We start from the raw sequence: 56033 nt of genomic DNA, 5'->3' as shown, positions 1-56033 counted from the left end.
CCGCCGGCTCGCCGGGGAGGTCGTCGCCGTAGGTGCAGTCCGTGTACCGCTCGGCGAAGGTGGCGCCCTGCGGCAGGGTGATCGTCAACCGGAAACCGGGCACGGTGCTGTCCCCGGAGTTGAACACGCGGGCGTGCAGCGGACGGCGGTCGCCGCCACCCACCCGCTGCTGTGCGGAACCCAGGTCGTCGACCTCGGCCGTCAGGCCCGAGCCGGTGGCCTGTATGCGCACCGGCAGCTCGTACGTCGCGGAGACCGTGCTGTCGTCGGGGCCCTGGGCCGAGACGCTGACCCGGACGCTTCCCGCCGGGCCCGGTCGGGCGCCGGGGGCACCGCGCAGCATGATCGGCTGGACCATCGTCTCCTGCCCCGGCGCCAGGTCGCCGTGCCGGCACCGCACCGTCTTCCCGGTCAGCTGGCAGTCCTGGCCGCTGCCGGCCGGGACGGTGAGGACGACGTCGCCGGTGGTGGAGCTGGCGTCGTAGACCGCGTCGAGCCCGGTCGCCGGTGCGTCCCCGGTGTTGCCGAGGTGGAAGCCGATGGTGGTGCCGGTCGCGTCGATCGTCGCCTGGGCGGCGCCGGTGACCTGCAACCGTGGCTGGGCGGCGGCCTGCGCCGGGCTGGGTGCGGCGGTCAGCGCGAGCGCCGCGGCCAGCACTGCGGCGGCAGCCGCACCGAACCGCCCGCCGGGGCGGAGGTTGGCGTTTGTCATGACTCTCCGGAGGGTCGGCGCCGGAGCCCGGGTCCGGTGGCCGGACCGCGCCTGGCTGAGGGGGAGTGTGTACACAGGACCGATGACCGTAGTTCGAAAGATAGCCCACCCGTGACACGATCGGAGGTTCGCCGGGAGAAAGCGGAGAAAGCGCCCGCCGGGATCGTCGAGACGGTAGGATTTCGAACATGAGTACGAACGAGGCCATCGCGCGGCTCGACGCCGCGGTCAGTGCGCTGCGGGACGTCGACGTCTCCGCGTGGTCCGAGGATGCGCTCCGGGACCAGCTCGGCGAGCTTTCCACAGTTCTCTGTGCGCTCGACGCCGCTCTCGCCCGGGTGGCCGACGGAGTGCGTGCCCGCGGCCTGCGGATCGAGGAACCTGCCCCGGTCTGAGCGTTCCCGCCCAGCTCAGTCGGGGGACGAGAGCCGGCCCGGCCGGAAAGATGTCGGTGGCGGCTGCCAGGATGGAGCCGTGCGCTTCGTTGACCTGGCAGCCACCTCCACCGCCGTCGCCGCCACCTCCGGGCGGCGGGCCAAGGTCGAGCTGCTCGCCGAGGCGCTGCGCAACCTCGCCCCGGCGGAGCTGGTCGCCGGCTCCGGCTATCTCGCCGGTGAGCTGCGCCAGCGGCAGACCGGAGTCGGCTACGCCAGCCTCCGCGAGCTGCCCCCGGCGGCCGAAGAGCCGACCCTGACGGTGGCCGGGGTCGACGCGGCGATAGCGGAGCTGGCCGAGGTGCGCGGGCCGGGCTCCCAGCAACGCCGCCGGGAGCTGTTGGCGGCCCTCTTCGGTGCCGCCACGACCGAGGAGCGGCGGCTGCTGCTCGGCCTGTTCAGCGGCGAGCTGCGGCAGGGTGCCCAGACCGGCCTGCTGGCCGAGGCGGTCGCCCGAGCGGCCGAGGTGCCGCTGCCGACGGTCCGCCGGGCCGTGCTGCTCGCCGGTGACCTGAAGACGGTCGCGGCGGCGGCCCTCACCGGCGGCTCGGCGGCGCTTACCGGGTTCGCGTTGCAGGTCGGTCGCCCGCTCGCGCCGATGCTGGCGCAGAGCGCGGCCTCGGTCGAGGAGGCGCTGGACGCCGTCGGGCTGCCGGCGGTGGTCGACGTGAAACTGGACGGTATCCGGATCCAGGTGCACCGCTCCGGCGACGACATCGCCGTCTTCACCCGCAGTCTGGACGAGATCACCTCGCGGGTTCCCGAGGTGGTGGCGGCGGTCCGTTCGCTGCCCGCCCGGGAGCTGGTGCTGGACGGCGAGGCGATCGCCCTCGACGCCGCCGGCCGGCCACGACCGTTCCAGGAGACCGCCAGCCGGGCGGCCACCAGGGGAGCCCGGCGGGCCGTCCGTGACGAGACCGGCCAGGGCCGGGACCCCGACGGCGCCGCCGACGACGGCTCCCGGAGCTTCGGCGCGGCGCCGGCCGAGGCGTCGACCGCCGGGTCGGTGCGCTCGGTGGGGCCGGTCGACATCTCGGAGGTGCCCCGGATCGGCAGCTCGGGTGTGGCGCCGGCCGAGATCCCCGGACCGGAGCGCCCGACGGCCGTCGCGCCCGCCGTGGTCGCGGCGGCGAGCACCGGCGGTGGAGTGGTGCTGACGCCGTACTTCTTCGACATCCTGCACCTGGACGGTGTCGACCTGCTCGACGCACCGGGACACGAGCGCTGGACCGCGCTGGCCCGTACGGTGGCACCGGCCCAACTCGTCGAGCGGATCACCGTCGACACGGCCGAGCAGGCGTCTGCGGCGTTCGCCGCGGCGGTCGACGCGGGACACGAGGGGATCGTGGTCAAGGCGCCGGAGGCGGCGTACGACGCGGGTCGGCGGGGTGCCGCCTGGGTCAAGGTCAAGCCGAGGCACACCCTCGACCTCGTCGTGCTCGCCGTCGAGTGGGGCAGCGGCCGGCGCAAGGGCTGGCTGTCGAACCTGCACCTCGGTGCCCGCGATCCGGAGACCGGCGGCTTCGTGATGCTCGGCAAGACCTTCAAGGGGCTTACCGACGAGTTGCTGCGCTGGCAGACCGAGCGGTTCCAGGAGTTGGCGGTGGAGCGCGGCGACTGGGTGGTCCGGGTGCGCCCCGAGCAGGTCGTGGAGATCGCCTTCGACGGGGTGCAGAGCAGTCCCCGCTATCCGGGCGGCGTGGCGCTGCGTTTCGCCCGGGTGCTGCGCTACCGCGACGACAAGAGCGCGGCGGAGGCGGACACCATCGACACGGTACGAGCCATCCACGCGGGCCGGCGCCCCGACTGAGTTCCCCGACCGGCACCTCCCGCCGAGCCGGGCCGACACCGACGGGTCAGGAGTTCGGCGCCGCCCCGGCCGGCAGGTCAGCCCGGCCCTCCAGCCCAGCCCGATCCTGTCCGGCTCGGTCCTGCCCAGCCCGGTCCTGTCCGGCCCGGTCCCGGTGCGCGTCGGGGTCCTTCAGGTCGCCGCGCGCCTCCCGGCGGGCCGCCCAGCCGAACCCGACCAGCGCCAGCAGCGCGAACAACCACCACTGGACGACGTACCCGCCGTTCTGCCAGTCGTTCTCGTGCCGGATCGGTATTGCGGAGAAGGCCGGATCGGCGGCCGGGGTCTGCTCGTCCAGCAGCAGGTAGGCGGAGTAGACCGGGTACGGCAACTCCCGGGCCAGCGCCGGCACGGCGATCCGCCGCGTCTCGATCCGGCCGTCCCGCCGGAGCACCGCGTCCGGCTTGCTCTCCGACAGGTGTACCCGGCCGACCACCGTCACGTCGCCGGAGGGGGCGGCGGGGATCTCGGGCCGGGTGACCGCCGCGCCGCCCGGGGCCGGCGGGATCCAGCCCCGGTCCACGAGTACGGCGCTGCCGTCGGCCAGCCGCAACGGGGTGAGCACCTCGAAACCGACCCTGCTCTGCACGGTACGGCTGCGGACCAGGATCACGTTCGCGCTGTCGTACCGCCCGGTCACGCTGACCCGGGTCCAGGCCGCGCCGGCCGGCGGCGGCTGCCCGGCGCTGCCAGCCGGGCCGTCCGGCCGGGGGAGCACCTCCTCGACCGGCACCGGTGCCAGCTTCGCGGTCTCGTCGATCCGCTGGTTGATCGCGGCCCGCTCCTGGTAGCGACTCAGCTGCCAGTTGCCCAGCAGCACCATCACGGTGGCCGCCGCCAGGGTCAGCGCGAGGATGCCCAGCCAGCGGGGCGTGAGCAGGAACCGGTACACAACACGAGGTTACCGGGCGGTTCCGGCGGTTTCCCGGGCGGCCGGCTCGGCGGGCCGGCACGGCGGCCGGTGCCGGGTATCCTCACGCGCGTCGGTTCGATCGACGGGTCGGCCGGTCCGTCCCTCGCACCACCCCCGTCCGTACCAGAACCGCCGTACCAGAACCGCCGCACCGCCCGACCGGGCCGGTGACCGCCCCGAGGAGCCGACATGATCGCCGCGCCGCGCCTAGTGGTGAGCGCACCGTCGTCCGGACACGGCAAGACCGCCATCGCGGTCGGCCTGCTCGCCGCGCTCGCCGCCCGTGGGCTGGACGCCGCCGGGTTCAAGGTCGGCCCCGACCACACCGACGCCGCCTACCTCGGACTCGCCGCCGGCCGCCCCGGCCGCAACCTCGACCCCCGGCTGGTCGGCGCGCAGCGGATCGCCCCGCTCTTCGCACACGGCTCCGGCGACGCCGAGATCGCGGTCGTGGAGGGCACGATGGGGCTCTTCGACAGCCTGGCCGGCCGGCCCGAGGTCGACTCCACCGCCGCGATCGCCACCACCCTGCGGGCCCCGGTGGTGCTGGTCGTCGACGTGGGCTCGATGGGCCAGTCGGTCGCCGCGCTGGCGCACGGCTTCCGGGCGTACGACGAGATGCTCTGGCTCGGCGGCGTGATCCTGAACCGGGTCGCCTCGGACCGGCACGAGCAACTGCTCCGGGACGCGCTGGACGACATCGGCGTACCGGTCTTCGGCGCGCTGCGCCGACGGGACCTGCCCGCCGTCCTGCCGTCCCGGCAGCACGGCGTGGTGCCGGTGATGCAGCGCGGCGTCGAGGCGTACCGGGGGGTGCGCCGACTCGGCGAGGCGATCGCCGGAGCCGTCGACCTCGACCGGCTGATGGCGCTGGCCCGCTCGGCACCCCGGGTACCGGTGACCGCCTGGTCGGCCGCGGAGGCGCTCGCCGAACTGGGGCCGGTCGACGAGGCACCGGCCAAGAACACCGTGGTGGCGCTGGCCGGCGGCCCGGCGCTGTCGTACTCGTACGCCGAGACCGCCGAACTGCTTGCCGCGGCCGGTGCCGAGGTGGTCACCTTCGACCCGCTCCGCGACGAGACCCTGCCGGCCGAGGCCGGTGCGTTGACGATCGGCGGAGGGCTGCCGGAGACGTACGCCGAGGAGCTGTCGGCGAACCGGCGGCTCTGTATCGCGGTTGCCGAACTGGCCCGTACCGGCCGACCGGTGATCGCCGAGGGTGCCGGCCTGCTCTGGCTGGCCCGGGAGTTCGACGGGCACCCGATGTGCGGCGTACTGGACGCCGCCGGGGCGAGCCTGGACCGGATCGTGGTCGGCTACCGCGAGGCGACGGCGCAGGCGGACACCCCGGTGGCCCGGCTCGGTGCCCGGGTGGTCGGCTACAAGCAGCACCGTGGCGTGCTGACGCCCCGGGCCGGACAGACCCCGGCCTGGAGCTGGGGCGGCGGCCCGCCGGAGGGGTTCGTCTGGCGCCGGGTGCACGCCTCCCAGTTGACGCTGCACTGGGCGAGCAGCCCGGTGATAGCCAGCCGCCTCGTCGCCGCCGCGGCGGCGGCTGCCAGCACGCCCGCACCCGCCACCCCGACGTCCGGAGCGCCCGCCACCCCGACGTCCGGAGCGCCCGCCACCCCGACGTCCGGAGCGCCCGCCACCCCGACGTCCGGAGCGCCCGCCGGCCCGACGTCCGGAGCGCCTGCGGCCCCCACGTCCGGAGCGCCTGCGGCCCCGGCATCCGGAGCGCCTGCTGGCCCTCCGTCCGGAGCACCCGATGGCTTGGGGGCGCCACTCTCCGGGGCATCGGTCGCTCCGGTCCCGCCGGCCTCCGTGTCACCGGCCGGCCCGGCGTCCGTATCGCCGGCCCCCCCGGGCGTGGCTGCCGGCCCGCCCGCCGGCCACCGGCCGGCCGGCCCAGCGGGTGCGCCGCCGGTGTCGAACGGTGGGGCACCGCAGGGGGCAGCCAGCCGCCCACCCGCCGGTCCGCCGAGGCCAGCGGCCGGACTGCCCGGATCTGGGCCGGCGCCGCAGCCGGGAACGAGGCCGGCCGGACTGCCCGGATCTGGGCCGGCGCCGCAGCCGGGAACGAGGCCGGCCGGACTGCCCGGATCTGGGCCGGCGCCGCAGCCCGGACCAAGGCCGGCCGGGACTTCCGGAGCGGGTTCCGCACCACGTCCCAGGCTGGTACCCGCCGACGAGCAGATGGCGCCCGGAGGTGCCGCCGACAGGCCGGTCCGGCCAGCTGACGGGCCGGATGGGGCGGGCGCGGCATCCCCGGCGGGCCGGGCGGAGGCCGAACCTGCCGCGCAGGGCGCCCGACCCGCTGGCCCGGGCGGAGCCGAGCGGGTGGCGACGTCCGAGCGGGTGGCAGGTGCCGCGCCGACCAGCCCGGCCGGTGGGCCGGTGGGGTGATCCGGTCGACGAGCGGAGCCGGCACCGGGGGTGAGCCGGCGGCATGAGCGGAGAGGTGGCGGTGCGCCGCTTTCCGACCCTGACCGTGTCGACCCCGCGGGTGCACGTACGTCCGTTGCGCCGGTCGGACGCGGCGGCGGTGTCGACGATCTTCGGCGACAAGCAGACCCAGCGTTGGCTGCCGTTCCAGCGCGAACTGGGGCAAATCGACGCGGAGTCCTGGTGCACCGAGATGGCCCAGGAACGGCGGGACAGCGGCAACGGCGACCACTACGGCGTGATCCGGCGTGAGGACGAGCGGCTGGTGGGCTGCCTCTGGACTAAACGTACCGACTGGGGAGGCCGGGTCACCGAGGTGTCGTACGCGATCGCGCCGGAGGCGCGCGGCTTCGGCATGGCCGCCGAGGCGGTCGACGCGATAGCCGTCGCGTTGATCCTGGAGCACGGTCTCCAGCGCCTCGAACTGCGGGTGGCACCCGGCAACACGGCGTCCAGACGGGTCGCGGAGAAGGCCGGGTTCACCTACGAGGGGCTGCTGCGCAACGCCGGTTACGTGCACAGCGGCCGGGTCGACCTGGAGGTCTGGTCGCTGGTCGCCGCCGACCTGCACGCGCCCGGCCACTGAACACCCGGGCTGACACCCACCCGGGCTGACACCCCACCCGGGCTGACCCACCTGGGGACTTCCCGGCTCAGCCCACGATCTCGTCCGAGGGCGGGTTGAACTGGCGTACCGGCTGGTCCTTCAGGGCCTCTTTCAGGAATCCGGCGACCGCGTCGATCGGCTTGTTCGCCGGGCCCGAACCGACCGGGTTCATCGGGCTGTCCGGATCGGAGAGGAAGCTCGCGGCGGCCAGCTCCGGGGTGAAGCCGGCGAACCAGGCGGCCCGGTCGCTGTCGGTGGTACCCGTCTTGCCGGCCACCGGCCGACCGACGATGCCCCGGACCCGGTCGGCGGTGGACCAGCCACCGCAGGAGCCCCGGGCCGGGGTGTCCCCGGTCGGGCAGCGGGCGGCGTCGGTGGCGGCCCGGGCCGCGTCGGCGCTCACCTGCTGGCTGCACCGGGGCAGCGCGATCTCGATGTCCATTCCGGTACCGGTCCGGTACGTCGCCGGCCTGCCGTCCGCCGCGACGATCGAGCTGACCGGCAGCGCCTCGCAGAACCGTCCCTCGGCGGCGACCGTCGCGTACGCGTTGGCCATCTCCAGCGGGGTGACGTCGGAGACCCCGAGGGTGAACGAACCCCACTTGTTCGCCTGGCTCGGCGACGCCTGCCGCTTGTCGATGTCGGTACGCCACTGCAACCCCAGCCGTTCCGCCAGCCGGACCACGTTCTCGGCGCCGACCTTCTGCTCCAGCCACACGAAGTACGTGTTCACCGACTTGCCGAAGCCGGACCACATGGTCTGGGTGCCGCTCATCGCGCCGCTGGCGTTCGACGGGCACCAGAATCCGCCGCAGTCGGTCGGGCCGCCGCTGCCGTCCGGATAGATCGAGACGAACCGGTGCGGCGAGTTGAACGCCGTACTCAGCGGGAGCCCGGCGTCGAGCGCGGCGAGCATGGTGAACATCTTGAACGTCGATCCCGCCTGGTAGCCGGGGAGATCCCCGCCGCCGAGCAGCGGTACCACGGTGTTCGGATAGTTGCCCTTCGTCCGGCTGCGCCTGCTCGGGTCGGAGTGCGGACCGTTCTCGCTCTGGTCCAGCGAGTAGGTCCGGTTCACCGCCATCGACCTGACGTAGCCGGTGCCGGGTTCGACGGCGACCAGGCCGTGCCCGTACGGGCTGCCGATCGCCTCCGCGCCCTGCACCTGCCCGTCGGCGATCTCCTGCATCCTCGGGTCCAGGCTGGTCACGATGGTGTAGCCGCCCCGGCGCAGCTTGTCGAGGCGCTCCAGCGAGTTGCTGCCGAAGGCCGGCTGGGTGGCCCACCACGCCTTGAGGTAGTCGCAGAAGAAGCCCCAGCTGTTGTGCTGCTCCGGGACCGACATGCAGTCGTTCGGCGGGTTGCTCAGGCGCAACTGGATCGGCTCGGCCTTCGCCGCCGCCGTGGCCTGTGCGGAGAGGTACCCCATCGCCTGCATCCGGTCGAGTACGTAGTTGCGCCGGTCGGTGGCGGCCTTCCGGTCCGAGCTGGCCGGGTCGTACGCGGTCGGCGCCTTGACCAGCCCGGCGAGGGTGGCCGCCTCGACCGGGGTGAGGTCCTTCGGCAGCTTGGAGAAGAAGATCTCCGATGCCGAGTAGATGCCGTACGCCCGGTGGCCGAAGTAGGCCGAGTTGAGATAGCGCTCCAGGATCTGCGCCTTCGTCGTCTCCTTCTCCAGGTCCAGGGCGAGGCGCATCTCGCGGAGCTTGCGGATCGGCGTCTGCTCGGTGGCCTGCCGCGCCTCCATCGGGGTCTTCGCACTGTCCCGCAGGGCCATCCGGACGTACTGCATGGTCAGCGTGGAGGCGCCCTGGGACACCCCGCCGGCCTGCTGGTTGGCGACGAAGGCCCGGAGTACGCCCTTGGGGTCGACCCCGTTGTGTTCGTAGAACCGGGAGTCCTCGGAGGCCACGATCGCCTGCTGGACGTACGGCGACATCTGCGAGAGCGGCACGTATCGGCGGTGCTCCTCGTAGAAGGTGGTAATCAGGGTGGTCCCGTCGGCGGCGTAGACGTAGCTGGTCTGCGCGGGGGCCGAGTTGAGCAGGTCGGCCGGGGTCTTCTCCACCAGGTCGGCGCCGGCCTTGGCGGCGAGCCCGCCGACCGCGACGAACGGGAAGAGCGCCGCCGCGACGACCACGCCGGAGATGACGCCAGCTCGGAACAGGGGTACGAGACGACCGGAGGTAGCCCGGGTGGTGGGGTTGGTCACCTCTTCAAGCTAGGATAAATCAAAGTAAAACCTGATAAAAATTCGCGATTATGCGACTCCACGGGCGCGGATTGATCGACAATCTGCGATCCGCCCGCCCCACCCGCTGGCCGGCACCGCCGCCCGCTCGGCAGGATCATCCCCATGTCCCGGCCCGCGCCCACACCACCACCCCACGGGCCCGCTCCCGCCCATCCCAGACCCGATCTCGGTCAGCACGATCCCGATCTCGGTCACCACGGCGACGTCGAGCTGGCCCCCGGCCTGGTGGATCTCGCGGTGAACGTCCAGCGGCAGCCGATGCCGGCCTGGCTGCGGGAGCCGATCCTCGCCTCGATGGAGACGCTTACCGCCTATCCCGACCCCGACCCGGCCCGGGCCGCCGTCGCCGCCCGGCACCGCCGCCCGGCCGACGAGGTACTGCTGACCGCCGGAGCGGCGGAGGGTTTCGTACTGCTCGCCCAGGCGTTCCGGGAAGCGCGCCGGCCGGTCGTCGTACACCCGCAGTTCACCGAACCGGAGGCGGCACTGCGGGCGGCCGGACACCGGGTGGAGCGGGTGCTGCTGCGGGCCGGCACCGGCTTCCGGCTGGACCCCGAACTGGTACCGGCCGACGCCGACCTGGTCTTCGTCGGCAACCCGACCAACCCCACCTCGGTACTGCATCCGGCGGACGTACTCGCCAGCCTGGCCCGCCCCGGCCGGGTGCTGGTCGTCGACGAGGCATTCGCGGACTCCACCCTCGGCCCCGGAGCCGGCACCCCTGCGGCAGACGCTTTCGGCGACATCACCGAACCGGACTCCCCGGCGAGCCGGCGCACCGCCGAACCCGAGTCCCTGGCGAGTCGGCGCGACCTTCCGGGGCTGGTCGTGGTGCGCAGCCTCACCAAGACCTGGGGGCTGGCCGGACTCCGGATCGGCTACCTGCTCGCCCCGGCCGGGCTGGTGCGACAGCTGGCGGCGGTACAACCGCTCTGGGCGGTCTCGACCCCCGCGCTCGCCGCGGCGGCGGCCTGCGCCACGCCCGCCGCCGTGCGGGAGGAGCGCCGGATCGCCGCCCGGCTCGCCGTCGAGCGGTCGTACCTGGTGCGTCGGCTGGGCGAACTGCCCCGGGTACGCGTCGCCGGCACCCCGGCCAGCGCGTTCGTCCTGGTGCACCTGCCCGGGGCGGCGCGGGTACGGCTGGCCCTGCGCGACCGGGGTTTCGCGGTACGCCGGGGTGACACCTTCCCCGGTCTGGGCCCCGACTGGCTGCGTCTGGCGGTACGGGACACTGCCACCACCGACCTGTTCGTGGCCGCGTTGGCCGGGATCCTGGAGGAATGATGTTGGATGCCACCCTCGCCGAGATCGGTCCCCTCGACGAGGATGCCATGGCCGCGGCGCACGACCTGCACGCCAGACTGACCAAGCCGGCCGGTTCACTCGGTGCGCTGGAGGAACTCTCGGTACGCCTCGCCGGGCTGGCCGGCGTCTGCCCGCCGCCGCTGCCCGAGCCCGCCGCGGTGGCGATCTTCGCCGCCGACCACGGGGTGCACGCCCAGGGAGTGACTCCGTGGCCGCAGGAGGTCACCGCGCAGATGGTCGGCAACTTCCTGTCCGGCGGTGCGGTGGTGAACGCGTTCGCCCGGCAGACCGGTGCCACCGTGATCGTGGTGGACGTCGGGGTGGCCACCCCGCTGGCCCAGGCCAGGGTGCCGGCGCAGCGTTCGGCGCGCGCGCTTCCCCGGCTGGTCGACGCGAAGGTCCGGGCCGGCACCCGGGACATGACGGCCCGGCCCGCCCTGACCCGGGAGGAGGCGCGCGAGGCGGTCGAGACCGGCATCCGGACGGCACACGAACTGCTCGACTCCGGCGCCGGCATCCTGGTCACCGGTGACATGGGGATCGCCAACACCACGGCCGCCGCCGCGTTGATCGCCGTCTTCACCGGGATCGACCCGGCCGAGGCCACCGGACGGGGTACCGGGATCGACGACGTCACGTACGCCCGCAAGGTCGCCGTGGTCCGGGCGGCGCTGGCCCGGCACGTACCCGATCCGGCCGACCCGCTCGGCGTGCTGGCCGCGTTCGGCGGGCTGGAACACGCGGCGCTGGCCGGTTTCGTCCTCGGCGGCGCCGCGCGGCGGGTTCCGGTGCTGCTGGACGGGGTGAACGCGGTCGCCGCCGCGCTCGCGGCGGCTGCCTTCGCCCCGGACGCGGTCGGCGCGATGGTCGCCGGGCACCGCTCGGCCGAACCGGGCGCGACCGCCGGTTTGGACCGGCTGGGTCTGCTGCCGATAATCGACCTGGGCCTACGGCTCGGCGAGGGCACCGGCGCCCTGCTCGGCTATCCGGTGGTCGCCGGTGCGGTGCGGGTACTGCACGAGGTGGCCACCTTCGACGCGGCGGGAGTGTCGGAGAAATGATCATGTATCCGCTGGCGCTGCGGCTCGCCGGCCGGCGTGTGCTGGTGGTCGGTGGTGGGGCGGTGGCGACCCGGCGGGTGCCGGCGCTGCTGGACGCGGAGGCCCGGGTGGTGGTGGTCGCCCCCGAGCTGACCCCGGCGCTGCGGGCGCACGTCGACGCGGGCCGGGTCGAGTGGGTCGCCCGGCAGTTCGCGCCGGCCGATCTCGACGGTGCCTGGCTGGTCCAGGTGGCGGTGGACGATCCGGTGGCCGCCGAGACGGTCAGCACCGCCGCGCTGGAGCGGCAGATCTTCTGCGTACGCGCCGACGACCGGGACGCCGCGTCCGCCTGGACTCCGGCGGTGACCCGGCACGGCCCGCTCACCGTTGCCGTGCTCGGCGGCGGTGACCCGCGCCGGGCGATGGCGGTCCGGGACGCCATCCGGGAGCAGTTGATCATCGGCGCCCTTCCTGCCGAGACCCCGGCCGGAGACGGTCCGGTCCCGCCGGAGGACGTCCCGGCCAGCAGGCAGCCGGCGCGTCCGGTCGGCCGGGTCGCGCTGGTCGGCGCGGGCCCCGGCGACCCCGAGCTGATCACCGTACGCGGTCGGCGGCTGCTCGCCGAGGCCGACGTGGTGGTCGCCGACCGGCTGGTTCCCGGCCTGCTCCTCGACGAGCTGCGTCCCGAGGTCGAGCTGGTGGACGCCACGAAGATCCCGCACGGTCCGGCCGCCGCCCAGGAGGAGATCAACCGGGTACTCGTGGACCGGGCCCTGGCCGGCGCCCGGGTGGTACGCCTCAAGGGCGGCGACCCGTACGTCTTCGGTCGGGGTGGCGAGGAGGCGCTGGCCTGTGCGGCGGCCGGTGTTCCGGTGACCGTGGTTCCCGGGGTGACCAGTTCGGTCGCGGCCGCCGCGGCGGCGGGTATCCCGGTGACGCACCGGGGGGTGGCGCACGAGTTCACGGTGGTCTCCGGGCACCTTCCGCCGGAGCATCCCGACTCGCTCGTCGACTGGTCGGCGCTGGCCCGGCTGCGCGGCACCCTGGTGGTCCTGATGGGGCTGAACAACCTGCCGGCGATCGCCGCCGCGCTCCGGGCGCACGGCCGGGCGCCGCAGACCCCGGCGGCGGTGGTCCAGGAGGGTACGACCGACGGCCAGCGGCTGCTCCGGTCGACCCTGGATGCCGTCGCGGCGGAGACCAGGGCGGCCAACTTCCGCCCCCCGGCAGTGGTCGTCTTCGGCGACGTGGTGACCACCCTCGCCGAGCTCCCAACCCATCCCGCCCACGGCGCTCACCGTGCCGACGGGGGCGAAGATCGCGCTGGATACGGAAAAGAGTGGCCTCAGGGGTTGGGCGAGGCCACTCTCTCCGGGTAGTAACGCGATCGTGCCCAGCGGGCAGGGCGGGGCAGGGTCAGTGTTTGAGCATGTTGTCCAGCAGGAGGGCGCAGCGGATCAGGCCGAGGTGGCTGTACGCCTGCGGGTGGTTGCCCAGCCCACGCTCGGAGATCGGGTCGTACTGCTCGGGCAGCAGCCCGGTCGGGCCGGCGGTGTCCACCATCTGCGTGAACAGCTCCTCGGCGTCGGACCGCCGGCCGGTACGCAGGTACGCCTCGATCAGCCAGGCGGTGCAGATGTGGAAGCCGCCCTCTCGGCCCGGCAGCCCGTCGTCCCAGCGGTAGCGGTAGACGACCGGGCCGCTGCGCAGGTCGGCCTCGACCTTCAGCACGGTGGCCAGGAACCGGGGATCGTCGTTGGGCAGCAGCCCCGACAGGCCGATCCAGAGCGAGGAGGCGTCCATCTCCTCGTCGCCGTACGCCACCGTGTAGGCGCCGGCGCCGGCGTGCCAGCCGAACTCCAGCACGTTGTGCCCGATCCGGTCGCGCAGTTCGACCCACTCCGGCCGGTCGCCGTCGCCGTGCCGCCGGACGACGTGCAGCGCCCGGTCCACGGTCATCCAGCACATCACCTTGGAGTAGACGTGGTGCCGGGGCGGCAGGCGGGCCTCCCAGAGCCCGTGGTCGGGCTCGTGCCAGCGCCGGGCGACCGCCTCGACCATGTTCTCCAGCACCCGCCACTCGGTGTCCCGCACCTCGCCGCGCAGGTCGGCGACCGCCGCCAGCAGGTCGGCGACCGGCCCGAAGACGTCGAGCTGGAGCTGGTGGTTGGCGAGGTTGCCGACCCGGACGGGCCGGGAGCCGGCGTACCCGGGCAGGGTGTCGATGACCGCCTCGGCGCCGAGTTCGTAGCCGTCGACGGTGTAGAGCGGGTGCAGCCGCTCGGGGTGCCCGCCGGTGCGCTCGACGCAGCCGTCCACCCAGCGCAGGAAGCCTTCCGCCTCGGTGAGTGAGCCGAGGTCGACCAGGGCTCGGGCGGTCATCGCGGCGTCGCGCAGCCAGCAGTACCGGTAGTCCCAGTTGCGGACCCCGCCCAGCTCCTCGGGCAGCGAGGTGGTGGCGGCGGCCAGGATCGAGCCGCTGGCCTCGTGCACCAGGCCGCGCAGGGTGAGCGCGCTCCGCCCGACCAGGTCGCGGGCGGAGTTGGGCAGCCGCAGCCCGCTGACCCAGTCCCGCCACGGCTGCTCGGCCACCGCCTGCCGCTCGTGCACCGGCACCCGGTGGTGTTCCAGGCTGTGCGAGCCGAACCGCAGCTCGCAGGTGATCTGGCCACCGGCGGCGGCCAGGTCGACGACGGCCCGGGCGGTCTCGTACCCGCCGTCGTTGTTGATCCGCCACTCGACGCCGGGGGAGTAGAGCGCGATCGGCTCGTTGGAGCCGAGCACCAGCAGCCCGTCGCCGAGCGGCTGGAGCTGCACCGCGACCTGGCCGAACTCGGGTCGGGGGGCGAAGTCCAGCCGGACCCGGCCGGCGCCGCTGAGCACCCGGACCAGGGTCGAGTCGCCGCTGATCACCGCCGAGCCGGTGGGCACGTCGTCGGCGGACGGCCGGTCCAGCCAGTCGGTGACGGTCAGCCCGGACCAGCGGGTCTCGACGGTCATCGTGCCGGTCCGGTAGCGCTGGCCGAGCGGCAGGCCGCCGCGTTCCGGGGCGATGCTGAAGTAGCCGGCCGGGTTGCCGCCGACCAGGTCGGCGAAGATCGCCGGAGAGTCGGGCTTGGGGTGGCAGAGCCAGCTCAGGCTCGCCTCGGGGGTGACGAGTGCGACGGTACGTCCGTTGGCCAGCATCGAGTGCCGCTCGATCGGTACGGCCCGCTCGCCGAAGAGCCAGTTGCGGCGTACCTCCAGCACCAGCGCCAGTACCCGGGCGGCGTCGACGGGTTGGTCGATCCGGAAGGCGGCCCGGGTCTCGCCCGGGCCGATCTTGATCCCGACGTCCGGCCCGTGCAGCTTGGCGAAGGCGTTCTCGTCGGTGACGTCGTCGCCGAGGAAGAGGGCGGCGCTGGCCGAGAGCTGGGTGCGGAGCTGTTCGAGCGCGGTCCCCTTGTCGGTGGGGATCACCGACAGCTCGATCACTTCCTTGCCCCGGGTGACCGTGACGTCCGGCCAGCCGGCGGGACCGGCGTCCACCGCCGCGACGACCTCGGCGGCCACCTCGGGGTCGGCGCCCCGGGTGTGTACGGCGACGCTGGCCGGCTTGGTCTCCAGGCGTACCCGGGCCCGGCCGGCGACGATCTGGCGCAGCTCGTTGCGCAGCCGGGTGCGTACCTCGATCAGCTCGGGGGAGAGCCGTTCGACGAAACCGATGTCGAACTCGGAGCCGTGGCTGCCCACCAGGTGCACCTCGCTGGGCAGCCGGGAGAGGGTGGCCAGGTCGCGCAGGGCCCGGCCGGAGACCACGGCGACGGTGGTCTGCGGCAGGGCGGCCAGCGCGCGTACCGCGGCGACCGACTCGGGCAGCGGCACGGCCTTGGTCGGGTCCTCCACGATCGGCGCGAGTGTGCCGTCGTAGTCGCAGGCGACCAGGAGCTGTGGCACCCGGGCTATCCGGCCGATCGCGGACCGCAGCTCGGGGTCGATCGAGTCGAGGGTGCGGGGACCCTCGTCGAGTAGGGAGCCGGACTTCACTCGTCCTCCGTCTCGGGTACGCCCAACTCGTTGAGGAAGGACCGGGCCCAGTGTCCGACGTCGTGGGTACGCAGGTGGCGCTGCATGATGCGCATGCGGCGCCGGGCCTCCACCTTGTCGACGTGCACCGCGCGCAGCAGCGCGTCCTTGACGCCGTCCGGGTCGTGCGGGTTACAGAGGAATGCCTGGCGCAGCTCGGTGGCGGCGCCGGCAAACTCACTGAGCACGAGTGCACCGCCCGAGTCGGCGCGCGTTGCTACGTACTCCTTGGCCACCAGATTCATTCCGTCTCGCAGCGGGGTCACCATCATCACGTCGGCCGCGCAGTAGAGCGCGGCCAGTTCACTGCGACTGTACGACTGATGGAGGTAATGGACGGCCGGTACACCGACCCGGCCGAATTCACCATTAATTCGACCAACTTCGCGTTCCACCTTGACCCGGAGTGCCTGGTAGTGCTCCACCCGTTCCCGACTTGGCGTGGCAACCTGCACCATAACCGCGTCGGGAACTGTCAACTTTCCGTCAGAGAGCAACTCGCGGAACGCCTTGAGTCGAAGCTCGATCCCCTTGGTGTAGTCGAGCCGGTCCACCCCGAGGATCACCGTCTTCGGGTCGCCCAGCTCGGTGCGGATCTGCTTGGCCCGGGCCTGCACGGCCGGGTCGGCGGCCATCCGCTCCATCTCGGCGACGTCGATCGAGATGGGGAACGCGCCGGCCTTGACGCTCCGCCCGTCCACCTTGATCATCTGGCCCTCGTAGCGGAGCCCGAGCAGGTGCCGGGCCAGCCGGACGAAGTTCTGCGCCGCCAGTCGTTGCTGGAAGCCGACCAGGTCGGCGCCGAGCAGCCCGCGCAACACCTCGGCGCGCAGCGGCATCTGCATGAAGAGTTCGATCGGCGGAAACGGGATGTGCAGGAAGAAACCGATCCGCAGGTCGGGACGGAGTTCGCGGAGCATCGCCGGCACCAGCTGGAGCTGGTAGTCCTGCACCCAGACCGTCGCGCCCTCGGCCGCCACCTCCGCCGACGCCTCGGCGAACCTGGCGTTCACCAGCCGGTACGCCTCCCGCCAGCGGCGCTTGTACGCCGGGGTCTCCACCGCGTCGTGGTAGAGCGGCCAGATCGTGGCGTTGGACTGCCCCTCGTAGTAGCGTTCGAGTTCCTCGGCGCTCAGCGGCACCGGGTGCAGCCGGATCCCCTCCAGGTCGAACGGCTCCGGCGCGGCGCCCACCCCGCCGGCCCAGCCGACCCAGGTGCCCTGGTGCTGGGCGAGCACCGGATGCAGGGCGGTGACCAGTCCCCCCGGGCTGCGGCGCCACTGCCGCCCTTCGGGGGTGGTCACCTCGTCGACCGGCAGGCGATTCGCAACGACCACGAACGAGCTACGTACGGTCACAATCAGTGCACCTCCGGTGATGACGGGTGTCCACCGCTGAGCGTACTGAGCGTAGCTGCGGTGCCTAACCCCCAGTGGCACAAGTACTGCCCTGCGGGACGCGGGAAAGAACGTAAAGGTGATCATGACCACCCGGCCGGCCCCGCCGGGGTTGCGGTCGAGGTGGCCGGGGGTGGCGGTCGGGGTGGCCGGGGCGGAGGGCGATGTGGGCGGTACGCGCCGGACCTGTCAGGATTGACGGTGGCGCTTTTCGCCGCACCGCGTGGCCCGGCGCGACGCCGACAGCGCGGTCCAGAGCAAGCCCGACGTCGTGGTGGGTCGATCACACGACATCCGGGGACATCACATCCGTGGGAGGTAGGCCGCACCGTGGCCCAGTACATCTACGTCCTGGAGAAGGCGCGCAAGGCGCACGGCGACAAGGTCGTGCTGGACAACGTGACGCTGAGCTTCCTGCCGGGAGCCAAGATCGGTGTGGTCGGTCCGAACGGCGCCGGCAAGTCCAGCCTGCTCAAGATCATGGCGGGTCTGGATCGGCCGAGCAACGGCGAGGCCCGGCTGATGCCCGGTTACAGTGTCGGGCTGCTCGCCCAGGAGCCGCCGCTCAACGAGGCCAAGACCGTGCTCGGCAACATCGAGGAGGCGGTCGCCGAGACCAAGGCCAAGCTGGAGCGGTTCAACAAGATTGCCGAGCAGATGGCCACCGACTACTCCGACGAGCTGATGACCGAGATGGGCCAGCTCCAGGAGGAGCTGGACCACGCGGACGCCTGGGACGTCGACTCCAAGCTCGAACTGGCGATGGACGCGCTGCGCTGCCCGCCGCCGGACGCCGACGTCACCCAGCTCTCCGGCGGCGAGCGGCGCCGGGTCGCCCTCTGCAAGCTGCTGCTGGAGGCGCCCGACCTGCTGCTGCTGGACGAGCCGACAAACCACCTGGACGCGGAGAGCGTGCAGTGGCTGGAGCAGCACCTCGCCAAGTACGCCGGCACCGTCATGGCGATCACCCACGACCGGTACTTCCTCGACAACGTGGCGGGCTGGATCCTCGAACTGGACCGCGGCCGGGCCGCCGGCTACGAGGGCAACTACTCCACCTACCTGGAGAAGAAGGCCGCCCGGCTGGCCGTCGAGGGGCGCCGCGACGCCAAGATGAAGAAGCGGCTCAGCGAGGAACTGGAGTGGGTCCGGTCCAACGCCAAGGCCCGGCAGACCAAGTCCAAGGCCCGGCTGGACCGCTACGAGGAGATGGCGAACGAGGCCGAGAAGACCCGGAAGCTGGACTTCGAGGAGATCCAGATCCCGCCGGGCCCCCGGCTGGGCAACACGGTGATCGAGGCGCACAGCCTGCGCAAGGCGTTCGGCGACCGGGTGCTGATCGACAACCTCAGCTTCTCGCTGCCCCGCAACGGCATCGTCGGCATCATCGGCCCGAACGGCGTCGGCAAGACCACCCTGTTCAAGACCATCGTCGGGCTGGAGCAGCCGACCGCCGGCTCGGTCAAGGTCGGTGACACGGTCAAGCTGTCGTACGTCGACCAGAACCGGGAGGGGCTGGCCGGCGACAAGACCGTCTGGGAGGTGGTCTCGGACGGGCTGGACCACCTGATGGTGGGCAAGGTCGAGATGCCCTCCCGGGCGTACGTGGCGGCCTTCGGGTTCAAGGGCCCGGACCAGCAGAAGCCGACGAAGGTGCTCTCCGGCGGCGAGCGCAACCGGCTCAACCTGGCGCTGACCCTCAAGATCGGCGGCAACGTCATCCTGCTCGACGAGCCGACGAACGACCTGGACGTGGAGACCCTCTCCTCGTTGGAGAACGCGCTGCTGGAGTTCCCCGGCTGTGCCGTGGTCATCTCGCACGACCGGATGTTCCTGGACCGGGTGGCGACGCACATCCTCGCCTGGGAGGGCACCGACGAGGACCCGTCGCGGTGGTTCTGGTTCGAGGGCAACTTCGAGGCGTACGAGAAGAACAAGGTCGACCGGCTCGGCGCGGAGGCGGCCCGGCCGCACCGGGTCACCTACCGCAAGCTCACCCGTGACTAGTCAGGTCGGCCTCGGACCGGCCCAGCCGACAGCGGTCGGGTCGGCCTCGGCTGCGGCCGGGTCCGACTCGGCACCCGTCGAGGCCGACTCGGCGGCGCTCGGGGCCGGTCCGGCGGAGCGGCCGGGCGGGCGGCGGTTCGGCTACGACTGCACGTTGCGCTGGTCCGACCTGGACGCCTACGGGCACGTCAACAACGCCCGCTTCCTCACCCTCTACGAGGAGGCCCGGGTGGCGATGATGTTCGCCGGGGCGAGCGCCCAGGGGATCAGCTCGTTCGCCGACGGTGTGGTGATCTACCGGCACGAGATCGACTACCTGCGCCCGGTCGGGTACACCCTGGACGGGGCGACGAGCGAACGCGCCCCGACGGTACGCATCGAGATGTGGGTCGAGGACCTGCGGCAGTCCCGGTTCACCATCGCGTACGAACTGTTCGACCGTACGGTGCTGGCCGGCCGGGCCCGGTCGGTGCTGGTGCCGTTCGACCTGGCGCAGCAGCGTCCCCGCCGGCTGACCGAGCCGGAGCAGGAGTTCCTCGGGCACTATCTGATCGAGCCGGCGGCCCGACGCCGGCCGGCGTAGGGAGTAAGTCGATGCCCGCTGCGGAGAAGCCGGTCCGGATCACCGACCGGGGTGACCCCACGGGCGACGCGACGGTGGCGCCCGAGCATGGGCCCGGGCGTGGTCACGAGCACGGGCACGAGCATGAGCACGGGCACGGGCACGGGCACGGGCACGGGCTCTCCGGGTTGCCGGACGCCGGTGCCTTCCTGGCCCGGTTGACCCGGTTCGACCCGGGCGCTGTGGTCCGGCTGCGCTCCGGGGCGCCCGGAGCGACCGCCGGGGCGCCGGCCCGGACGGTGCTGTGGGCACGGCTGCCCTGGGGCGTACTGGTGGGCCGGGTGGTCGCCGGTTCCGGTCCCGGTGACGCCACCGTCTCCGCCGCCGAGCTGCTGACCGAACTTGCCCGGGGCGGTGTCGAGTTGCCCCGACGCCGGGACGCCGACTGGCGGTGGCCGGTGCCAGGTGGGCCCGGCAGCGTGGTGGAGACGATCGCCGGTGCCGAGCTGCGCCGGATCGCGGTCGCGGCCGCGGACACCCTGCGCGACGCGGCGTCCGTTGGCGTCGCCGGCCGTGCCGTGGGCCAGCGGGCGGTCCGGGACGCGCTGCTCGACCACGTGGCCGTGGTGGTGACCGGCCCACCGCCGGCCGTCGATCCGAAGGGGACCGACCCGGGCTCCGCCGCACCGGCCGGCCTCGATCCGGTACGCGGCGGCAGTCGGATCGAGATTTCTCAACGGCTGGTTCAGGCCATCGTCCGGATGGGCTTTCTCGGTTCCGCCGGCCCGGCCGGGCGGGACGCCGTACAGGTGCGGATCATGGGCCGATGGGTCGGCCTGGCTGCACCATTCGGAGTGGCATGGTCACAGAAAGTCAGTCAGCTTGCGATAAAACCAGCACGTGATCACCCGAACGGATGAGGAGACATGGCCCATCCGTCCCGGGGCTGTAGTTGGGGGGGTGCTTCGAGCCGGCTGTACGGGTACCGTCGGGCCTCGGGTCCAACGCAACGTAGGCACGTGGATCCGCTGGGGAGTGAGGTGCGCAAGCGATGCCGTGGTGGTCATGGCGCCCCGGCCACGCCGGTGGCGGCGAGCCGGGAACTCGAAGCAGGATCTCGTCGGACGGTGCCGTCCGGGTCGGGCCACCGGCGCCTCGGGAGCCGGAACACGACTGCCGGACCGAATCCGAAGCCAGGCCCGGTAGTCGGGACTTCCGGCCCGGGGACCGGGCCTCGATCCGGGACATCCCCCCGGTGATCGCGCCGGTGACGCTACGCCGGGTCGGGGACGCCCTGGACCTGCTCGACGTGCGTTATCTCGCCGACGGCGACGGCAGCCTGCTGGCCATGTGGGAGCGGCACGCCGTGCTGTTCGCCCTGGAGGGGCCGGACGACGAGATCCTCGTGATGCGGGCCCGTCCACACTCCACAGTCCCGCCGGACTGGGCCGACCGGGCCTACCGGGTGGTCAACGAGTGGAACCACACCCGCCGGTTCTGCAAGGCGTACGTCGGCGACCCCACCGAACGGGGCCAGTTGCCCATCTACGCCGAGTTGCAGGTGCCGCTGAGCGCCGGTGCGCACGACGCCCTGCTGGTCGAGATGCTCGACTGCGGAGCGGCCGTGGCGACCACCTTCGTCGACTGGCTGCACGACGAGGGCGCCCTGCTCTAGCGACCACTGCGCTCCAGCGACCGGCCTGCTCCAGCAACCGGCCTGTCCTGGTGAGCGGCCTGTTCCAGTGGTCGCGCGGCAGCAGAGCCGCTCGGTCAGTGCGTCGGGCCGGGGGTCTCGTCCATGGTGTTGACCATGAAGTAGGCGGCCCGTTCGAGGTACTGCCACAGGGTCTCGTCCTGCTCCGGCGACAGCTCCAGCCGGTCCACGGCCCGGCGCATGTGCCGCAGCCAGGCGTCCCGCTCGACCGGCCCGACCCGGAACGGTGCGTGCCGCATCCGGAGCCGAGGATGCCCGCGCTGCGTGGAGTAGGTGCTCGGGCCGCCCCAGTACTGGATCAGGAAGAGGGTGAGCCGCTCCGCCGCCGGGCCGAGGTCCGCCTCCGGGTACATCGGCCGGAGCACCGGGTCGGTGGCGACGCCCGCGTAGAACTCGTCGACAAGCTTCCGGAAGGTCGGTTCGCCGCCGATCTCGGCGTAGAAGGTCGGCGCCGGGCGGGCCTGCTCTCGCTCACCTGCGGGATTCACCGTTCCATCCTGCCATCCGGCTGGGCGCTCGACCCCAGCCGGAGCCGCAGTCGGGGTGCGGGCTGGCTCACACCGCACCGCACCGCCGGCTCGGACCGCGCGCGGCAATGCTGGCTCAGGCCGCGTCGGATCGCGGCGGTGCTGGCTCAGGCCGCGTCGGATCGCGGCGGTGCTGGCTCAGGATCGGTTCGGTGCCGGCTCAGATTGCGGCGGTGGGGGCTCAGACCGCGCCGATGCCGGCCTCGGAGGAGGGCGGCCGGGGGTTGGGCGGTGAGGTGTCCGCCGGGCGCTGTTGCGGTCGGCGCGGCTCGGCTGCGGCCTCCCGCTCGGCGGAGCGGCGCTCTGCCTCCGCGATCGCCGCGTCGAACCGCTCGGACTGTGGCCAGCGCAGCGCCAGCAGCAGCATCAGCAGCACTCCGGCGGCGCTCCACACGCCGACCACCCGGGGGATGCTGAACCGGTCGGCCAGCAGGCCGGTGGTGAGGACCGCCACCCCCTGCATCACCTGCACGCCGGTGTTCATCACGCCGTTCGCCCGGGCCCGGTAGCCGTGCGGCAGGGCCAGCACGAAGAGCCCGTTGGTCACCGGGATCAATCCGGCGACCGCGAAGCCGGCGACGGCGGCCAGCAGCGCGACCACCACCGGCGGCGGGTTGAACAGGGCGGGCACCAGGGCCAGCGGGGCGAGTACCGCGAACGGCCGCACCAGGCTTCGACGCAGGTCCGGCCGGAGGCCCCGGCCGACCACCAGGCCGCCGAGGATGAAGCCGACGGGTGCGGCGATCATGATCAGTGCCTGGATGGCGCTCCGGTCGGCGCCCGACCCGGCGAACTTGGTGGCCCAGGCCGCGGCCAGCCCTTCCGGCACGATCGCGAAGAGCATCGCGCAGAACACCAGGACGGCGATCGCCCGCAGCACCGGGGTGCCGAAGACCAGGCTGAAGCCGGCGGCGGTCTCCCGGAGCAGGTGCCGCCGGCCCTGCTCCGGCGGGACGGCGGGCCGGTGCCGGACGCCGAACCAGATGACCGCCGCGGAGATCCCGAAGGTGGCGGCGTTGAGCAGCAGGGCCAGGGCCGGGCTGTAGAGCGCGATGCCGGCCCCGACGGCGTAGCCGAAGACCTGGGCCGCCTGTCCCGTGCTGCCGTGTAGGGAGAGCGCGACGACCAGCCGGTCTCCCCGGAGCAGCAGCGGCAGCATCGCGGACCGGGCCGCCTGACTGGGCGGATTCGCCAGGGTCGCCGCGAAGAGCAGGGCCAGGATCACCGGGGTGTCCAGGCCGTCGATGGCGATGAGGGCGTAGAGCGGCATCCGGACGAGGTCGCAGATCACCATCACCGTCCGGTACGGGTACCGGTCGGCGAGGGTGGTCAGTAGCGGGCCGCCGATCAACCACGGTAGGTAACTGGTGGCGAAGGCGGCGGCGGAGAGGGCGACCGACTCGCTCTGCTGGTAGACCAGCAACGTCACGGCGGCCTTGGCGAGATAGTCGCCGGTCCAGGTCAGTACGGTAGCCGCGAAGACCGCCCGGTATTCACGCTGGGCGAACACCTCCCGAAAGGTTGCCGGCCGCTCGGAAGTGTGTGTCTCATCGGACACCGGTGGGCCTCCATCGTTCTCGACCGCTGACCAAATGTGATGGGGCTGCCGGGAACGTTAGACGTTCGGATCAGCGAGGTCTTCGTTACGCTCCGGGAGGGAGCTAGTTCTGGATTCTGCCCGATCGTATGACGACTGGCTAGGGCGAACGGATAGATCGTCGCATCTCCGACTGGTCGAACGGACGATACCCGACCGCCCGCACGGTACGCGACCCCTGCCAGGCGGCCCTTGATCCAAACCGTCCGGCGTACCCACGGCCACCCTCCGGAGTGGTCGAGGCCGGCGCGTGCCGGCGCTGCCCGGCCCGCACGGCAGGCGGCGACCGGGCGTACGTCGTCGATCCGGTCCCACCGGCCACCCGGTACGCCCGGGCAGGTCAGACAGGTCGGACAGGTCAGGTCGCTCCACCCTGGCCGGTGCCCCCGTCGCCCGGCGGGGTCGACGGCCGGGGGAACATCCGGGTAGCCGCGATGTCGGCGGTGATCCCCGAGTTCTCCAGCGCCTCGGCCAACCGGCGGCGCAGCTCCCGGGTCACCGGGAACTGCCCCTCGGCGGTGGTCTTGGCGACCGTGCGGATCACCGAACCGTCCACGGTGATCTGCTCGACCCCGATCACCTCGGGCGGCTCCACCAGCTCCGGGGCCAGCTCCGGGTCGACCGCGACCGAGGCGGCGGCGGTCCGGAGCACCGCCATGGCCTCCTCGGTGCGGGCGAAGCCGATCGGCATGTCGAGCACGACCATCGCCCAGCCCTGGCTCTTGTTCCCGACTCGGATGATCTCGCCGTTGCGGATGTACCAGACCACTCCGCGGGCGTCCCGCACGGTGGTGATCCGCAGGCCGACCGCCTCGACCACCCCGGTCGCCTCGCCGAGGTCCACCGTGTCGCCGACCCCGTACTGGTCCTCCAGCAGCATGAAGAGCCCGGCCAGCAGGTCCTTGACCAGCGTCTGGGCGCCGAACCCGAGGGCCAGGCCGGCGATTCCGGCACTGGCCAGCAGCGGGGCCAGGTCGAAGCTGAGTTCGCTGAGGATCTGTAGTGCGGCGATCGCGAAGACCACCGCCGTGGTCATGCTGCGCAGTACCGAACCGATCGCCTCGGCCCGCTGCCGGCGCCGTTCGGGTACGACGGCGTTGGGGTCGGGCGCGGCGCTGGGCATGCGCTCGCGCAGCGGCCGGAGTACGGCGGGGATCCGGCTCTCCGAGGTGCTCCGGACCAGCCGGTTGATGGTGCGGTGCAGCAGGAAGCGGGCCAGCACCGCCAGCAGCAGGATCAGCGCGATCGTGGCCGGCTTGATCAAGAGGTAGGTGCTGCCCTCGGCGAACCACACCGAGCCGGTCACGTCCCAGACCAGTTTGCAGCCGGCATCGTTCAGGCAGCTCGGGTCGGGCTTCGGTGTCTCGGGCGGCGGCGTCTCGGCCTGCGGCATCCCGAGCACGGCGGCGGTGATCAGCGTCGCGGGGGTCACGGATGTCTTCGTACCGTACCGACCCGGGCCGGCTGCCGCCGACCCGCCGGCTCGTGGCGGACCCCGCCCCGGCGGCCGGCGCCGGCAGGGGCGAACGGACGGAACCGGTCATCTTGCCACGGGACGTGAGAGCTTTCTTCGGGACCCCCGATTAGTACGTGCAATCAGGCCGGCTATCGGGGACTATTGGCGCACGGACGCCGGTGATCTGCCGGCGTCGGCCGTGGTCGTGGCGGCCGGTCGGTGCGTGCTGCCCGACGGGCGCCGGAGCGGGGCCGGCACCAGGCGGGGCGAGGGAGCGGACGGGGAAACAACCGAGAGGGTGAGCGCGATGCCTGACATACGACCCACGGTGGGCTCCGGAGCGTTGGTGCTCAATGCCACCTATGAGCCGCTGTGTGTCGTTTCAGTGCGTCGGGCCGCCATCCTGGTCCTCTCCGCCAAGGCCGTCTGCGTGGCCGACGGGGAGGGGATCCTGCACAGCGCCCGCAACTCCCTGCCGGTGCCGTCGGTGGTCCGGCTGACCAGGTTCGTCCGGGTGCCCTACCGCACCCACGTCGGGCTCTCCCGCCGGGCCATCTTCGCCCGGGACAGCTGGCGCTGCGTCTACTGCCGGGGGCCGGCCGAGACCATCGACCACGTCTTTCCGCGCAGCCGGGGCGGCCGGCACGCCTGGGAGAACGTCGTGGCGGCCTGCGCCAGGTGCAACCACACCAAGGGCGACAAGACCCCGGCCGAGCTGGGCTGGCGACTGCACTCGCTGCCGACCGCGCCGAAGGGCATCGCCTGGCGGGTCCTCGGGCACCGCGCCCCGGACCCGCGCTGGGCGGACTGGCTCGACCTGCGCGAGGCCGAGGCGGCCTGAGGCCCGGCGACCGGCTCGGCTCAGGTGTGTCGGGCCGAGACCAGGGAGGCGAAGACGATCACGTTGTCGGCGTACCCGGTGGAGCCGCCGACCCAGCGGCCACCACAGGTGATCAGCCGCAGCGACGGCCGGCTGAAGTCGCCGTAGACCCGATCCACCGGCAGCTCCGACTTGTTGAACCGCTTGACCGAGTTCACCTCGAAGACCGCCACCGACTCGTCCTCCCGGTCGATCTCGATCTTGGAGCCGGGGCGCAGCCCGGCCAGGTCGTGGAAGACCGCCGGCCCGGTCCGGGTGTCGACGTGCCCGACGATCACCGCCGGCCCGTACTGGCCGGGGGTCGGGCTCCGGCTGTACCAGCCGGCCTCGTCGCGCCGGTCCGACGCCGGCACCTCGATGGTGCCGTCCGCCGCGACGCCGACCGGGTGCACCGGCGCGGTCAAACCCAGCGACCGGATGCCGATCCCGACCGGCGGGCTCGACTCCAGCACCGGGAACTTCCGGGGCGGCGGCGGGGCGCCGAACGGCAGCCCGCTGGGCAGCAGGGTGATCCCGGTGACGCTCTGCACCCCGAAGACCGTGACAAGCAGGCCGAGCAGCAGGGTGATCACCGGTACCGGTCCGGGGCGGCGGAGGCGGCCGGCCCGGCCCAGCCGGCGGGGCGGCCGGGGCGGCGCCGGGTCCAGGGTGCCCGGCGGGGTGCCGTCGGTCGGATCCGGGCTGGTGATGCTCGCCGCGGTGGCCTGCCGGGCGAGCCGGGCCGCGCGGCGCCGCCACCGTTCGGTACCCGCCCACCACCGACCGGTCCGGCCCCGCCACGTGCCCTCGCGCTCGCCCGTGGGGAAGCGGAACATGGCCGACCCGTGGCTCAGCCACCCGGTTCGGTACGCCGGCGCCGGCCGGCCAGCCCGAACCCGACGGCGAGCACGACGATGCCGACCCCACCGGCGATCATCAGCGTGCCGCCCGTGCTGCCGGCCGTACCGCCGCCACCGGTGGCCGGACCCTGGCTGCCCTGGCTCATGTTCACCACGGTCAGCGTGGTGGTGGCGTTGTTGCCGGCCTGCTGGCAGCTCAGGTTGACCGCGTACGCCCCGGGTGCCTTGCTGCCCGGGATCGTCACCGAGGCGGTGAGGAAGCCGTTGTCCGGGCGTACGATCACCCGGCCGAAGGCGTCCGAGTGCACCGTCGCCTGCTGGTTGTTCGCCCCGTCGCAGCTCGCCCGGATGTTGACCCGGCTACCCGCCTGGGCGGTGTTCGGGGTGACCTCCACGAAGGTGTTCGGTCCGGCGCGTACCGCTGTCACGTTCCCGAACAGCGGTCCGGGGACAAGCGCGGCGACGGTGACGCCGGCGGCGATCGTACGGCCGACGACCTTGGCAGACAGCATGACTTCCCTCCCCGGCGGTGCATCCGGCTCGGTCGGACACCCGTACGCCTCGGACGCTGCGCGGGTGCGCGACCGTCGTCACCGGGTGTCTTCCCACCGACCCGGCGCACACACGCCCGGGAAGCCGCCGACAGCGGGTGAAAGCACTGGTCAGCCGCTTGGGGTGGGCGGGACGGGCAGCACCGGATGCCAGTGCAGCGGGCTGGAGAGCACCATCGTGCTCGACGGCTGCCCGTACGGGGCCAGACGGTCGATGACCTGCTCGAACGCCTCGATCGACTCGGCGGCGACCTTGAGCATGCTGCACGCGTCACCGGTGATCCGGTGGATCTCCAGGATCTCCGGCCACTTCGGCACCTCCGGGTCCCGGAGGATGCAGCGCGCCCCGTAACAGGACATCCGGATCATCGCGACCACGTTCCGGCCGGCCCGGGTCAGGTCGACGTGCGCGTGGTAGCCGGTCACCACGCCGGACTCCTCCAGCCGGCGGACCCGTTCGGCGACGGCCGGCGGGGAGAGGTGCACCCGGCGGGAGAGTTCGCTGAACGAGAGCCGGGCGTCGGCCTGGAGTTCGCGCAGCAGCGCCCAGTCCATGTCGTCCATCAGCTCACTCTCCGTAACGTGGGTGTCGACCTCTGGATCGACCTTCCAAACGTTAAGCCATCTCGACGGCGAACCCCACAACCGCTGGATCTGCGCTCGTACCGCCGTTGGTCCGGCATTCCGTCGGACGGCGGGCCGGCGAGATCATGTCGGTATCGACGTCACGGAACGGAACGGACGGAAGACGTCACGGAACGGAGGCGGGCAGTGGAGAGCATCCAGCGGCAGCGGCGACCCGGCCGACCCCGGGTACGCCCGCTGACCGCCGCGCAGCGGGCCGCGCGGGCGGCGGCGAACGGTGGCGAGCCGACCCTGGAGCCGGGCGGGCGGACGCCGTACGACGCTTACGTGCACGCCAGCACCCTGCACCGGCTCCAGCAGCCGCTGAGCCAGGATCCCGGCGAGATGTCGTTCCTGATGGTCAGCCAGATCATGGAGCTGTACTTCGGGCTCACCTGCTTCGAGCTGCGCGAGGCGCGCCGGTTGCTGCGTACCGACGACCTCTGGGGTGCGCTCGCGCCGCTGCACCGGGCCGTGCTGCACCTGGAGGGGCTGAACGCGGCCTGGCGGGGACTGCGTTGGATGACCCCGGCGGACTTCAACCGGTTCCGCAACCTGCTCGGCGAGGGCTCCGGCTTCCAGTCCGCGATGTACCGGCAGTTGGAGTTCCTGCTCGGGCTGAAGTCCGCCACCCTGGTCCGGCCGTTCCACCGGCAACCGGAGGTGCACGCCGAACTGCTCGAGGCGCTCGGCGCGCCGAGCCTCTGGGACGAGGTTACCGCCCTGCTGGCCCGCCGGGGCTTCCCGCTGCCGGACGCGCTGCTGCACCGCGACTTCTCCACCGAGACGGAGCCGAGCGAAGAGCTGGCCGCCGCCTGGGTGGAGATCTACGCCGACACCGGACCCGACAACCACCTGCGGCAACTGGGTGAGACCCTGGTCGAGATCGCCGAGCAGTTCGACGACTGGCGGCACCAGCACCTCAAGGCCGTACGCCGGACGATGGGTGCCAAGGTCGGCACCGGAGGATCGGCCGGCGCGGCCTGGCTGCGCCGGAGCATGGCCCGGGAGGTCTTCCCCGAACTCTGGGCCGCCCGAACCGACATGTGACCGCCCGATCTGGGGCTGCCCGACACGCGACTGCCCGAGACGTGATCTCCCGACAAGTGACCTCGCAAGGAGAGACGAGCGGATGACCACCCCCGACCAGGCGGAGGCGGCGGCCCGGCGCCGCGACGAGGCCGACCCCGGGCACCGGCACCTCTTCCACGTGCCCCCGGCCGAGGGTGGCCGGCACGCCCAGGCCGCCTACCTGGTCGGCAACTCCCTCGGGTTGCAGCCCCGGGCCGCCCGCGCCGACGTCGACGCCGAACTGGAGACCTGGGCGACCCGGGGCGTCTCCGGCCACTTCACCGGCGAGCGGCCCTGGGTGCCGTCGTACCGGTCGCTGACCGGGCCGAGCGCGTCACTGGTCGGCGCGTCGCCGGCCGAGACCGTGGTGATGAACTCCCTCACCGTCAACCTGCACCTGCTGATGGTCTCGTTCTACCGGCCGACCGCCGGGCGGGACCGGATCCTGATCGAGGACAGCGCCTTCCCGTCCGACAGCTACGCGGTGCGCAGCCAGGCCCGGCACCACGGCCTGGACCCGGACGAGGTCGTCGTCCGGCTGCGCCCACGCCCCGGCGAGGAGAACCTGCGCACCGAGGACGTGCTCGACCACCTCGACCGGGAGGGGCACCGGGTCGCGCTGGTGCTGTTCGGCGGGGTCAACTACCTCACCGGCGAGCTGATGGACATCCCGGAGATCACCCGGGCGGCGCACCGGGCCGGCGCCCTGGTCGGCTGGGACCTCGCGCACGCGGCCGGCAACGTACCGCTGGCCCTGCACGACTGGGACGTGGACTTCGCCGCCTGGTGCACCTACAAGTACCTGAACTCGGGGCCGGGGTCGCTGGCCGGGGCGTTCGTGCACGAGCGGCACCTCGGCGACCCGGCGGTCGACCGGTTCGAGGGCTGGTGGGGCACGGACGAGACGACCCGGTTCGAGATGGCCCCGGTCTCCCGGCCACCGGCCACCGTGGAGGCGTGGTTGATCTCCAACCCGCCGGTGCTGGCGATGGCCCCGATGCGCAGCGCCCTGGCCATCTTCGAAGAGGTCGGCATGCCGGCGCTGAGGGCCCGCAGCGAGCGGTTGACCGGGTACCTCGAAGAACTGCTCGACCGGATCATCCCCGGCCGGCCGCTGCGCGTGCTCACCCCGCGCGACCCGGCCCGGCGCGGCTGCCAGCTCTCCGTCCGGATCGGCCGGGGCGGGGCCGCCGCACTTACCGAACGGCTGTCCCGGGAGTACGGGGTGGTCGTCGACGACCGCGAACCGGATGTGATCCGGCTCGCCCCGGTCCCGCTCTACTCGACGTACCACGACTGCTGGCGGGCGGCCGACGCGCTGGCCCGGCTCGTCGAGCAGGCCTGACCCGGCCGTCCGCCACCGGTGGCCCGGCGACGGGATCGGTACCCCGAGATCTGCTGGGCAGCGGTTTCCGATACCGTGAACGACGACCGGATCGGTCGGGTGGCTGGTCACCCGGCCCGGCCCGGCCCGATGATCCCGTTTTCGCCTGGGGGCGTTGAGGTTGTCTGTTTCCGACACGTTGCTGGTCTTCGTTGCCATCCCGGCCGCCGCGGTGCTCGTGATCACCGTGCTTGCCCGGGCCGGCAAGAGCGGCCGTAACGCCCGGCGTTACCGCCCGGGGCGGCCCTTCGAGTTCACGCCGGTCTGGTTCCTCTCCTCGCCCGAGCACCTGACCGAGTCCGGCCGGACCGCGCTGCCGGCCGGCACGGGGGCCCGGGCGTTGACCGGCGGCGAGACCGAGACCATCAGCGCGCCGAAGCGCGCCGGCGTGACAGGGGGCGCAAGTGACCGCTGGTAAGGACGTGGCGACGACCGAACGGCCCGAGGCCGAGGTCGGGCCGAGCACCACCGACCGGCCGAACGTGCTGGACGGGCCGTTCACCACCCGCCAGTTGCTCCGGATCGACGAGGCGCTGCGGATCGCCGACGAGTCCACCGGACTGGTCTTCACCGTCTACGTCGGCCCGCTCACCGAACCGGTACGCGAGCACGCCCAGCGCCTGCTCACGGAGCTGACCGACCCGGCCCGTGCCGTGCTGCTGGCGCTCTCGCCGAACCAGCGGGTGCTGGAGATCGTCACCGGTGCGGAGGCGCGCAAGCGCGTCCCGGACCGGGACGCCAAGCTCGCCGCGCTGTCCATGGTGGCCGCCTTCGGCGGCGGCGACCTGGCCGGCGGCATCGTCAGCGGCCTGGACCAGCTCGCCACCCGGGCCGGCCGCTCCGCCTGACGCGGTCGCATCCGTCCGATCCAGCCGTCGTCGGGCGGGCGGAAGGCCGGGTGGCCAGGGAAGCCAGACGAAAATCGCGGACGGCGTACGTCCGGCATCGAGTCGGGCAATTTAGGGTTCGTCCATGCCTGGCGCAGGTGGGACGACCGGTAGGATAAATGTATGGCGAAAGAGAAGATTTCAGCGACGGTCGATACCCTGGTCCTGGCCCTAGCCGACGCTGACGCCTCTGAGCTGGGGTTAAATCGCTCGGAGCTGATCGAACGGGCGTTGCGCAACGAACATCTCCGGCTCGCTCTGGCCGGCTACACCGCCCGGACAGTGCCGGCGCTCAACATCGATGCCTACGCCGCGCAGGTCTACGCGGCCAACCGGGAATCCGGCCTGTGATCCGACCGGGAGACGTCGCGCCACGCCTGGACACCCGCACCGAGTTGATGGTGGTCGTGCTCTCCAACTCGATGCACCTGCAGGCCCAGACCGGGCGGGTGATCTGTTGCCCGTACGTGCCCGGCGCTCCCACCGAGGACGCTATGCCCCTGGTCGTCGCGGTCACCGAGCCGTCCGGCACGCTCCTGCCGGAGCTGGTCCAGTGGCTCCCTGTGTCGGCTCTGGGCGAGCCGTTGGGTAATGTCGGCCCGGCGGCGCTTGGCCAGACCAGCGCCATCGTCACCGCTCTGATCAGCGGCCAGTAGGGTCCAGCGGCGTCTGCCGACCCGGTTCGGGTCGGGCCAGGCGGGTCGGGCGCCTCAGAGCAGCCAACTTCCCGGGGCGACCTGTATCGGAAACGGCAGCTCGACCAGTTCCGTGCCGGTCGGTGGGACCGAGCGGAGCAGCTCGTAGTGGCCGGCGGGAGCCCGCAGGTAGAGGTGGGCCACCGGGCCCCGCTCGGCGGTCTGCTCGATCCGCCAGTACGACTCGATGCCGGCCTCGGCGTAGAGGCCCAGCTTGGTGAACCGGTCGTGCCGGCGACTGCTCGGCGACTCCACCTCGACCACCAGCGCGACGTCCTCCGGCTCGGCCCACATCCCGGCCGACGGAGCGCTCGGTCGGAGCACGGTGATGTCCGGGATGGCGTTGCCGCCGGGCACCCGCAGACCGATCTCGCGGATCACCCGCCACTTCGGTGGGGTGGCGGCGCGTAGCGCGGCGCGGATCTCGTCGGCCAGCTCGTGATGCTGGAAGTCGGCCGGAGGGGTCACGTGGAGGCTCCCGTCGATGATCTCGTAGCGGTGCCCGTCCGCCGGCAGCGTGCGCAGATCGTCCTCGGTCCACCCCTGCTCGGGCGGATGCCACTGGTACTGCGGTTGGGCCATCGAATCCACCTCCATCCCGAAGCCTAACGGCCGGGGACGCTCCGTGGTCGCCGCGACGGGTGGCAGCTAGCCCCAAGTACATCTGCGACTCGTACCCGCGTAGCCGCAACCGTGAGTACCTCGTCCTGGTTGTTCCACCACGTGGCGGGCTCACCGAATCTTTCGACGATTCCGCCGCAGAGCGTCCAGAAGCTCCTGTGGGTCTGGGAAACTGCGTCGCTGTTCGTGTGGTGGGGCGGACGACAAAGCCACCCGCGTCGGACATCCGCTCTTCGGTACGAGCGTATGTTCGACAGCTGGACGATGGACGTACGGACAGTGACGGGGCACCGGTGTCCAGCGCGCACGGTCGGCGGCAGATCCGGAGGTTGCCCGAGCGCTCCTCAGGGTTACTGCTCGGCGTCGGGAAAGGTGACCTGGAACAGCAGGTGGTCCTGCCATCGGCCGGCGATCTTGAGGTACTCCGGTGCTCGGCCGTATTGTACGAAGCCGTTCTTGATCAGAACCCGCTGGGACGCTTCGTTGTCAACCAGGGTTTCCGCCTGGAGTCGATGCAGGCCAAGTTGGTCAGAGGCGGTCCGCTTGGCGGCAGCCACCGCTGCGGAGGCAAATCCCTGACCATTGCGGTCCTGAGAGATCCAGTAGCCGATGCTCGCGGACTGGAACGCCCCTCGAATGATGCTGCTGATGTTCAGCGTGCCGACGAGATCTCCGGTCCTGTCGACTATGACCATCGGCAGCGCGGTGCCGTTCTCCGCCGCTTGGAGGCTCGCGAGGGCGGCGTGCTCCTGTCCCTCGTCTGTGAAGTGCTCCTCCGGGCGCAGCGGACTCGCCGGCGCCAGGAATTCTCGGTTGGCCCGGGTGAGTTGGGCGAGTGCCGGAATGTCCTTGCGCTCCAAGGGACGCAGGAGCGAGCGAGCCGCTGTGAGCGCTTCCACCACCATGCCACCTCAACCTGTTCTACACGTGCGTTCACGATGCATGATGCCAAGGGGACTTCCAGTTCCCTAATTCGGCGTGATCGGATGCACTCACTTCGGCATGATCGGACGCCGCGCCAGCCGTACGCCGCCACGCTCCGTGACCCGCGCACAGCCCGCCGCCACGCGTGTTCCGCAGCACATGCGTGCGACCCATGGGTGGCTGGCATGAGGAATGCGAACCTGGCCTTCGGCGAAGTCCACAGCCGTTCGCCTAGCCTACGGCTGGTCCGACGCCTTGCGAACCCAGAGCCAAGCGCCAACCAGGGCGCACGCCGCGCCCGCGATCGTGATCGCCGACTTCGCCACGCCGGAGAGATCGTCCAAGATCGGGAAGGTGCGCGACGCAGCCAGAGCCACGAATGCGATCAGCAGCAGGACGACGGCAAGAACTCGTCGTGGAGTCAGGAATGTCATCGGGCCAGACCGTATCGACCGAACGCCTACGACGCAAGCCATTGATCGGTCTTCACTGGCGCTCTTCTCGGCGAAGCTGTGAGCGCTTGCTACGTCCCGGAGGCCATGTACGCGGCGAGGATGTAGCTGGGGTGCCGGTCGAGGTTTTTGCGGGCCCGGTCGTAGCGCATGGTGGTTCGCGGGTCGGTGTGGCGGGCGCCGATCTGCACGTGCTCGTCCACGGCCCGGTCGATGCCTCGGGCCACTGCGGGTGGCAGTGGTACGAGGACGACCTTGCCGCCCTTGCCAGTCACGCGCAGGACCGGTGGCCGTCCGTGCTCCTCGCCAAGGTCGGCGATGTTCGCCCCGCAGGCTTCGAAGATCCGCAGCCCGAGCAGGCCCAGCAGCGCGAACAGGGCGAAGTCGGCCGGGTTTGCCAGCACGCCAGGAGCGGCAAATCCGGATGTGCATCACGATGCTGCCAAGGCATCATCATCCTGTGGATGCCCGCCAAACGATCGTCTTGGTCGATGACCTTCGTTCGTTCGTGGATGGCCGTGGTGCCCAGGTGGCCCGTACCAGCGCAGCCGGGGTTGAATTCCTCGAGCGGTACCGGGGCCGGCGCTTGGACGAGTTGTGGCTGGACCACGATCTCGGCGGGGACGACACGATCTGGCCGGTCGTGGAGGTCCTGGAACGGGCCGCCTTCGACAGGCGCCCCTTTGACGTCGGCGTCATCAACGTGCACTCCGCCAACCCGGCCGGCGCCGCGAAGATCGCCCAGGTCTTACGGCGCTGGGGGTATCGCGTCCGCGTCGCGTCGGGTTCTGCCGACCCCGGCTATCTCGACGGTCCCGCGTGAGCTGACCGGCTCGAACGCCCCGTCCGACGGCCGCCACACTCGGACGGCGGCAGAAGCGGATGCTTCGAGGCGACTGGACTCCAACCGTTCTGCGGCTGTCGCGATGATGGCGAGGCGAGGCAGGATCGTGACCCATGTTCCTGTACCCCGATCCTGCTGCCCTCTATCCGGAGACTGCTGCCGACGGAAGCCTTGCGACCGCGTCGGGTGGGTCCTGGCTAGGCGGTGATGATGAGAACCAGTTGAACGGCGATCAGGATGTCGATCACTGCGCACCATTCGGCGAAAGTGGGTGCGACGACCCTGTCGAGCTTGAGGTGGATCAGATCCCAGATTCCGTGTGCCAACCAGGCCGCTGCTACGAGATATCCTGCGATGGTCGGCTCCTGGGTGAGGATCGCTAGTGCCGCGAAGCTGACTGCGGCGAAGCCGCCGAATGCGAGCGCCTGCGTTTGCAGTGTTCGGTCCCTCCTCAATTGCCCGTCGGCGACGCTCCAGATGAGGACCAGCAGGGCGATGGCCGTCAGGACGAACGCCGGGTCCACGTTGCCGACGATTCGGGTCAGGACCACAAGGCCGATGCCGGTGAAGACCACCGGCCATGTGGCGCGACGCCGACGTAGCTTGGCGAGCACCAGGTAGCCGAGCGGCAGCAGGACGAAGACTCCGCCCAAGCTCTTCGTCAGGTCGGGTGCTTCCGCGGACGGGGTCTCGGCGAGGAAACCGGGCAGGGACATCGCCACGGCGACCGCGGTCGGCCAGCGGTTCCTGAGCCAGACCAGAAGCCCGCGCGCGGAGCGCGGCCGGCGGTCGGTGGAGGGCAGGTCGTGGGCAGTCGCGCTGGGGTCGGGAGAGTGCTGGTTTGTCGACTGGCTGTTCACCGGAAACCTCCGGGTGTGATGGTGGTGCCAGGTCGTGAGGGAGGAGGTGCGCGCCGCCGCAATGGGGTTGCGCTGGTTGGCGTCGGGACGGCGCGAGCCGCAGGACCGACGCCCGTCCCGCTGTGGGTCAGGTCGCCCGCAACTGGCTGCGAGACCGGGTGCCAGAACTGATCGACGGTCCTGTGCTCGATCTTTGGTGGTGACACGGGGGCGGAGTGCGAGCCCCAGTAGAGGCCGTTCCTCTGGCTGGGACTCGCATCGCCCGGGTTACGGGCAGCCGATGAAGCCGATTGACGAAGCCTGGTCGTTCCAACCGGTGGTGGTGAAGTTCCCGTAGGTGCCCGGGGGCATGGTGTTGTCGGGGTTGCCGCCGTTTATGCCCCAGGAGACGCAGTAGGTCCTGTCCGTATTGTTGTGCCAGGAGCTGGCCTCATCGTTGAAGTCATTGCGGGTTTTGCATTTCCACGCTGCTACACACGGAAGTTGTGTGAAGTTGCTGTCGTAAGCACCAGCCGCCCACCTGTACCCGCCTGTTCTCTGATCGACGTCCACGAACAGGCACACGTACCCAGCCGGGCAGATCGGGGCCGCCGCGTCCAGGATCAGTGGCGATGCGGTGGCGGTGGTCCTGTCGTCGCCCGTGCTGGCGTGACTGGTGCCGGTCGTCGACAACATCGTCGCCAGAACAGCAGCCACCAACATCAACGCCTTTACTTTCCTCATGCTTGTGCCTCTCTCGGATCTGTCAGGTCCACCAACTCGTGGCCTAGACCTGTCGGATGTGCTCGGCTCGGACACCCTCGTGAGCGCTGTTGACGCGGTTGACTCGGTCGGAATCCGGCCTCCCCTCGTGTCGGCCCGCGATACGCGAACGGATCAAGCCAGTCGCCAATCCGCGGTGACGGTCACGATTTGTGCTCGGTGACGGACGGAACGTTACGCTCGGCGGATTTCACATCGGCTTCAAGCGGCAGACACAATCCCACCGCGTCGCGCTCGGGCATCCGTAGGTCCAGTCAACGTACGCTCGCCCGACCGCGGGGGGGCACTGCCGCGGTCCCGCCGTTCACGAGATCCGCGAATTCGTCCGCGACGCACGGGCTCCGCTCGACAGATCACTCGGCACCCCACGGAAACTGTCCTGGTAGCAGCTTGGCGGAGACACCCGGCGATCTAATCGTCAGGGAGTTGGTGGTTGTCCCGGCGGCGGTGGCAGTCCGGCGCCCCGGGCCGCCTGTGGGGACTCGACGGCGGCCCGGGGGTTCCACCTGGCGGACCACCGTCGATCGGTCCGCCGTTCCGCTCGCGCCGCGCCGGAGGAAGAGTGCGCGAAGGGAACCAGGAAAGTCAGGAGCGTCGGCGCCGGGGGACCCAGTAGAGGATCTGTCCGACGATCATGGAGGGATGCCGGTCGGGCAGTGCTTCGAGGGCGTTGGCGAGGTGCGCGGCGAGATACATCATCAGCCCCACCCGGTCACCCTCAAAGCTGATCAGCAGGGCCAGTCGGGCGTCCCGACAGGGCCAGTCGTGCTCGCACACCCGGCAGGCGTACCTGTCCCCGGGAACGTGTTGCCCGACAGCCCCGGCTGCTGCCGTCCGGCGTCGCGCCGCGTGCCGCTCCCATCGCGCCGACGGCCCGATCACGGCTACACCCGCTCGGCGTGCCTGGCCCGGTCCTGCTGAGCCGGAGTCAGGTCGCCCGCCCGGCCGTTGGCCAGATGCGCCCAGGTCGGCCCGTTCCATCCGTCGCGCCGGGGTTCACGGCGGGAGTCGGGCTGGTCGTTCCGCCGGCGCTCAGGCTGCGGTGTGGGGGTGGGAGTGGGGGTGGGAGTGGGTGGCGGCGGTTCCGGTCCGGCCCAGTCCTGGACCTGGGTACGGGACTTCCGGGCGACCGCGATCCTGGTCGCCTCGTCCCTGACCGCCCGCCGGAAGTCGTGCCGGCTGATGGGTCGCACATTCGGCTCGTACGGCATCGGTACCAGCTCGACCGAGTCCGGACAGGCCCAACGGAAGCCGCATCGGCAGTAGCGCCAGAGGCGCCACCACGCCCGGCGATGGCGGGAATTGCGAGAGTGTTTCATGGCGAATGCCTCTCGTCCGGCAATTTGGGGGGCGGGAGCGGCACGCCGGAGGGCACCTCTGTCCGCACCGGATGCGCCGCCCCCGTGGGCGCCCCGCCCGACGGGTAAGAAGCGGGCGTGCTTCCCGGACGGGGCGCTTACGATCCACCCTGGACCGTGACGGCCTGATCACGGAAGATAAGCACATTGACCGCCTGCTGATGGCGACATCGCCGCTGACCTACCGGGGTGATATGCATGAGTGGCCCACCGGCTTCACTGCCGGCCCGCATTCGGGAACTCCGCACCGAGCGAAAGCTGTCTCAGGACAGGCTTGCCGTCGCGATCGGCGTTTCGAAATCCTCGGTCCAGTACTTCGAGGCAGGCAAGCTGATTCCGCAGGAAGGCACGGCACAGCGCCTCGACAAAGTGTTCGGGACCGGCAGCGAGATTCAAGGGCTGGCGAAGACGGCACACGAGGACCTGCGCCCGTGGCTGCGCCCGTGGGTCGAACACGAGCGCCGAGCTGTTCTGTTGCGCGCGTGGGAGCCGACGCTGATTCCCGGCCTGCTTCAGACCGAGGAATACATGCGGCTCGTGTTTGCCGCTGTTCCATCCAACTTCGGCCGGCTTGATGACGTCGTTGCAACCCGTTGTAGTCGTCAGGCAGCCGTGCTGGACCGCAAGCCGCCGGTTGAGATGGCTGTGATGGTTGAGGAATCCGCGTTGCACCGTGGGCCGCCCGAAATCCTCAAGGCTCAGCTGGCGCATCTGGTGGACATCAGCCACCGGCCTACTGTCCGGATCCGGGTCGTGCCGGACGCGGCCGGCATCCATGCCGGGCTGGGGGGATCACTCGCGCTTGCAACGATGCCGGACGGACGGCGGTTCGGCTACCTCGACGACCTGCTACAAGGGAGGGTGGCGACCACTCCTCGTGACGTGCTCGAGCTGGAACTAGTCTGGGAGGCAGTGAACGAGCTGGCGCTGACCGCCGACCAGACCCGAGACATGATGCTGAGGATTATCAATGAGCAATGATCCAGTTTGGCGGAAGAGCACGCGATCCAACGGGTCATCTGGCAACTGCGTCGAGGTCGCCGACAACCTTCCTGGCCGGGTACTCGTCCGGGACACCAAGGATCGGGACGGCGGGACGTTGGCCTTCGGGTCGGAGGCATGGCGCAGCTTCGTCAGCCTGGCGAAGTCGCACGGCTGACGCGGGTCCCGTCGCGCGCCGACAAGTACCCGGACGGTTCTCCGGCTGGCGACGGTGCCGGGCGCCGGAAGGGAATCCGGCGCCCGGCGGCGGTCAGTTCGGTGGTGCGATCAGGACGGTGACGTGGCGTCCTTGGCGCGGGCCTTGAGTGCGCGTACGACTCCGTCCCGGCCCTCGGCGACCAGCCGGCGCAGCGGCGCCGGATGCCCCGGCTGGGCCAGCCAGGCGTCGGTGGCCCGGATGGTCTCCTCGGAGATCTGGTACGCCGGGTAGGCGAGCATCACGAACTCCTGCGCCGGCTCGCTGTCCCGGCTCGCCCAGACCCGGCCGACGACCTCGAAGAACCGCTCGGCGTATGGCGCGGTCAGCTCGGCCTGCGCCGGATGCTGGAAGCCCTGCAACAGCGCCCGGTGCCGCCAGTTCGGCAGCGCCTCGCCCTCGGTCAGGGTGCGCCAGACCGTCTCCTTGTTCTCGGCGGTGGGGATCAGCGCGGCGGCCAGCGCGGCCTCCCGCTCCCCGCCCGACGTCCGGTCGGCGGCCAGCTCGGCGTCGATCTCGGCCTGCCCGGCGGCACCGCCCGCGACCAGGGCCCGCAGCACCGTCCAGCGCAGCTCGGTGTCGACGGTCAGCCCGGCCGGCACCTCGACCCCGTCCAGCCAGCCGCGCAGCACGGCCAGCTCCTCCGCGCTGCGGGCCGCCGACGCGTAGGTGCGGGCCCAGGCCAGTTGCAGCCCGCTGCCCGGCTCGGCGGCCTGCACGGCGGTTGCCGCGGTACGGGCGAACTGCGCCCAACCGGTCGGCGCCCACTCCGGCGCGGCGTACGAGGTGAGCGTGGCGGCGACCTGCCGCAGCGTCGCGGTGACCAGGTTGATGTCCTTCTCGGCGGGCAGCCCGGCCAGCCCCAGCGCCACGTAGTCCCGGGCGGCCAACTCGGCGTCCCGGGTCATGTCCCAGGCTGCGGCCCAGCACAGGCCCCGGGCCAGCGACGACTCGAACGCGGCGATGTGCCGGACCACGGTGGCCATCGAGCGGTCGTCCAGCCGCAGCTTGGCGTAGGTCAGGTCGTCGTCGTTGAGCAGCAGCAGGTCCGGCGCGGCGGCCCCGGCGAGCTGCGGCAGCTCGGTGCGCTCGCCGGCCACGTCGACCTCGACCCGCTGCCGCCGGACCAGCCGGCCGTCGCGCAGGTCGTAGAGGCCCACCCCGATCCGGTGGGTACGCAGCGTCGGGTGCGCGGTCGACGCCTCCTGCCGGACCACCACCGACTCGTACCTGCCGTCGGCGTCGATCGACACCTCCGGGCGCAGCGTGTTGACCTGCGAGGTCTCCAGCCACTCGGCGGCGAACTTGCGCAACTCCCGGCCGGAGGCCGCCTCCAGCTCGGTGAGCAGGTCGTCGAAGGTGGCGTTGCTCCAGGCGTACTTGCCGAAGTAGCTGCGCAGGCCCTCCAGGAACGGCGCCTCCCCGACGTACGCGACGAGCTGCTTGAGCACGCTGGCGCCCTTGGCGTACGTGATGCCGTCGAAGTTGACCTCGACGGCCTCCAGGTCCGGCATCTCGCAGTAGACCGGGTGGGTGGAGGAGAGCTGGTCCTGCCGGTAGCCCCAGTTCTTGCGGATGGAGAGGAAGGTCGTCCACGCGTCGGTGAACCGGGTGGCGTTGGTGTTGGCCCAGTGGCTGGCCCACTCGGCGAACGACTCGTTCAGCCACAGGTCGTTCCACCAGCGCATGGTGACCAGGTCGCCGAACCACATGTGCGCCAACTCGTGCAGGATCGTGTTGGCCCGCTGCTCGTACTCGAAGTCGGTCACCTGGGACCGGAACAGGTAGTGCGCCTCGGCGTGCGTGACGCAGCCGAAGTTCTCCATCGCACCGGCGTTGAAGTCCGGCACCCAGACCTGGTCGTACTTCGGCAGAGGATAGCGGACGCCGAACTGCTCGTGAAAGAAGTCGAAGCCCTGCACCGTGATCAGGTTCAGGTCGGCCGAGTCGAGGTGCTGCGCCATGCTGGCCCGGCAGAAGTAGCCGAGGTCGAGCCCGTCGTGGTTGTAGCGCACCTCGTGGTAGGGGCCGGCGCAGATCGCGGTGATGTAGGTGCTCATCCGGACCGACTCATCGAAGTGGACGGTCTTGGTGTCGGCGCCGGCCGGCTCCTCGGCGCTCGCCGGCATGTTGGAGACGACCCGCCAGTGCGCCGGCACGGTCGCGTGCCAGGTGTAGACGCTCTTCAGGTCGGGCTGGTCGAAGCAGGCGAAGACCCGCTGCGCGTCGGCGGTCTCGAACTGGCTGTAGAGATAGGTCTCGCCGTCCACCGGGTCGACGCTGCGGTGCAGCCCCTGACCGCTGGAGGAGTAGAGGAAGTCGGCATCGACCACAAGCGTGTTCTCGGCGGCCAGGCCGGTCAGGGTGAGCCCGGCCTCGGCCGACCAGCCGGAGATGTCGACCGGGGCGCCGTTCAGCGTGGCGGCGCGTACCGAATCGGCGGCCACCTCGATGAAGGTGGTGGCGCCCGGCTCGGCGCACCGGAACCGGACCTCGGTCGTCGAGCGGAAGGTACGGCCGTCCGCGCCGAGCCCGGCGGACGACAGGTCCAGCCGGATGTCATAGCCGGTGACGTCGAGCAGACGCCCACGTTCCGTCGCCTCGACCTGGGTCAGGTTGCGCACTCCTGGCACGTGAATCTCCATCCGGTTCTTTCCGCCGGCTGTCGCCGTTGACAGCCCCGAGCCATCCCCACGGCCCGACGTCGAGTGTTTCATGCCCGGGGTTACCACACTGGTGCTCCAGGTCACGGTCTCATCCCGCTGTCGGTGGCGGGGCCTTGGGGGTGAAGATCGGTAAGGGTGTCGGCCGATCCCGACCTGTCCTGACGACGAAGGGAGCCGCGCCGTGTCCGAGCGCGCGTCCGTTGACATGTTCTTCGACCCGACCTGCCCGTGGGCCTGGATCACCTCCCGCTGGCTGCTGGAGGTGCAGCAGGTCCGCCCGGTCGACGTCCGGTTCCGGGTGATGAGCCTGGCGGTGCTCAACGAGGGCCGGGAGCACCTTTCGGCGAAGTACCGGGAGGGGCTGAAGAGCTCCTGGGGCCTGGTGCGGATCTGCATCGCGGTCGAACAGCTCCACGGCTCCGAAACCGTTGCCCGGCTCTACACCGCGTTCGGCAACCGGATCCACCTCGAAAGGCAGGAGCGGGGTCCGGAGCTCTACCGGGCGGCGCTGGCCGACGTCGGGCTGGACCCGGCGCTGGCCGAGGTCGCCGACTCGACCGAGTACGACGAGGCGCTGCGGGCGAGCCACGACGCCGGGATGAAGCCGGTCGGCCAGGACGTCGGCACGCCGGTCATCCACGCTCCCGGCCCGATGCCGGGGGAGACCATCGCGTTCTTCGGCCCGGTGGTCACGCCCGCACCGAAGGGCGAGGCGGCGGGGCGGCTCTGGGACGGCGTACTCCTGGTCGCCGGTACGCCCGGCTTCTACGAGCTGAAGCGGACCCGCGACGAGCGGCCCAGCTTCGACTGATCTCGGCCCTGGTGGGGCGGCTCCGGACCGGGGCCGCCCACGGGGTGGAAACGGCCGGGGTATCCGTACGCGGTGCCGGGTGCCGCCGGTAGCGTTCCGGCACATGACGGTCGTGCATCCGATCACCCGCGCCTGGGTCACCACTGGCGGCACCGGCGCCCAGAACTACGACGAGTTCGCCGACGACGCCGAGATCACGGCGATCATCCGGGACAACCCAGCCAGCGCGCTCGCGATCGAGATGCCGCACCGGGCGCCGGAGAGCCTCGGCCGGTCCTTCACCGACGCGCTGCCCGACGCGGTCGGCCGGTTGGCGCAGGCTCGGGCCGACGGCAGCTACACCCCGGCCGAGCAGGTGGTGGTGCTCTACCGGATCACCGCGCCGGGCGAGGAGCCCGGTTACGGGATGTTCGCCATGGTCGACACCGACCAGATCTCCACGAGTGCGGACGAGCCCGGACTGGTGATCCGCAACGAGGACGTCTTCATCGCCAAGGTGCGCGAGCGGGTGGCGCTGGCCGAGGCGACCGGCCACCTCCTCTCCCCGGTGCTGCTGCTCCAGACCGGCAACCGCACCGGCACCGGCACTGACGCCGGGACTGCCGATGGGCCGGCTGGCGGTGGTCCGGCCGGCAGTGGTTCGGCTGGCGCTGGGCCGGCTGGCGGTGGTTCGGCTGGCGCTGGGCCGGCTGGCGGTGCGGGGGAGGCGCTGCACCGGGCGCTCGCCGAGGCGACCGACGCGGCCGGTGCGCCGGCCGCGACCGACGTGGACCAGGCGGGGCGTACCCACGCCATCTGGCTGCTCGGGCCGGGGCCGCACCAGGCGGAGCTGCTGGCGCTGGCGGGTGCCGGCGAGCTGGTCGTCGCGGACGGCAACCACCGCAGCCTGGCCGCGCAGATCGGCGAGCTGCCCCGGTTCCTCGCGGTGATCACGACCCCGGGATCGGTGGCGATCCAGCCTTACAACCGACTGGTCAGCGAGTTGACCAGTACTCCGGACGAACTGTTCGACCGGCTGCGTGCGGCCGGCGCCCGGGTCGAGTCGCTACCCGGCCCGGCGGCGGTGCCGGACTCCGGCGGCACGATCCAGCTCTACGCGGCCGGCCGTACCTACGCGGTCACGCTGCCCGCCGGCCCCGACGGCGGTGTGGAGGCCCTGGACCACGCGCTCGTCGAGCGGGTGTTGCTGCGGGACGCCCTCGGCCTCGACCCCGGAGACAAGCGGATCACGTACGTCGGTGGCGACTACCCGGCGCGCTGGCTGGTCGGCGAGGTCGACGCCGGCCGGGCGGAACTGGCGATTCTGATCGCCCCCGTCACGGTGCGGGACTTCGTCGCGGTCAACCTGGCCCGACAGAAGATGCCCCGGAAGAGCACCTGGTTCACCCCGAAGGCACGGGCCGGCCTGGTCCTGGCCGAACTGGGTCGTGATCCCGCCCCGTTGTGATCTGTCCGGCTGTCGCCGCGCCTGCGAGCGGGCGGGCGAGGCGGGCTGACAGACTGCGCGGTATGCGCGTCTATCTGGGATCCGACCACGCCGGCTACGAACTGAAGGTGCACCTGGCCAACCACCTGGCCAAGCAGGGCTACGAACTGGTGGACGTCGGGCCGCTCCTCTTCGACCCGGACGACGACTATCCGGTGTTCTGCCTGCACAGCGGCGCCCGGGTGGTGGCCGATCCGGGCAGCCTCGGCGTGGTGATCGGCGGCTCGGGCAACGGTGAGCAAATCGCCGCCAACAAGGTGGCCGGGGTGCGCGCGGCACTCGCCTGGAACGTGGAGACCGCCCAGCTCGCCCGGGAGCACAACGACGCGAACGTGGTCGCGATCGGTGCCCGCCAGCACACCCTGGACGAGGCGACCGCGATCGTGGAGGCGTTCCTCAGTACGGCCTTCTCGGGCAACGAGCGGCACGCACGCCGGATCGGGCAGGTCGCCGAGTACGAGCGCACCCGCTCGCTGCCGCCGCTGCCGACGTCGTAGCCGGCGCGCCGGCCAGCAGCCGGCCGGCCGGACCGCCCGCCCCGCCGGACGGACGGGTCGGCGGATACGGGTAGGGACCGGCGGGTGCGGGTCGGCGGGTGCGTGACGGGTCAGCGGCCGCCGCGTGGCAGGTCCTCCCGGGGTACCCAGTTACGCCGGACCAGTACCAGCCGTTCGGCCGCCTCGGCGAGGTCGGCCTCGGTCGGTCGGGCCGCGTCCCGGGCGCGCATCGCCGCCCCGACGCTCACCTGGGAGGCGCCCGAGCCGATCAGCCCGCGCAGGCCGCGTTCGGCGTCCCGGTCGTCCCCGGCCCCCGGCCCGGTGCCCGACTCGCCGCCGCGCCGCCCCTCCGCGGGCTGGCCGCCGCCACTGCCACTCGACGACTCGTGTCGCAGTCGCCGCCGTCGCCGCTCCGGATCGGTCATCTGCCGACCATACCGGGGCGGCGGCGGCCTGGTCGTGGGCTCGCGCGCCCGCCGGGGCCGGCGGATGATCCGGGCAGCGGTCGACGGTGGTTCCGGGGATGGTTCCGGGGTGCGGCCGGTGGTGGTCGGTGGCACGTCGCGGGGTGCGGTCGGTGGTGGTTCGGCGGGTTTTTGCCCGGCTGGCTACCCTCGGAACTGGAACGGGTTCCGGGCCCGGACCGTTGGGGAGGACAGCACTGATGGCAGACCACACGCAGCCGTGGGCCGAGCGGACCGTCGAGATGCCGCCGGAGGGGCACGGGCCGGGGATGCCGCCGGACGGGTACGGGCCGGGGATGCCGCCGGGGCCCGAGGGCTTCCGGCGGGGTGTGGCGCAGGTCGGGGTGCCGCGAACGCACGGCGAGCCGGGGACGGCGCCGCACGAGCCGACCGGAACCGGGTGGCCGATGGCGGAGCAGGAGCGGGAGCGGGAGCAGCTTCCCCCGGGTTACCACTGGCGGCAGCTGCGCATCGGGCGGCACTGGAGCATGCTGGGCGGCCTCTTCGCCTTCGTCTGCTGGGGGATCTGGGCGATCTCGGCCCGGGGTGACCTGACCAGTCCGGTGGTCACCTTCGTGCTGACCCTCTTCGTCGCGGTCGGCCTCTTCGCACTGGCCCGGCTGGTCGGCCGGGTGATCTGGGAGCGCCAGCTCGGCCGGATCCGCCGCAGCGCCCAGGGCGCACACCTGGTCACCGGGATCTTCCTGGCCGGGGTCGGGGTGGCGTACCTGCGCCAGACCGAGTGGGTGGTCGACCTGTGGAACTGGGTGGCGGGGCTCTGAGTCGGTCGACCCAGCGAAAGCGACAAATCACAATTTGGTCACTCGGTAGTTACTGAACGCTCGCCAGACGATTACCCCACGCTACGATTTGGTCTCCGTCCTCCACTGGAGGTTGCCCGCGGTGACCCTGCTCAGCGTGATCGTCCCGGTCTACCAGGTGCGGGCGTACCTGGCCGAATGCCTGGACTCCATTCTCGACCCGTCCTTCCGTGATCTCGAAGTGGTGGCGGTGGACGACGGATCCACCGACGGCTCCGCCGCGATCCTGGCCCGGTACGCCGCCCGCGACCCCCGGCTGGTGGTGGTCACCCTCGACCACAACCAGGGACTCGGGCCGGCCCGCAACACCGGCCTGTCCCGGGCCACCGGCGAGTACGTCTGGTTCGTCGACGGCGACGACTGGCTGCCCGGGGGAAGTCTCGGCGCCGTCGCCGAGCGGTTGGCCCGAACCCGGCCGGACCTGCTGGTCACCGCGTACACCAGGCATTACCCGAACGGCGGGACGCGGCACCTGGGACTCTCCCAGGTCGGTGCCGGCAGGCCGGCGCCGGAGACGTTCACCCTGCGCGAGCGGCCGGCCCTGCTGTCGGTGCTGCACATCACCTGCAACAAGGTGATCCGCCGCCGGTTCCTGCTGGACCTGGGCCTGACCTTCGAACCCGGCTGGTACGAGGACGTCTCGTTCAGTTTCCCGCTGATGTTCGCCGCCGAGCGGATCACCCTGCTCGACCGGTGCTGTTACGCCTACCGGCAGCGCCCCGAAGGGGCGATCACCGCGACGCCCAGCGAGCGGCACTTCGAGGTCTTCGCACACTGGGACCGGGTGCTGGCCCGACTCGACGCCGAGCCGGCGATGTCGGCCGACCTGCGCCACCTGGTCTTCCAGCGGATGATCTGGCACCTGTTGCAGGTGCTCGGTCACCCCCGGCGGGTGCCGCCGGAGCGCCGCCGCGAGTTCTTCGCCGAGATCGTCACCCGGTACCGGGCACACCTGCCGCCGGCCGGCTACCAACCGCCCGGCGGGGCGGCCGGGCTGAAACACCGGCTGGTGGGGCGCGGGGCGTACGGGCTGTTCAGCGCGCTCCAGGCCGCCCGGCGGGCACACCTCGGCGTGGTGACCCGGGTCCGGCATCCGCGGTCCGCGACCCAGCCGGTGGCCGGCACCCCCACCCCGGCAGCGCCGGTCGTGCCCGGTGGCCGTGCCGAGGCGGTACCCGGCAGCCGTACCGGGGTGGTGCCGGGCGACCGTGCGGAGCCGGTGCCGGGCGAGTTGACCGACCGGGTGGGCTGAGCCGGGGTGGGCTGAGCGGGGGGTGGGCTTGACCGGGTCGGTTTGCCGGGTACGGGTCGCAGTCGGTCGGGGGCCTGCCGGTGTCGTCAGCCGTGCTCGCCGAGCGGACCGACCTGCCAGCCTCGACGCAGGCACTCCTCCAACAGGTACGGCAGGGCGGCCAGACTTGCCCGCCAGGCGCCCGGTGCGGAGGTGCAGTCCGAGTCGTGCAGTAGCACCGTGCCGCCGCCGGCCAGCCCGTCGCGCAGCGTGTCGAGTACCGAGGCGCGGGTGGCCGTCCGGGTCCAGTCCCGCCCCCAGCAGGTCCAGAGCACCGGCGTCAGGTCCAGCCGGCGCGCGGCCACCAGGGCGGCGGCGCTGAGTACCCCGTAGGGCGGTCGGAAGAACCGGGGCACCCGACCGGTCACCGCGCCGATCAGCTCCCGGGTCCGGGCCAGGTCGCGGTAGGTGGCGTGCGGGCCGCGCAGCAGCAGGTTCTGGTGCGCCCAGCCGTGCACCGCCACCTCGTGCCCGGCGGCGGCGAGGTCCAGGCCGAGCGCGGGCGCGCGGGCCAGCATCGATCCGAGCAGGAAGAACGTGGCGCGGGTCCGGTGCGCGGCCAGCGCCTCGACGAAGAGCGGGGTGGAAGCCGGGTCGGGGCCGTCGTCGAAGGTCAGCGCGACGTGCCCCGGAGAGCCGCGCCCGCTCAGCCGGGGAAAGAACCGCAGCCGTATCCCCGGCAGTACCGTCAGGGCCGGCACCACCTGGGCGGCCAGCGCGGCACCGACGGTCGTCGTCGCCGGTACCGCGCGTCCGCGCACTCGTTCCTCCACCCGCCGCACCTTCGCGGAATCCGCCGCACCTTCGCGGACGCGGTTACCCGCGCGCCCCGGCTTCATCCTCACCCGGACGGGTGGTCCGGCCTGGTTGCTCCGGTCTCCCGCGCTCCGTGCCGGCCGCGCCGGATCGCGCTGGCCCGTGCCGAACCGCGCTGGCCCGTGCCGAACCGCGCTGGCCCGTGCCGAACCGCGCTGGCCCGTGCCGGCCCGTGCCGGCCCGTGTCGGACCGTGCCGAACCGCGCCGGATCGCCCTGGCCCGTGTCGGACCGTTTGCCGGGCCGCCCCTCGGGTAGCCGCCGCGCGGCAGGCAGGACCGGGTCTGGACGGGGGCGGGATGCGCGGTCGAGGGGTGCGCGGCCGACCCGCGGCCCGGGTGGCGGTGATCACCGGGGCGAGTGCCGGGGTGGGCCGGGCGACGGCCCGGCTGCTGGCCCGGCGGGGGATGCGGATCGCCCTGCTGGCCAGGGGCGGTGCCGGCCTGCGGGGGGCGGCCGAGGACGTCCGGGCGGCCGGCGGCGTACCGCTGCCGATCGAGACGGACGTTGCGGACCACCGGCAGGTGGCGGCGGCGGCGGATCGGGCGACCGGCGAACTCGGCCCGATCGACCTCTGGGTCAACAACGCCATCGTCTCGGTCTTCGCGCCGCTGCACCAGATCGCACCCGAGGAGTTCCGGCGGGTGACCGAGGTCTGCTATCTCGGGTACGTCCACGGCACCCTGGCCGCGCTGGACCGGATGCTGCCCCGGGGCGCCGGCACGATCGTGCAGGTCGGATCGGCGCTGGCGTACCGGTCGATCCCGCTACAGTCCGCGTACTGCGGTGCGAAGCACGCCATCGTCGGCTTCACCGAGTCGCTCCGCTGTGAACTGCTGCACGACCGCAGCCCGGTCCGGGTCACCATGGTGCACCTGCCGGCGCTGAACACCCCGCAGTTCGACTGGGTGCTGTCCCGGCTGCGCAACCGTGCCCGACCCGTACCGCCGATCTACCAGCCCGAACTGGCGGCCCGGGCGATCGTGCACGCGGCCGACCGGCCGGACCGCCGGGAGTACTGGGTGGGCGCGTCGACGGTCGGCACCATCATCGGCAACCGCTGCCTGCCCGGCCTGCTCGACCGCTATCTGGCCCGGACCGGGTACTCCGGACAGCAGACGGCGCGGCCGGCCCCGCCGGACCGCCGGGCGAACCTCTGGCATCCGGTGGACGACGGTGACGGGGTGGACCGGGGCGCGCACGGGGAGTTCGACACGCCGTACCGGACCCGGAGTCCGCAACTCTGGCTGTCCCAGCACCGGGGCGTGGTGACGGCCGGTGTGCTCTCCGCCGGTGCGGTCGCCGGTGTGCTCTTCGGCACAACGCCGTGGCGCCGCCGGTAGTCGAAGAATCACCCACCGACCAACCTGGACATGTTTCCGCACGTCAGGCCGTTGGCAATGCGGATGGTGAATAGCCGACAGCAGCTGGTGGATAATGGCGGGCAAAGCATGCCCTTCGATGCGTACGACGCGCCGTGATTACTGATAGTCGTTGCCTGGCAACGCTTTTAGCCGGGAACAGGTCTTGCCATTCCGGAAGTGAAACCGGGTATGCTGTCTGCCGTTCATAGCCGGATACCGTGTGGTGCCGGCGCTGATCGCCGCCTAATCGCCACACGGCGAGCCGGGGCCCCACGTTCCCCTGGGGTGAATCCGCGAAAGCGGTAGGGACCACTTCCATCCCGAACCCGTCAGCTAACCCGGTCGGCGGCCGACGGAAGGGATACATGTGAGGGCACCCCTACGCCGAAGGCTGGCGACTGCCCTGGCACTGCTCACCGCCGCAGCTCTGGTCGCGGTTCCGTCCGAGGCGTCGGCCGCGCCGAAGCCGGCCCCACAGGAGGAAGCCGACTCGCCGCTGCTCGGGGACGTCCTCGCCAGCGCCGGCAAGCGGCTCGCCGAGGCGAAGGCCGAGCGCACCAAGTCGCAGCGGCGGCAGCAGGCGCTCGGCAAGCAGCTGAAGGACGCCGAGGCCAAGCTGGCGGCGCTCGCCCCGGAGGCAAGCGAGATCGCGGCCGAGTCCTACCGCAGCGGCAAGCTCAGTGCCATCTCGATGCTGCTGTCCAACAACTCGACCGACCCCTCCAATGGCGGCTTCATGCAGCGGATGTCGGCGCTCAACGAGCTGAACCTGTTCAACAACGGCAAGCTCCGGGCGCTCAACCAGGCGCGGGACGAGGTCGGCGCGGCCAAGAAGGCGATCGACGAGGAGGTCGCCAAGCAGGCCGCCCAAGAGAAGATCATCAAGAAGCAGCAGTCGGACGCGAAGAAGGCGCTCTCCCTGGTGGGTGGCAACTCGCGGCCCGACAAGGGTCTGGTGTCGGCCACATCGCCGGTCGCCCGGCCGGGGCCGGGGATGGCGGACGGCTTCCCGGGGCTGCCCTGCAACAAGAAGGACCCGACCACCAGCGGCTGCATCACGGCCCGGACGCTGCACATGTACAACGAGGTGCGCCGGGCGGGCTTCAAGCGGTTCGTCGGCTGCTTCCGGCCCGGCGGGCCGTTCGAGCACCCGAAGGGCCGGGCCTGCGACTGGTCGCTGCGCAGCTCCGGGTTCAGCCGGGCCGCCAACGACGACCAGATGAAGTACGGCAACGACCTGGCCGCGTTCCTGATCCGCAACGCCGACCGGCTCGGCATCCTCTACGTGATCTGGTACAAGGAGATCTGGTTCCCGGACGAGGGCTGGAGTTCCTACAGCGGTCCCAGCGACCACACCGACCACGTACACGTCTCGATGCTCTAGCCTCGGCCCGACACCCGGCCGCCCCGCCACCTGCCCGTGCAGGTGGCGGGGCGGCCGCGTTCAGTCGGCGGCGTGCCCGTCGCGTCGCGCGGCGGGCCGGCCGGCGGGCTGGCATCATCGGCCGATGGCAGTCATCGAGGTCGTCCGGGGCGACATCACCCGGCAGCACGTGGACGCGATCGTCACCGCCGCCAACGAGTCGCTGCTGGGTGGCGGCGGTGTGGACGGTGCCATCCACCGGGCGGCCGGGCCCCGGCTGGCCGAGGCGGGTGCGGCGATCGCCCCCTGCCCGCCCGGGGAGGCGGTGGCGACGCCCGCGTTCGACCTCGACCCGCCCGTCCGGTACGTCATCCACACCGTCGGCCCGGTCTGGGAAGGCGGCGGGTACGACGAGGCCGAGGTGCTGGCCTCCTGTTACCGCCGCTGCCTGGCGGTCGCCGACGAGGTGGGCGCGCGCAGCGTGGCCTTTCCGGCCATCGCCACCGGGGTCTACGGTTTTCCTGCCGACCGGGCGGCCGAGACAGCGGTGCGGACGCTGCGCCGCACACCGTCGGCGGTCGAGTCGATCCGCCTGGTCGCCTTCGACGAGGAGACCGCCACGCTGCTCCGGGCAGCTGTCGACCACGCTGACGGGCCATCTGCCTCGGCCGGGTGACGGGTCAGCACTGACGATGTGATGATGGCGGTCAACTGGTTGTATCTTGCACCGAGTTGGTTGTAGCGTGCAACTATGAGTGCCGACGAGGCGCGCGCCATGCGGGACGCCGTCAGCCAGTTCGTCCGGGCCTTCGGGCTGCACCGGCCCGAGCAGACCCCGTGCGGTCAGGCGATGTCCGTCTCCGAGGCGCACGCCCTCGCCGAGATCGACCGGGAGGGCGGACTGCGTCAGGTCGAGCTGGCCCGCCGGCTGCGGCTGGAGAAGAGCACGGTGAGCCGGCTGGTCGGCCAGCTCACCGGTCGCGGCTGGGTGGAGCGGGCGGATGCGGCCGGCGACGGCCGGGGCGTCTGGCTCACCCTCACCGGGCAGGGCCGCCGCGCGGCCGACCGGCTCGCCGCAGCCAGGGAGGCCCGGTTCGCCGCGTTGCTCGACCGGATCCCACCCGACGAACGGCCGGCGATCCTGGCCGCCGTGCGACGACTGGCGGAGGCCGCCGATGACCAGTGACAAGCCGATGACCGATGACGAGCCGGCGGCCGGTGCGACCTGCTCGTCGGAGTGCTCCGACGACAACCCGGCGACCGGAGGCAGTTCGACGACCGCAGGCAGTTCGAGAACCGCAGGCGGTTCGACGACCGTAGGCGGTTCGACGACCGGTGCCAGGTCGGCGACCAGTGCCAGGTCGATGGCCGGGGAACGGCTCTGGGCGTCGTACCGGCCAGGTCATCGCCGTCTCCTGGTCGCGGCCGGGCTCGCCGCCGTCGTCGTCCTAGTGAGCGCTGCCGTGCTCATCACCGTCGAAGCGGGGCGAGACGAGGCCGTTACCGCGGACACCCGACGGCAGGCGGAGGTCGCCGAACGCGGTCGCGAGGTCATGCCGTTCGACCTGGACCGCACCACCCACCGCTTCACAGCGACCGCCGACGGCGGCCACCAGACGGTAACGGCGGACGAGCCGGTGCGGCAGCGGCAGGTGGATCTCGTCCGCGAACACCTGCGGGCGGAAGCCGAGCGGTTCCGCCGTGGCGACTTCACCGACCCGGCCCGGATCCACGGTGCGCAGATGCCCGGGTTGGCGGAGCTGCGGGCCGGCGCCGGCCAGATCCTGATCGACTATTCCGAACTGCCCGCCGGGGCACGGCTGGACTACCGGACGGCCGAACCGGCGCTGCTGCGCGCCCTGCACGCCTGGTTCGACGCCCAGGTCACCGACCACGGACCGCACGCCGAGCACGGACAACCGTCGTAGCGCGGGTCGTCCGGTTGCCTCGTCCGGGGCCGAACGGGTGACGGCGGCCGATAGGATGCGGTTCTCCGATCGGAGGCGGTGTGCGACGAACACGCGTCGGTGCGGTGGCCGTGGTCGGAATCGTGGTGGTGAACGTGGTCGCCTGGGCGCTGTTCTGGCCCGCCGACGACGGCCGCCCCAACTTCCTCCGGCAGGCGGTCGCCGAGTTCGCCGCGTCCACCGCCGTCCTGCTCTTCGCCGTCGCGCTGGTGCTGGCCACCCGGGCCAGCTGGATCGAACCCTTCTTCGGTGGCCTGGACCGGATGTACCGGGCCCACCGCCGGGCGGCGGTTGCCGGCTTCGTGCTGCTGGTCGCGCACGTCACGGTCGTACCGTGGCTGCTCGACTCACCGGGCGGCACACCGTCCGGCCTGATCGCCTTCGCCGGGATCTCCGTGCTGGTGCTGCTGAGCGTGGGCCCACGCCTGCCGCTGGCCCGTCGAATCGTCACGTTGAATTACCGGAGTTGGCGACACTCCCACTGGCTGGTCGGGCTGTTCTTCGCGATCAGTCTCGCGCACGCGCTCCTGGTCGACCAGGTCGTGGTGACCAGCCCCGTGCCGTTCACCCTGCTCCTCGCGGCGTACGTGGTCGGGGTCGTCGCGTACCTCTACACGGTGCTCCTGGCACGACTCGTCCGACCCCGCTACCGCTACGTCGTCGACGAGGTGCGCCGGCTCAACCCCCGTACCCTGGAAATCTCGCTCCGCCCGCACCGGGCCCGCCGGCTGGCCTTCACCTCCGGGCAGTTCGTCTTCCTACAGATCCGCCGCTCCGGCCTGCGGGAGCCGCACCCGTTCACCGTCAGCAGCGCGCCGGCCGAGGAACGGCTCCGGCTGACCGTCAAGGCGGTCGGCGACTACACCGCCCGGCTGCACGAGCGGGTCGAGACCGGCCACCGGGCGACGGTCGAGGGCAGCTACGGCATGCTCGACTACCGTCGGGGCGGTCCGCGGCAGATCTGGATCGCCGGGGGCATCGGCATCACCCCGTTCCTGAGCTGGCTGCGTGACCTGGACCAGCTGGACGACCGGCGGATCGACCTCTACTACACGGTCCGCCAGCCGGCAGAGGTGCTGTTCTGGGACGAGGTGCGGGAGGTGGCGGCTCGCAACCCGGGCCTGCGGATACACCTGAACGTCTCGGCCGAGGCGGGTTCGCTCACGGTTGCCCGGCTCGTCGCCGAGCACGGCGCCGCCGTCGCGGTCGCCGACGTCTTCATGTGCGGGCCGGTGCCGATGATCAGGACCTTCGAACGTGGACTCCGGCAGCACGGCGTACCGGCCGCCCGCATCCACTTCGAGGAGTTCTCCTTCCGCTAGCCGTGGGTCCGATCGCCGGCCGGACCGTGCCGTCGGAGTCGTGCCATCGGGACCGTGCCGTCGGGACCGGCGGCCAGCCCGAGCCACCGGCCGACGGCCTGGTCCGGTCTGCTCACCTGATCCCGAGGTGGGCCAGGCTCACGGCGGTGGCGGCGGCGATGTCGCCGATCCGGTGGTAGTCCAGGGTCTCCGGCGTGTCGCCCGGCTGGTGGTAATGCGGGTTACGGAAGTCGGCGGTGTCGGTGACCTGGATCGCGGGCACGCCGACGTCCCAGAACGGCTGGTGGTCGCTGCGGGCGAAGTGCTCGGTCGCCGGCACGTACCGGCGCAGCAGCGGGCCGGCGAGGCGGAGGTCGAGCGCGTCCCGGGCCAGCAGCGCCGCACCGGGGCCGGCCAGGTGGGTCAGGCACTCGCCGAACAGCCGGGCCAGCCGACCCGCCGACTGCCGGTACGCCACAAGCGTCCAGTCGCCACGCCAGCCACGTTGCCGGATCCGGCGGCGCTGCCCGGGGTAGAGCAGCCCGGCACCGGACGGCAGCACCTGGGAGCCGGGCAGGGCCGAGTAGAACCCGATGCACTCGAAGACCACCACGGCGGCGGGGCGACCGAGCGTACCCAACTCGCCGGCGAGGGCCCGGGATCCGTGCAGTCCCGTCTCCTCCTGGTCGAAGACGGCCAGCCGGACGGGTCGGGCCAGCCCGAACTCCGGCAGTATCCGGGCGAGTTCCAGCAGGCAGGCCACCCCGGAGGCGTTGTCGTCGGCGCCCGGACTGCCCGGCGCGGTGTCCAGGTGCGCGCCGACCAGTACCGTCGGCCGGCGCGGGTCGACGGGGTCCTCGGCCGGCGGGTCGGCGAGCAGGTTGACCCCGGAGGCCGAACCGCCCGGCCCGGTGAACTCCTGCCGACGGACCCGCCAGCCGGCCCGCTCCAGCTCACCGGCCACGTACGACTCGGCCCGGCACATTTCCGGTGCCGCGTGGTGGCGACCGCGTGGCGCGTCCAACCGCTCCACGTGCCGGCGCAACCGTCCCTCCTGGACGCCGGCCCGGACCGTGGCCAACCGGGTGGCCACGGCGGGCGGCAGGGGACGCAGCCGTGGCTGGGCGGTTAGCACCATCCATGCCTCCGTGGGCGTCGTCGCCGGTACCGTCTCCCTGCGATCATGGCTGCCCGCCGCAACCCGCCGTGGTCCTCGGCCACCGCAACCCGTCGTGGTCCTTGGCCACCGCAACCCGTCGCAGCGAGCAGTGGACCTCGGTCGTCGAGGTCGGCCGTCGACCTCGGCGGAGCAGCCGGTCGTACCGGCCCCTCACCTCGTCCTCGGCGGGCGTTCCGGGCCGGCGAGGACGGCTGGAAAGGGCCGGTGTCGGTGGTCGCTGTTAGGTTTCGCACCGAAGACGACCGGAGGGGGCTGGCATGGGGACAGTGGCGCTGCGGCCGGTGCGGGACGCCGATCTCGACGCGCTGTTCGCGCAGTCGCGCGACCCGGACGCGGTCCGGATGGCGGCCTTCACCGTCAGTGACCCTGACGACCGGGCTGGCTTCGACGCCCGGCTCGCCCGGCTGCGCACCTCCACGGACGTGATGATCCGGGCTGTCACCTGGAACGGTGCACTGGTCGGCAGCATCGGCAGCTTCGTCGTCGACGGCCACACCGAGATCACCTACTGGGTCGACCGGGCGATGTGGGGGCGCGGTGTCGCCAGCGCGGCGCTGTCGCTCTTCCTCGGTCTGGTCACCGTCCGGCCACTGCGCGCCCGGGCCGCCAGCGACAACGCCGGCTCGCTGCGGGTGCTCCGCAAGGCCGGGTTCGAGGTCGTCGGGTTCGAGACCTCGTACGCGCCGGGGCGACGGGCCGAGGTGGCGGAGACGATCCTCCGGCTCGACAGGTAGCCCTCCCGCCCCAGCCAGGCAGTCGACCGGGCGATCGGGCGTCGCCCGGCAGGCGGGGCGATCGAGCGTGGCCCGGCGGACGGGGCGACCGGGCATCGCCCGGCAGGCCGGTGATCGGTCCCGGGGCCGCTACGGTTGACCGGCCGGCACCTGCGTCCGGGGCGGGCTGGACGGGGCCGAGCGCATCAGCGCGACGTAGAGCACGGCGCCGATGATCGCGCCGATCGCCCAGGCGAAGCCGCTGAGTTCGACCAGCCAGGGCACCCAGACCGCGGCCACCGAGAAGACGGCGGCGACCAGGAACGCCCAGATCGCCCGCAGGTTCCAGCCCCGTACGTAGTGGTAACGGCCGGCGGGCTCCATGCTGTAGAGGTCCCGGACGTGCAGGTTCCGGCGCTGCACCAGGTAGTAGTCGGCGACCAGGATGCCGTAGAGCGGT

Annotated in this window: 57 protein-coding genes and 1 riboswitch (2 of these 58 cut by a window edge); of the genes, 33 read left to right on the top strand and 24 right to left on the bottom strand. The window is 72.0% G+C overall.

From position 1 onward, the window contains the following. Positions 1-712, bottom strand: partial view of a hypothetical protein gene (locus O7626_RS26420; RefSeq protein ID WP_278063782.1) — the 5' end (the start) only. Its footprint begins 1028 nt before the window's first position; the window shows 712 of its 1740 coding nt (coding positions 1-712); its start codon is at positions 710-712; the stop codon falls past the left edge of the window. A gap of 188 nt (positions 713-900) precedes the next feature. On the opposite strand from O7626_RS26420, the gene O7626_RS26415 reads away from it, so the two are divergent. Both O7626_RS26415 and O7626_RS26410 read left to right on the top strand, forming a co-directional pair. After that, positions 901-1107: a hypothetical protein gene (locus O7626_RS26415; protein WP_278063781.1), complete on the top strand. Its 207-nt coding sequence runs from the start codon at positions 901-903 to the stop codon at positions 1105-1107. 79 nt (positions 1108-1186) lie between these two features. Beyond that, positions 1187-2956, top strand: a complete 1770-nt coding sequence (locus O7626_RS26410) for an ATP-dependent DNA ligase (protein ID WP_278063780.1) — start codon at positions 1187-1189, stop codon at positions 2954-2956. Positions 2957-3002: 46 nt separating this feature from the next. Here O7626_RS26410 and O7626_RS26405 read toward each other — a convergent pair whose 3' ends face one another. Then, positions 3003-3887, bottom strand: coding sequence for an SURF1 family protein (locus O7626_RS26405; protein WP_278063779.1), 885 nt, complete (start codon positions 3885-3887; stop codon positions 3003-3005). 210 nt (positions 3888-4097) lie between these two features. On the opposite strand from O7626_RS26405, the gene O7626_RS26400 reads away from it, so the two are divergent. Both O7626_RS26400 and O7626_RS26395 read left to right on the top strand, forming a co-directional pair. After that, positions 4098-6314: a cobyrinate a,c-diamide synthase gene (locus O7626_RS26400; protein WP_278063778.1), complete on the top strand. Its 2217-nt coding sequence runs from the start codon at positions 4098-4100 to the stop codon at positions 6312-6314. 43 nt (positions 6315-6357) lie between these two features. Next, positions 6358-6939, top strand: coding sequence for a GNAT family N-acetyltransferase (locus O7626_RS26395; RefSeq protein WP_278063777.1), 582 nt, complete (start codon positions 6358-6360; stop codon positions 6937-6939). Positions 6940-7006: 67 nt separating this feature from the next. Here the strand turns inward: O7626_RS26395 and O7626_RS26390 are convergent, their stop codons facing one another. Further along, on the bottom strand, positions 7007-9172 hold the full coding sequence (locus tag O7626_RS26390) for a transglycosylase domain-containing protein (RefSeq protein ID WP_278063776.1): 2166 nt from the start codon (positions 9170-9172) through the stop codon (positions 7007-7009). Between the two features lie 144 nt (positions 9173-9316). Here O7626_RS26390 and cobC point away from each other — a divergent pair, with 144 nt between their 5' ends. The 3 genes from cobC to cobA are packed head-to-tail and all read left to right on the top strand — an operon-like array spanning position 9317 to position 12938. After that, on the top strand, positions 9317-10498 hold the full coding sequence (gene cobC / locus O7626_RS26385; RefSeq protein ID WP_278063775.1) for an Rv2231c family pyridoxal phosphate-dependent protein CobC: 1182 nt from the start codon (positions 9317-9319) through the stop codon (positions 10496-10498). Continuing rightward, positions 10498-11580, top strand: a complete 1083-nt coding sequence (gene cobT / locus O7626_RS26380; RefSeq protein WP_278066325.1) for a nicotinate-nucleotide--dimethylbenzimidazole phosphoribosyltransferase — start codon at positions 10498-10500, stop codon at positions 11578-11580. The genes cobC and cobT overlap by 1 nt, the downstream gene beginning before the upstream one ends. Continuing rightward, positions 11577-12938: a uroporphyrinogen-III C-methyltransferase gene (gene cobA / locus O7626_RS26375; RefSeq protein WP_278063774.1), complete on the top strand. Its 1362-nt coding sequence runs from the start codon at positions 11577-11579 to the stop codon at positions 12936-12938. Before cobT ends, cobA begins: the two co-directional genes overlap by 4 nt. Before the next feature lie 37 nt (positions 12939-12975). Here cobA and otsB read toward each other — a convergent pair whose 3' ends face one another. Beyond that, entirely contained in the window at positions 12976-15585 is a 2610-nt protein-coding gene (otsB, locus tag O7626_RS26370; RefSeq protein WP_278063773.1) for a trehalose-phosphatase, read from the bottom strand. Then, entirely contained in the window at positions 15582-16982 is a 1401-nt protein-coding gene (locus O7626_RS26365) for a trehalose-6-phosphate synthase (protein ID WP_278063772.1), read from the bottom strand. Before O7626_RS26365 ends, otsB begins: the two co-directional genes overlap by 4 nt. 369 nt (positions 16983-17351) lie before the next feature. Here O7626_RS26365 and ettA point away from each other — a divergent pair, with 369 nt between their 5' ends. From ettA to O7626_RS26345, 4 genes are all read left to right on the top strand, one after another. Next, positions 17352-19028, top strand: coding sequence for an energy-dependent translational throttle protein EttA (ettA, locus tag O7626_RS26360; protein WP_278063771.1), 1677 nt, complete (start codon positions 17352-17354; stop codon positions 19026-19028). A gap of 154 nt (positions 19029-19182) precedes the next feature. Next, the gene (locus O7626_RS26355; RefSeq protein WP_278066324.1) at positions 19183-19611 is read left to right on the top strand and encodes a thioesterase family protein; all 429 of its coding nucleotides are present in this window, start codon (positions 19183-19185) and stop codon (positions 19609-19611) included. Between the two features lie 11 nt (positions 19612-19622). Continuing rightward, positions 19623-20510: a hypothetical protein gene (locus tag O7626_RS26350; protein WP_278063770.1), complete on the top strand. Its 888-nt coding sequence runs from the start codon at positions 19623-19625 to the stop codon at positions 20508-20510. A 131-nt stretch (positions 20511-20641) separates the two neighbouring features. After that, positions 20642-21265, top strand: a complete 624-nt coding sequence (locus tag O7626_RS26345) for a YbjN domain-containing protein (protein WP_278063769.1) — start codon at positions 20642-20644, stop codon at positions 21263-21265. A 95-nt stretch (positions 21266-21360) separates the two neighbouring features. Here O7626_RS26345 and O7626_RS26340 read toward each other — a convergent pair whose 3' ends face one another. From O7626_RS26340 to O7626_RS26330, 3 genes are all read right to left on the bottom strand, one after another. Next, positions 21361-21792, bottom strand: a complete 432-nt coding sequence (locus tag O7626_RS26340) for a globin (RefSeq protein WP_278063768.1) — start codon at positions 21790-21792, stop codon at positions 21361-21363. A gap of 220 nt (positions 21793-22012) precedes the next feature. Beyond that, positions 22013-23389 carry an MFS transporter gene (locus tag O7626_RS26335; RefSeq protein ID WP_278063767.1) on the bottom strand — a complete coding sequence of 459 codons (1377 nt, stop codon included), beginning with the start codon at positions 23387-23389 and terminating at the stop codon, positions 22013-22015. A gap of 397 nt (positions 23390-23786) precedes the next feature. Then, positions 23787-24821, bottom strand: coding sequence for a mechanosensitive ion channel family protein (locus O7626_RS26330; protein ID WP_278066323.1), 1035 nt, complete (start codon positions 24819-24821; stop codon positions 23787-23789). A gap of 370 nt (positions 24822-25191) precedes the next feature. Here O7626_RS26330 and O7626_RS26325 point away from each other — a divergent pair, with 370 nt between their 5' ends. Then, positions 25192-25725: an HNH endonuclease gene (locus tag O7626_RS26325; RefSeq protein WP_278063766.1), complete on the top strand. Its 534-nt coding sequence runs from the start codon at positions 25192-25194 to the stop codon at positions 25723-25725. Positions 25726-25745: 20 nt separating this feature from the next. Here O7626_RS26325 and O7626_RS26320 read toward each other — a convergent pair whose 3' ends face one another. The 3 genes from O7626_RS26320 to O7626_RS26310 form a co-directional block, all read right to left on the bottom strand. After that, positions 25746-26579, bottom strand: a complete 834-nt coding sequence (locus tag O7626_RS26320) for a class F sortase (RefSeq protein ID WP_278063765.1) — start codon at positions 26577-26579, stop codon at positions 25746-25748. 14 nt (positions 26580-26593) lie between these two features. Continuing rightward, positions 26594-27115 (bottom strand): hypothetical protein, encoded by a 522-nt coding sequence (locus O7626_RS26315; protein ID WP_278063764.1) that lies wholly within the window; start codon positions 27113-27115, stop codon positions 26594-26596. Between the two features lie 150 nt (positions 27116-27265). Beyond that, on the bottom strand, positions 27266-27718 hold the full coding sequence (locus O7626_RS26310) for an Lrp/AsnC family transcriptional regulator (protein WP_278063763.1): 453 nt from the start codon (positions 27716-27718) through the stop codon (positions 27266-27268). Positions 27719-27934: 216 nt separating this feature from the next. On the opposite strand from O7626_RS26310, the gene O7626_RS26305 reads away from it, so the two are divergent. The 6 genes from O7626_RS26305 to O7626_RS26280 all read left to right on the top strand — a co-directional run bounded on the left by O7626_RS26305 (position 27935) and on the right by O7626_RS26280 (position 31776). After that, positions 27935-28828 carry a tryptophan 2,3-dioxygenase family protein gene (locus tag O7626_RS26305; protein ID WP_278066322.1) on the top strand — a complete coding sequence of 298 codons (894 nt, stop codon included), beginning with the start codon at positions 27935-27937 and terminating at the stop codon, positions 28826-28828. Positions 28829-28910: 82 nt separating this feature from the next. Continuing rightward, positions 28911-30194, top strand: a complete 1284-nt coding sequence (gene kynU, locus O7626_RS26300) for a kynureninase (protein WP_278063762.1) — start codon at positions 28911-28913, stop codon at positions 30192-30194. A 178-nt stretch (positions 30195-30372) separates the two neighbouring features. Next, entirely contained in the window at positions 30373-30651 is a 279-nt protein-coding gene (locus O7626_RS26295; protein WP_278066321.1) for a hypothetical protein, read from the top strand. A 4-nt stretch (positions 30652-30655) separates the two neighbouring features. After that, entirely contained in the window at positions 30656-31081 is a 426-nt protein-coding gene (locus O7626_RS26290; RefSeq protein ID WP_278066320.1) for a DUF5130 family protein, read from the top strand. Between the two features lie 162 nt (positions 31082-31243). Then, positions 31244-31471, top strand: coding sequence for a hypothetical protein (locus O7626_RS26285; protein ID WP_278063761.1), 228 nt, complete (start codon positions 31244-31246; stop codon positions 31469-31471). Further along, positions 31468-31776 (top strand): hypothetical protein, encoded by a 309-nt coding sequence (locus O7626_RS26280; protein ID WP_278063760.1) that lies wholly within the window; start codon positions 31468-31470, stop codon positions 31774-31776. The genes O7626_RS26285 and O7626_RS26280 overlap by 4 nt, the downstream gene beginning before the upstream one ends. Before the next feature lie 54 nt (positions 31777-31830). On the opposite strand, the gene O7626_RS26275 is transcribed toward O7626_RS26280, so the two are convergent. The 4 genes from O7626_RS26275 to O7626_RS26260 all read right to left on the bottom strand — a co-directional run bounded on the left by O7626_RS26275 (position 31831) and on the right by O7626_RS26260 (position 34216). Next, positions 31831-32397 (bottom strand): Uma2 family endonuclease, encoded by a 567-nt coding sequence (locus O7626_RS26275; protein WP_278063759.1) that lies wholly within the window; start codon positions 32395-32397, stop codon positions 31831-31833. 389 nt (positions 32398-32786) lie between these two features. Continuing rightward, a complete protein-coding gene (locus O7626_RS26270) occupies positions 32787-33341 on the bottom strand; it encodes a GNAT family protein (protein WP_278063758.1) in 555 nt (184 codons plus the stop codon). 255 nt (positions 33342-33596) lie between these two features. Continuing rightward, positions 33597-33794 (bottom strand): hypothetical protein, encoded by a 198-nt coding sequence (locus O7626_RS26265; protein ID WP_278063757.1) that lies wholly within the window; start codon positions 33792-33794, stop codon positions 33597-33599. An 89-nt stretch (positions 33795-33883) separates the two neighbouring features. Beyond that, positions 33884-34216: a hypothetical protein gene (locus O7626_RS26260; protein WP_278063756.1), complete on the bottom strand. Its 333-nt coding sequence runs from the start codon at positions 34214-34216 to the stop codon at positions 33884-33886. Between the two features lie 56 nt (positions 34217-34272). On the opposite strand from O7626_RS26260, the gene O7626_RS26255 reads away from it, so the two are divergent. Next, positions 34273-34635, top strand: a complete 363-nt coding sequence (locus O7626_RS26255; protein WP_278063755.1) for a cyclic-phosphate processing receiver domain-containing protein — start codon at positions 34273-34275, stop codon at positions 34633-34635. 218 nt (positions 34636-34853) lie between these two features. Here O7626_RS26255 and O7626_RS26250 read toward each other — a convergent pair whose 3' ends face one another. The 4 genes from O7626_RS26250 to O7626_RS26235 all read right to left on the bottom strand — a co-directional run bounded on the left by O7626_RS26250 (position 34854) and on the right by O7626_RS26235 (position 37471). Continuing rightward, a complete protein-coding gene (locus O7626_RS26250; RefSeq protein WP_278063754.1) occupies positions 34854-35516 on the bottom strand; it encodes a hypothetical protein in 663 nt (220 codons plus the stop codon). Between the two features lie 267 nt (positions 35517-35783). Continuing rightward, positions 35784-36239: a peptidase inhibitor family I36 protein gene (locus tag O7626_RS26245; RefSeq protein WP_278063753.1), complete on the bottom strand. Its 456-nt coding sequence runs from the start codon at positions 36237-36239 to the stop codon at positions 35784-35786. Positions 36240-36863: 624 nt separating this feature from the next. Next, complete coding sequence (locus O7626_RS26240; RefSeq protein WP_278063752.1) at positions 36864-37055, bottom strand: flavin reductase; 192 nt, start codon at positions 37053-37055, stop codon at positions 36864-36866. 107 nt (positions 37056-37162) lie between these two features. After that, positions 37163-37471, bottom strand: coding sequence for a hypothetical protein (locus O7626_RS26235; RefSeq protein ID WP_278063751.1), 309 nt, complete (start codon positions 37469-37471; stop codon positions 37163-37165). 363 nt (positions 37472-37834) lie between these two features. On the opposite strand from O7626_RS26235, the gene O7626_RS26230 reads away from it, so the two are divergent. Then, positions 37835-38617, top strand: a complete 783-nt coding sequence (locus O7626_RS26230) for a helix-turn-helix transcriptional regulator (protein WP_278063750.1) — start codon at positions 37835-37837, stop codon at positions 38615-38617. Continuing rightward, positions 38607-38795 carry a DUF397 domain-containing protein gene (locus tag O7626_RS26225; protein WP_278063749.1) on the top strand — a complete coding sequence of 63 codons (189 nt, stop codon included), beginning with the start codon at positions 38607-38609 and terminating at the stop codon, positions 38793-38795. The genes O7626_RS26230 and O7626_RS26225 overlap by 11 nt, the downstream gene beginning before the upstream one ends. A gap of 110 nt (positions 38796-38905) precedes the next feature. Here O7626_RS26225 and pepN read toward each other — a convergent pair whose 3' ends face one another. Then, a complete protein-coding gene (gene pepN / locus O7626_RS26220) occupies positions 38906-41458 on the bottom strand; it encodes an aminopeptidase N (protein WP_278066319.1) in 2553 nt (850 codons plus the stop codon). Positions 41459-41681: 223 nt separating this feature from the next. Here pepN and O7626_RS26215 point away from each other — a divergent pair, with 223 nt between their 5' ends. The 3 genes from O7626_RS26215 to O7626_RS26205 all read left to right on the top strand — a co-directional run bounded on the left by O7626_RS26215 (position 41682) and on the right by O7626_RS26205 (position 44294). After that, positions 41682-42311 (top strand): DsbA family protein, encoded by a 630-nt coding sequence (locus O7626_RS26215; protein ID WP_278063748.1) that lies wholly within the window; start codon positions 41682-41684, stop codon positions 42309-42311. Between the two features lie 103 nt (positions 42312-42414). Continuing rightward, positions 42415-43758 (top strand): DUF1015 family protein, encoded by a 1344-nt coding sequence (locus O7626_RS26210; protein WP_278063747.1) that lies wholly within the window; start codon positions 42415-42417, stop codon positions 43756-43758. Between the two features lie 62 nt (positions 43759-43820). After that, positions 43821-44294 (top strand): ribose-5-phosphate isomerase, encoded by a 474-nt coding sequence (locus O7626_RS26205; protein WP_278063746.1) that lies wholly within the window; start codon positions 43821-43823, stop codon positions 44292-44294. Positions 44295-44404: 110 nt separating this feature from the next. Here O7626_RS26205 and O7626_RS26200 read toward each other — a convergent pair whose 3' ends face one another. Further along, on the bottom strand, positions 44405-44719 hold the full coding sequence (locus O7626_RS26200) for a hypothetical protein (protein WP_278063745.1): 315 nt from the start codon (positions 44717-44719) through the stop codon (positions 44405-44407). Between the two features lie 239 nt (positions 44720-44958). Here O7626_RS26200 and O7626_RS26195 point away from each other — a divergent pair, with 239 nt between their 5' ends. Together O7626_RS26195 and O7626_RS26190 are read left to right on the top strand one after the other, a co-directional pair. After that, entirely contained in the window at positions 44959-45540 is a 582-nt protein-coding gene (locus O7626_RS26195) for a hypothetical protein (protein WP_278063744.1), read from the top strand. A 121-nt stretch (positions 45541-45661) separates the two neighbouring features. Beyond that, complete coding sequence (locus O7626_RS26190; protein ID WP_278063743.1) at positions 45662-46831, top strand: glycosyltransferase family 2 protein; 1170 nt, start codon at positions 45662-45664, stop codon at positions 46829-46831. A gap of 86 nt (positions 46832-46917) precedes the next feature. Here O7626_RS26190 and O7626_RS26185 read toward each other — a convergent pair whose 3' ends face one another. Next, a complete protein-coding gene (locus O7626_RS26185) occupies positions 46918-47643 on the bottom strand; it encodes a polysaccharide deacetylase family protein (protein ID WP_278063742.1) in 726 nt (241 codons plus the stop codon). A 341-nt stretch (positions 47644-47984) separates the two neighbouring features. Here O7626_RS26185 and O7626_RS26180 point away from each other — a divergent pair, with 341 nt between their 5' ends. The 6 genes from O7626_RS26180 (at position 47985) to O7626_RS26155 (ending at position 53701) form a co-directional block, all read left to right on the top strand. After that, positions 47985-49028, top strand: a complete 1044-nt coding sequence (locus O7626_RS26180; protein WP_278063741.1) for an SDR family oxidoreductase — start codon at positions 47985-47987, stop codon at positions 49026-49028. Between the two features lie 251 nt (positions 49029-49279). Continuing rightward, positions 49280-49413: riboswitch (cyclic di-AMP (ydaO/yuaA leader) on the top strand. 3 nt (positions 49414-49416) lie between these two features. Further along, a complete protein-coding gene (locus O7626_RS26175; RefSeq protein WP_278063740.1) occupies positions 49417-50433 on the top strand; it encodes a hypothetical protein in 1017 nt (338 codons plus the stop codon). A 124-nt stretch (positions 50434-50557) separates the two neighbouring features. Continuing rightward, positions 50558-51088 carry an O-acetyl-ADP-ribose deacetylase gene (locus O7626_RS26170; RefSeq protein ID WP_278063739.1) on the top strand — a complete coding sequence of 177 codons (531 nt, stop codon included), beginning with the start codon at positions 50558-50560 and terminating at the stop codon, positions 51086-51088. Between the two features lie 75 nt (positions 51089-51163). Next, on the top strand, positions 51164-51598 hold the full coding sequence (locus O7626_RS26165; protein ID WP_278063738.1) for a MarR family transcriptional regulator: 435 nt from the start codon (positions 51164-51166) through the stop codon (positions 51596-51598). Continuing rightward, positions 51588-52340 (top strand): hypothetical protein, encoded by a 753-nt coding sequence (locus O7626_RS26160; RefSeq protein WP_278063737.1) that lies wholly within the window; start codon positions 51588-51590, stop codon positions 52338-52340. The genes O7626_RS26165 and O7626_RS26160 overlap by 11 nt, the downstream gene beginning before the upstream one ends. Positions 52341-52420: 80 nt before the next feature. Then, the gene (locus O7626_RS26155; RefSeq protein WP_278063736.1) at positions 52421-53701 is read left to right on the top strand and encodes an FAD-binding oxidoreductase; all 1281 of its coding nucleotides are present in this window, start codon (positions 52421-52423) and stop codon (positions 53699-53701) included. A gap of 112 nt (positions 53702-53813) precedes the next feature. Here O7626_RS26155 and O7626_RS26150 read toward each other — a convergent pair whose 3' ends face one another. After that, the gene (locus O7626_RS26150) at positions 53814-54818 is read right to left on the bottom strand and encodes a M20/M25/M40 family metallo-hydrolase (protein ID WP_278063735.1); all 1005 of its coding nucleotides are present in this window, start codon (positions 54816-54818) and stop codon (positions 53814-53816) included. 299 nt (positions 54819-55117) lie between these two features. On the opposite strand from O7626_RS26150, the gene O7626_RS26145 reads away from it, so the two are divergent. Next, positions 55118-55594: a GNAT family N-acetyltransferase gene (locus O7626_RS26145; RefSeq protein WP_278063734.1), complete on the top strand. Its 477-nt coding sequence runs from the start codon at positions 55118-55120 to the stop codon at positions 55592-55594. A gap of 129 nt (positions 55595-55723) precedes the next feature. On the opposite strand, the gene O7626_RS26140 is transcribed toward O7626_RS26145, so the two are convergent. Then, a protein-coding gene (locus O7626_RS26140; protein ID WP_278063733.1) for an NCS1 family nucleobase:cation symporter-1 crosses the window boundary here: on the bottom strand, positions 55724-56033 show its end. 1202 nt of this gene lie beyond the right edge of the window; 310 of the gene's 1512 nt are visible here — the last part of the coding sequence; the start codon falls outside the window, past its right edge; the stop codon is at positions 55724-55726.

It is taken from the genome of Micromonospora sp. WMMD1102 (assembly GCF_029626265.1).
In the GTDB taxonomy this organism is placed as follows: domain Bacteria; phylum Actinomycetota; class Actinomycetes; order Mycobacteriales; family Micromonosporaceae; genus Plantactinospora.
The sequence above is the reverse complement of the archived record's forward strand: the minus strand, read 5'-3'. Positions and strand labels throughout refer to the sequence as shown.

Excerpts from the sequence above, each read along its gene's own strand:
- O7626_RS26415 (WP_278063781.1), top strand. The coding sequence starts at position 901 with ATGAGTACGAACGAGGCCATCGCGCGGCTCGACGCCGCGGTCAGTGCG.
- O7626_RS26400 (WP_278063778.1), top strand. The coding sequence starts at position 4,098 with ATGATCGCCGCGCCGCGCCTAGTGGTGAGCGCACCGTCGTCCGGACAC.
- O7626_RS26395 (WP_278063777.1), top strand. The coding sequence starts at position 6,358 with ATGAGCGGAGAGGTGGCGGTGCGCCGCTTTCCGACCCTGACCGTGTCG.
- cobC (WP_278063775.1), top strand. The coding sequence starts at position 9,317 with ATGTCCCGGCCCGCGCCCACACCACCACCCCACGGGCCCGCTCCCGCC.
- cobT (WP_278066325.1), top strand. The coding sequence starts at position 10,498 with ATGTTGGATGCCACCCTCGCCGAGATCGGTCCCCTCGACGAGGATGCC.
- cobA (WP_278063774.1), top strand. The coding sequence starts at position 11,577 with ATGATCATGTATCCGCTGGCGCTGCGGCTCGCCGGCCGGCGTGTGCTG.
- O7626_RS26350 (WP_278063770.1), top strand. The coding sequence starts at position 19,623 with ATGCCCGCTGCGGAGAAGCCGGTCCGGATCACCGACCGGGGTGACCCC.
- O7626_RS26345 (WP_278063769.1), top strand. The coding sequence starts at position 20,642 with ATGCCGTGGTGGTCATGGCGCCCCGGCCACGCCGGTGGCGGCGAGCCG.
- O7626_RS26330 (WP_278066323.1), bottom strand. The coding sequence starts at position 24,821 with ATGCCGCAGGCCGAGACGCCGCCGCCCGAGACACCGAAGCCCGACCCG.
- O7626_RS26325 (WP_278063766.1), top strand. The coding sequence starts at position 25,192 with ATGCCTGACATACGACCCACGGTGGGCTCCGGAGCGTTGGTGCTCAAT.
- O7626_RS26320 (WP_278063765.1), bottom strand. The coding sequence starts at position 26,579 with ATGTTCCGCTTCCCCACGGGCGAGCGCGAGGGCACGTGGCGGGGCCGG.
- O7626_RS26315 (WP_278063764.1), bottom strand. The coding sequence starts at position 27,115 with ATGCTGTCTGCCAAGGTCGTCGGCCGTACGATCGCCGCCGGCGTCACC.
- O7626_RS26310 (WP_278063763.1), bottom strand. The coding sequence starts at position 27,718 with ATGGACGACATGGACTGGGCGCTGCTGCGCGAACTCCAGGCCGACGCC.
- kynU (WP_278063762.1), top strand. The coding sequence starts at position 28,911 with ATGACCACCCCCGACCAGGCGGAGGCGGCGGCCCGGCGCCGCGACGAG.
- O7626_RS26285 (WP_278063761.1), top strand. The coding sequence starts at position 31,244 with ATGGCGAAAGAGAAGATTTCAGCGACGGTCGATACCCTGGTCCTGGCC.
- O7626_RS26275 (WP_278063759.1), bottom strand. The coding sequence starts at position 32,397 with ATGGCCCAACCGCAGTACCAGTGGCATCCGCCCGAGCAGGGGTGGACC.
- O7626_RS26270 (WP_278063758.1), bottom strand. The coding sequence starts at position 33,341 with ATGGTGGTGGAAGCGCTCACAGCGGCTCGCTCGCTCCTGCGTCCCTTG.
- O7626_RS26265 (WP_278063757.1), bottom strand. The coding sequence starts at position 33,794 with ATGACATTCCTGACTCCACGACGAGTTCTTGCCGTCGTCCTGCTGCTG.
- O7626_RS26245 (WP_278063753.1), bottom strand. The coding sequence starts at position 36,239 with ATGAGGAAAGTAAAGGCGTTGATGTTGGTGGCTGCTGTTCTGGCGACG.
- O7626_RS26230 (WP_278063750.1), top strand. The coding sequence starts at position 37,835 with ATGAGTGGCCCACCGGCTTCACTGCCGGCCCGCATTCGGGAACTCCGC.
- O7626_RS26225 (WP_278063749.1), top strand. The coding sequence starts at position 38,607 with ATGAGCAATGATCCAGTTTGGCGGAAGAGCACGCGATCCAACGGGTCA.
- O7626_RS26210 (WP_278063747.1), top strand. The coding sequence starts at position 42,415 with ATGACGGTCGTGCATCCGATCACCCGCGCCTGGGTCACCACTGGCGGC.
- O7626_RS26205 (WP_278063746.1), top strand. The coding sequence starts at position 43,821 with ATGCGCGTCTATCTGGGATCCGACCACGCCGGCTACGAACTGAAGGTG.
- O7626_RS26200 (WP_278063745.1), bottom strand. The coding sequence starts at position 44,719 with ATGACCGATCCGGAGCGGCGACGGCGGCGACTGCGACACGAGTCGTCG.
- O7626_RS26195 (WP_278063744.1), top strand. The coding sequence starts at position 44,959 with ATGGCAGACCACACGCAGCCGTGGGCCGAGCGGACCGTCGAGATGCCG.
- O7626_RS26180 (WP_278063741.1), top strand. The coding sequence starts at position 47,985 with ATGCGCGGTCGAGGGGTGCGCGGCCGACCCGCGGCCCGGGTGGCGGTG.
- O7626_RS26170 (WP_278063739.1), top strand. The coding sequence starts at position 50,558 with ATGGCAGTCATCGAGGTCGTCCGGGGCGACATCACCCGGCAGCACGTG.
- O7626_RS26165 (WP_278063738.1), top strand. The coding sequence starts at position 51,164 with ATGAGTGCCGACGAGGCGCGCGCCATGCGGGACGCCGTCAGCCAGTTC.
- O7626_RS26160 (WP_278063737.1), top strand. The coding sequence starts at position 51,588 with ATGACCAGTGACAAGCCGATGACCGATGACGAGCCGGCGGCCGGTGCG.
- O7626_RS26150 (WP_278063735.1), bottom strand. The coding sequence starts at position 54,818 with ATGGTGCTAACCGCCCAGCCACGGCTGCGTCCCCTGCCGCCCGCCGTG.
- O7626_RS26145 (WP_278063734.1), top strand. The coding sequence starts at position 55,118 with ATGGGGACAGTGGCGCTGCGGCCGGTGCGGGACGCCGATCTCGACGCG.